Origin of the sequence: Bacillus sp. FSL K6-3431 (assembly GCF_038002605.1) — a bacterium.
Lineage (GTDB): Bacteria > Bacillota > Bacilli > Bacillales > Bacillaceae_C > Lederbergia.
In genome coordinates, this window is record NZ_JBBOCT010000001.1 from 1670002 (window position 1) to 1727672 (window position 57671).

62 protein-coding genes and 1 riboswitch (1 of these 63 running past the window's edge) are annotated in these 57671 nt (G+C 36.2%); of the genes, 26 read left to right on the plus strand and 36 right to left on the minus strand.

The genetic code is table 11. The features are described from left to right. The 4 genes from MHB53_RS26310 to MHB53_RS08510 all read left to right on the plus strand — a co-directional run. Positions 1–101, plus strand: partial view of a DUF3231 family protein gene (locus MHB53_RS26310; RefSeq protein WP_445661411.1) — the final stretch only. Its footprint begins 277 nt before the window's first position; 101 of the gene's 378 nt are visible here — the last part of the coding sequence; its start codon lies off the left edge, out of view; its stop codon occupies positions 99–101. Positions 102–149: 48 nt separating this feature from the next. Next, the gene (locus MHB53_RS26315; RefSeq protein ID WP_445661507.1) at positions 150–347 is read left to right on the plus strand and encodes a DUF3231 family protein; all 198 of its coding nucleotides are present in this window, start codon (positions 150–152) and stop codon (positions 345–347) included. Between the two features lie 151 nt (positions 348–498). Continuing rightward, complete coding sequence (locus tag MHB53_RS08505) at positions 499–633, plus strand: DUF3231 family protein (RefSeq protein WP_340924558.1); 135 nt, start codon at positions 499–501, stop codon at positions 631–633. A gap of 29 nt (positions 634–662) precedes the next feature. Continuing rightward, the gene (locus MHB53_RS08510; protein WP_340917197.1) at positions 663–953 is read left to right on the plus strand and encodes a hypothetical protein; all 291 of its coding nucleotides are present in this window, start codon (positions 663–665) and stop codon (positions 951–953) included. Positions 954–1383: 430 nt separating this feature from the next. On the opposite strand, the gene MHB53_RS08515 is transcribed toward MHB53_RS08510, so the two are convergent. The 3 genes from MHB53_RS08515 to MHB53_RS08525 form a co-directional block, all read right to left on the minus strand. Further along, positions 1384–1932, minus strand: a complete 549-nt coding sequence (locus MHB53_RS08515) for a GNAT family N-acetyltransferase (RefSeq protein WP_340924561.1) — start codon at positions 1930–1932, stop codon at positions 1384–1386. 37 nt (positions 1933–1969) lie between these two features. Further along, entirely contained in the window at positions 1970–2560 is a 591-nt protein-coding gene (locus MHB53_RS08520; protein ID WP_340917199.1) for a GNAT family N-acetyltransferase, read from the minus strand. Between the two features lie 90 nt (positions 2561–2650). Then, positions 2651–3193, minus strand: a complete 543-nt coding sequence (locus MHB53_RS08525; RefSeq protein ID WP_340917202.1) for a histidine phosphatase family protein — start codon at positions 3191–3193, stop codon at positions 2651–2653. A 745-nt stretch (positions 3194–3938) separates the two neighbouring features. On the opposite strand from MHB53_RS08525, the gene MHB53_RS08530 reads away from it, so the two are divergent. After that, positions 3939–4337 (plus strand): DUF4870 domain-containing protein, encoded by a 399-nt coding sequence (locus MHB53_RS08530; protein WP_340917204.1) that lies wholly within the window; start codon positions 3939–3941, stop codon positions 4335–4337. A gap of 149 nt (positions 4338–4486) precedes the next feature. On the opposite strand, the gene MHB53_RS08535 is transcribed toward MHB53_RS08530, so the two are convergent. From MHB53_RS08535 to MHB53_RS08550, 4 genes are all read right to left on the minus strand, one after another. Further along, the gene (locus MHB53_RS08535) at positions 4487–4984 is read right to left on the minus strand and encodes a DUF1854 domain-containing protein (protein ID WP_340917206.1); all 498 of its coding nucleotides are present in this window, start codon (positions 4982–4984) and stop codon (positions 4487–4489) included. Continuing rightward, entirely contained in the window at positions 4984–7173 is a 2190-nt protein-coding gene (locus MHB53_RS08540; RefSeq protein ID WP_340917208.1) for an ABC transporter ATP-binding protein, read from the minus strand. Before MHB53_RS08540 ends, MHB53_RS08535 begins: the two co-directional genes overlap by 1 nt. Before the next feature lie 499 nt (positions 7174–7672). Beyond that, a complete protein-coding gene (locus MHB53_RS08545; RefSeq protein ID WP_340917210.1) occupies positions 7673–8281 on the minus strand; it encodes a YdcF family protein in 609 nt (202 codons plus the stop codon). A gap of 276 nt (positions 8282–8557) precedes the next feature. Continuing rightward, a complete protein-coding gene (locus tag MHB53_RS08550; RefSeq protein ID WP_340917212.1) occupies positions 8558–9262 on the minus strand; it encodes a class I SAM-dependent methyltransferase in 705 nt (234 codons plus the stop codon). Between the two features lie 159 nt (positions 9263–9421). Here MHB53_RS08550 and MHB53_RS08555 point away from each other — a divergent pair, with 159 nt between their 5' ends. Next, a complete protein-coding gene (locus MHB53_RS08555) occupies positions 9422–9613 on the plus strand; it encodes a hypothetical protein (protein WP_340917214.1) in 192 nt (63 codons plus the stop codon). A gap of 39 nt (positions 9614–9652) precedes the next feature. On the opposite strand, the gene MHB53_RS08560 is transcribed toward MHB53_RS08555, so the two are convergent. Then, on the minus strand, positions 9653–10219 hold the full coding sequence (locus MHB53_RS08560) for a GNAT family N-acetyltransferase (RefSeq protein WP_340917216.1): 567 nt from the start codon (positions 10217–10219) through the stop codon (positions 9653–9655). A 365-nt stretch (positions 10220–10584) separates the two neighbouring features. Here MHB53_RS08560 and MHB53_RS08565 point away from each other — a divergent pair, with 365 nt between their 5' ends. Then, the gene (locus MHB53_RS08565) at positions 10585–11181 is read left to right on the plus strand and encodes a class I SAM-dependent methyltransferase (protein WP_340917219.1); all 597 of its coding nucleotides are present in this window, start codon (positions 10585–10587) and stop codon (positions 11179–11181) included. A gap of 414 nt (positions 11182–11595) precedes the next feature. On the opposite strand, the gene MHB53_RS08570 is transcribed toward MHB53_RS08565, so the two are convergent. Continuing rightward, the gene (locus MHB53_RS08570; protein ID WP_340917221.1) at positions 11596–11943 is read right to left on the minus strand and encodes a helix-turn-helix domain-containing protein; all 348 of its coding nucleotides are present in this window, start codon (positions 11941–11943) and stop codon (positions 11596–11598) included. A 358-nt stretch (positions 11944–12301) separates the two neighbouring features. Here MHB53_RS08570 and MHB53_RS08575 point away from each other — a divergent pair, with 358 nt between their 5' ends. Continuing rightward, the gene (locus MHB53_RS08575) at positions 12302–12871 is read left to right on the plus strand and encodes an SCO family protein (protein ID WP_340917223.1); all 570 of its coding nucleotides are present in this window, start codon (positions 12302–12304) and stop codon (positions 12869–12871) included. Positions 12872–12912: 41 nt separating this feature from the next. On the opposite strand, the gene MHB53_RS08580 is transcribed toward MHB53_RS08575, so the two are convergent. From MHB53_RS08580 to hemE, 5 genes are all read right to left on the minus strand, one after another. Next, positions 12913–15165, minus strand: coding sequence for a YhgE/Pip domain-containing protein (locus MHB53_RS08580; protein ID WP_340917226.1), 2253 nt, complete (start codon positions 15163–15165; stop codon positions 12913–12915). Between the two features lie 84 nt (positions 15166–15249). After that, positions 15250–15822: a TetR/AcrR family transcriptional regulator gene (locus MHB53_RS08585; protein WP_340917228.1), complete on the minus strand. Its 573-nt coding sequence runs from the start codon at positions 15820–15822 to the stop codon at positions 15250–15252. A gap of 442 nt (positions 15823–16264) precedes the next feature. Then, positions 16265–17677 carry a protoporphyrinogen oxidase gene (hemY, locus tag MHB53_RS08590; RefSeq protein WP_340917230.1) on the minus strand — a complete coding sequence of 471 codons (1413 nt, stop codon included), beginning with the start codon at positions 17675–17677 and terminating at the stop codon, positions 16265–16267. A 25-nt stretch (positions 17678–17702) separates the two neighbouring features. Further along, on the minus strand, positions 17703–18635 hold the full coding sequence (gene hemH, locus MHB53_RS08595; protein WP_340917232.1) for a ferrochelatase: 933 nt from the start codon (positions 18633–18635) through the stop codon (positions 17703–17705). Positions 18636–18661: 26 nt separating this feature from the next. Continuing rightward, complete coding sequence (gene hemE / locus MHB53_RS08600; protein WP_340917234.1) at positions 18662–19714, minus strand: uroporphyrinogen decarboxylase; 1053 nt, start codon at positions 19712–19714, stop codon at positions 18662–18664. A gap of 337 nt (positions 19715–20051) precedes the next feature. Between hemE and MHB53_RS08605 the strand changes: the two genes are divergently transcribed. Next, on the plus strand, positions 20052–20573 hold the full coding sequence (locus MHB53_RS08605; RefSeq protein WP_340917236.1) for an antibiotic biosynthesis monooxygenase family protein: 522 nt from the start codon (positions 20052–20054) through the stop codon (positions 20571–20573). Positions 20574–20690: 117 nt separating this feature from the next. Continuing rightward, entirely contained in the window at positions 20691–21860 is a 1170-nt protein-coding gene (locus MHB53_RS08610) for an amidohydrolase (RefSeq protein ID WP_340917239.1), read from the plus strand. 327 nt (positions 21861–22187) lie between these two features. Here the strand turns inward: MHB53_RS08610 and MHB53_RS08615 are convergent, their stop codons facing one another. Beyond that, positions 22188–23411: an ABC transporter permease gene (locus MHB53_RS08615; RefSeq protein ID WP_340917241.1), complete on the minus strand. Its 1224-nt coding sequence runs from the start codon at positions 23409–23411 to the stop codon at positions 22188–22190. Beyond that, complete coding sequence (locus MHB53_RS08620) at positions 23395–24144, minus strand: ABC transporter ATP-binding protein (RefSeq protein WP_340917242.1); 750 nt, start codon at positions 24142–24144, stop codon at positions 23395–23397. Before MHB53_RS08620 ends, MHB53_RS08615 begins: the two co-directional genes overlap by 17 nt. Before the next feature lie 670 nt (positions 24145–24814). Between MHB53_RS08620 and MHB53_RS08625 the strand changes: the two genes are divergently transcribed. Further along, complete coding sequence (locus tag MHB53_RS08625) at positions 24815–25237, plus strand: HIT family protein (RefSeq protein WP_340917245.1); 423 nt, start codon at positions 24815–24817, stop codon at positions 25235–25237. 164 nt (positions 25238–25401) lie between these two features. Further along, entirely contained in the window at positions 25402–25926 is a 525-nt protein-coding gene (locus MHB53_RS08630) for a tryptophan transporter (protein WP_340917247.1), read from the plus strand. Positions 25927–25960: 34 nt separating this feature from the next. Here MHB53_RS08630 and MHB53_RS08635 read toward each other — a convergent pair whose 3' ends face one another. Continuing rightward, positions 25961–26155, minus strand: coding sequence for a hypothetical protein (locus MHB53_RS08635; protein ID WP_340917250.1), 195 nt, complete (start codon positions 26153–26155; stop codon positions 25961–25963). 153 nt (positions 26156–26308) lie between these two features. Between MHB53_RS08635 and MHB53_RS08640 the strand changes: the two genes are divergently transcribed. Beyond that, a complete protein-coding gene (locus MHB53_RS08640; protein ID WP_340917252.1) occupies positions 26309–26674 on the plus strand; it encodes a YtxH domain-containing protein in 366 nt (121 codons plus the stop codon). Positions 26675–26800: 126 nt separating this feature from the next. Then, complete coding sequence (locus tag MHB53_RS08645; RefSeq protein WP_340917256.1) at positions 26801–27370, plus strand: HTH-type transcriptional regulator Hpr; 570 nt, start codon at positions 26801–26803, stop codon at positions 27368–27370. 8 nt (positions 27371–27378) lie between these two features. On the opposite strand, the gene MHB53_RS08650 is transcribed toward MHB53_RS08645, so the two are convergent. After that, positions 27379–27708 (minus strand): DUF1878 family protein, encoded by a 330-nt coding sequence (locus tag MHB53_RS08650; protein WP_340917259.1) that lies wholly within the window; start codon positions 27706–27708, stop codon positions 27379–27381. A gap of 143 nt (positions 27709–27851) precedes the next feature. Between MHB53_RS08650 and MHB53_RS08655 the strand changes: the two genes are divergently transcribed. Both MHB53_RS08655 and MHB53_RS08660 read left to right on the plus strand, forming a co-directional pair. Beyond that, on the plus strand, positions 27852–28385 hold the full coding sequence (locus tag MHB53_RS08655) for a DUF3267 domain-containing protein (RefSeq protein WP_340917261.1): 534 nt from the start codon (positions 27852–27854) through the stop codon (positions 28383–28385). Between the two features lie 155 nt (positions 28386–28540). Next, complete coding sequence (locus tag MHB53_RS08660; RefSeq protein ID WP_340917263.1) at positions 28541–28720, plus strand: hypothetical protein; 180 nt, start codon at positions 28541–28543, stop codon at positions 28718–28720. A gap of 201 nt (positions 28721–28921) precedes the next feature. Here MHB53_RS08660 and MHB53_RS08665 read toward each other — a convergent pair whose 3' ends face one another. Together MHB53_RS08665 and MHB53_RS08670 are read right to left on the minus strand one after the other, a co-directional pair. Further along, positions 28922–29011 carry a YjcZ family sporulation protein gene (locus tag MHB53_RS08665; RefSeq protein WP_340917266.1) on the minus strand — a complete coding sequence of 30 codons (90 nt, stop codon included), beginning with the start codon at positions 29009–29011 and terminating at the stop codon, positions 28922–28924. Positions 29012–29099: 88 nt separating this feature from the next. Beyond that, positions 29100–29186, minus strand: coding sequence for a YjcZ family sporulation protein (locus tag MHB53_RS08670; protein ID WP_340924564.1), 87 nt, complete (start codon positions 29184–29186; stop codon positions 29100–29102). Between the two features lie 235 nt (positions 29187–29421). On the opposite strand from MHB53_RS08670, the gene MHB53_RS08675 reads away from it, so the two are divergent. Then, on the plus strand, positions 29422–30333 hold the full coding sequence (locus MHB53_RS08675; RefSeq protein ID WP_340917268.1) for a peptidylprolyl isomerase: 912 nt from the start codon (positions 29422–29424) through the stop codon (positions 30331–30333). A 287-nt stretch (positions 30334–30620) separates the two neighbouring features. Here MHB53_RS08675 and MHB53_RS08680 read toward each other — a convergent pair whose 3' ends face one another. From MHB53_RS08680 to MHB53_RS08695, 4 genes are all read right to left on the minus strand, one after another. Beyond that, positions 30621–30806, minus strand: coding sequence for a sporulation YhaL family protein (locus MHB53_RS08680; RefSeq protein WP_340917270.1), 186 nt, complete (start codon positions 30804–30806; stop codon positions 30621–30623). Between the two features lie 87 nt (positions 30807–30893). Next, positions 30894–31838 (minus strand): 3'-5' exoribonuclease YhaM, encoded by a 945-nt coding sequence (yhaM, locus tag MHB53_RS08685; RefSeq protein ID WP_340917272.1) that lies wholly within the window; start codon positions 31836–31838, stop codon positions 30894–30896. A 55-nt stretch (positions 31839–31893) separates the two neighbouring features. Then, complete coding sequence (locus tag MHB53_RS08690; RefSeq protein ID WP_340917273.1) at positions 31894–34920, minus strand: ATP-binding protein; 3027 nt, start codon at positions 34918–34920, stop codon at positions 31894–31896. A gap of 3 nt (positions 34921–34923) precedes the next feature. Continuing rightward, entirely contained in the window at positions 34924–36165 is a 1242-nt protein-coding gene (locus MHB53_RS08695) for a metallophosphoesterase family protein (protein ID WP_340917275.1), read from the minus strand. A 133-nt stretch (positions 36166–36298) separates the two neighbouring features. On the opposite strand from MHB53_RS08695, the gene MHB53_RS08700 reads away from it, so the two are divergent. Further along, positions 36299–36484 carry a YhzD family protein gene (locus tag MHB53_RS08700; RefSeq protein ID WP_340917277.1) on the plus strand — a complete coding sequence of 62 codons (186 nt, stop codon included), beginning with the start codon at positions 36299–36301 and terminating at the stop codon, positions 36482–36484. A 467-nt stretch (positions 36485–36951) separates the two neighbouring features. Here MHB53_RS08700 and MHB53_RS08705 read toward each other — a convergent pair whose 3' ends face one another. The 4 genes from MHB53_RS08705 to MHB53_RS08720 form a co-directional block, all read right to left on the minus strand. Next, positions 36952–37728, minus strand: a complete 777-nt coding sequence (locus MHB53_RS08705; protein ID WP_340924566.1) for an enoyl-CoA hydratase — start codon at positions 37726–37728, stop codon at positions 36952–36954. 124 nt (positions 37729–37852) lie between these two features. Then, on the minus strand, positions 37853–38719 hold the full coding sequence (locus tag MHB53_RS08710; RefSeq protein WP_340917279.1) for a Cof-type HAD-IIB family hydrolase: 867 nt from the start codon (positions 38717–38719) through the stop codon (positions 37853–37855). A gap of 136 nt (positions 38720–38855) precedes the next feature. Then, entirely contained in the window at positions 38856–39212 is a 357-nt protein-coding gene (locus tag MHB53_RS08715; RefSeq protein WP_340917281.1) for a YlbF family regulator, read from the minus strand. Between the two features lie 36 nt (positions 39213–39248). Further along, the gene (locus MHB53_RS08720; RefSeq protein ID WP_340917283.1) at positions 39249–40385 is read right to left on the minus strand and encodes a DUF445 domain-containing protein; all 1137 of its coding nucleotides are present in this window, start codon (positions 40383–40385) and stop codon (positions 39249–39251) included. 156 nt (positions 40386–40541) lie between these two features. Here MHB53_RS08720 and MHB53_RS08725 point away from each other — a divergent pair, with 156 nt between their 5' ends. The 5 genes from MHB53_RS08725 (at position 40542) to MHB53_RS08745 (ending at position 43770) form a co-directional block, all read left to right on the plus strand. Then, positions 40542–40760: a DUF5342 family protein gene (locus tag MHB53_RS08725; protein WP_340917285.1), complete on the plus strand. Its 219-nt coding sequence runs from the start codon at positions 40542–40544 to the stop codon at positions 40758–40760. 122 nt (positions 40761–40882) lie between these two features. Then, positions 40883–41077, plus strand: coding sequence for a hypothetical protein (locus MHB53_RS08730; RefSeq protein WP_340917287.1), 195 nt, complete (start codon positions 40883–40885; stop codon positions 41075–41077). A gap of 154 nt (positions 41078–41231) precedes the next feature. Next, positions 41232–42131 (plus strand): PucR family transcriptional regulator, encoded by a 900-nt coding sequence (locus MHB53_RS08735; protein ID WP_340917289.1) that lies wholly within the window; start codon positions 41232–41234, stop codon positions 42129–42131. Positions 42132–42244: 113 nt separating this feature from the next. Continuing rightward, entirely contained in the window at positions 42245–43345 is a 1101-nt protein-coding gene (locus tag MHB53_RS08740; RefSeq protein WP_340917291.1) for an ABC transporter ATP-binding protein, read from the plus strand. A 224-nt stretch (positions 43346–43569) separates the two neighbouring features. Continuing rightward, on the plus strand, positions 43570–43770 hold the full coding sequence (locus tag MHB53_RS08745; protein WP_340917293.1) for an alpha/beta-type small acid-soluble spore protein: 201 nt from the start codon (positions 43570–43572) through the stop codon (positions 43768–43770). A 390-nt stretch (positions 43771–44160) separates the two neighbouring features. On the opposite strand, the gene fumC is transcribed toward MHB53_RS08745, so the two are convergent. The 4 genes from fumC to MHB53_RS08760 all read right to left on the minus strand — a co-directional run bounded on the left by fumC (position 44161) and on the right by MHB53_RS08760 (position 48931). Next, positions 44161–45543, minus strand: a complete 1383-nt coding sequence (fumC, locus tag MHB53_RS08750) for a class II fumarate hydratase (protein ID WP_340917295.1) — start codon at positions 45541–45543, stop codon at positions 44161–44163. Between the two features lie 190 nt (positions 45544–45733). Beyond that, complete coding sequence (locus MHB53_RS08755) at positions 45734–47815, minus strand: transglycosylase domain-containing protein (protein WP_340917297.1); 2082 nt, start codon at positions 47813–47815, stop codon at positions 45734–45736. Between the two features lie 376 nt (positions 47816–48191). Continuing rightward, positions 48192–48449: a transposase gene (locus MHB53_RS26320; RefSeq protein WP_445661508.1), complete on the minus strand. Its 258-nt coding sequence runs from the start codon at positions 48447–48449 to the stop codon at positions 48192–48194. Positions 48450–48721: 272 nt separating this feature from the next. Continuing rightward, entirely contained in the window at positions 48722–48931 is a 210-nt protein-coding gene (locus MHB53_RS08760; protein WP_340917299.1) for a hypothetical protein, read from the minus strand. A gap of 746 nt (positions 48932–49677) precedes the next feature. Between MHB53_RS08760 and MHB53_RS08765 the strand changes: the two genes are divergently transcribed. From MHB53_RS08765 to MHB53_RS08775, 3 genes are all read left to right on the plus strand, one after another. Next, positions 49678–50817, plus strand: a complete 1140-nt coding sequence (locus MHB53_RS08765) for an ATP-binding protein (RefSeq protein ID WP_340917301.1) — start codon at positions 49678–49680, stop codon at positions 50815–50817. A gap of 111 nt (positions 50818–50928) precedes the next feature. Continuing rightward, positions 50929–51360, plus strand: a complete 432-nt coding sequence (locus MHB53_RS08770; protein WP_340917303.1) for a hypothetical protein — start codon at positions 50929–50931, stop codon at positions 51358–51360. 206 nt (positions 51361–51566) lie between these two features. Further along, positions 51567–53660: a DNA topoisomerase III gene (locus MHB53_RS08775; RefSeq protein WP_340917305.1), complete on the plus strand. Its 2094-nt coding sequence runs from the start codon at positions 51567–51569 to the stop codon at positions 53658–53660. Between the two features lie 92 nt (positions 53661–53752). On the opposite strand, the gene ribH is transcribed toward MHB53_RS08775, so the two are convergent. Genes ribH through ribD form a run of 4 tightly spaced genes read right to left on the minus strand, consistent with a single transcriptional unit; the run spans position 53753 to position 57196 of the window. Next, positions 53753–54223 (minus strand): 6,7-dimethyl-8-ribityllumazine synthase, encoded by a 471-nt coding sequence (gene ribH, locus MHB53_RS08780; RefSeq protein ID WP_340917307.1) that lies wholly within the window; start codon positions 54221–54223, stop codon positions 53753–53755. A 17-nt stretch (positions 54224–54240) separates the two neighbouring features. Beyond that, positions 54241–55434 carry a bifunctional 3,4-dihydroxy-2-butanone-4-phosphate synthase/GTP cyclohydrolase II gene (locus MHB53_RS08785; protein ID WP_340917309.1) on the minus strand — a complete coding sequence of 398 codons (1194 nt, stop codon included), beginning with the start codon at positions 55432–55434 and terminating at the stop codon, positions 54241–54243. Positions 55435–55449: 15 nt separating this feature from the next. Continuing rightward, positions 55450–56094, minus strand: coding sequence for a riboflavin synthase (gene ribE, locus MHB53_RS08790; RefSeq protein ID WP_340917311.1), 645 nt, complete (start codon positions 56092–56094; stop codon positions 55450–55452). After that, the gene (gene ribD, locus MHB53_RS08795) at positions 56075–57196 is read right to left on the minus strand and encodes a bifunctional diaminohydroxyphosphoribosylaminopyrimidine deaminase/5-amino-6-(5-phosphoribosylamino)uracil reductase RibD (RefSeq protein ID WP_340917315.1); all 1122 of its coding nucleotides are present in this window, start codon (positions 57194–57196) and stop codon (positions 56075–56077) included. The genes ribE and ribD overlap by 20 nt, the downstream gene beginning before the upstream one ends. Positions 57197–57412: 216 nt before the next feature. Continuing rightward, positions 57413–57559: riboswitch (FMN riboswitch) on the minus strand. Between the last annotated feature and the right edge of the window lie 112 nt (positions 57560–57671).

The following is a 57671-nucleotide window of genomic DNA, read 5'->3' on the forward strand; positions in this document are numbered from 1 at the left end:
ATTTAAGTGCACAAAGCGTCATGCATTCTCTTTCAACACGGGATGATACGGATGCTTTTTATTCTGAATGTATCGCACAAACAAGAGAACTGTCGGATTGATCAAGAAAACTCGCATTAAAAAATGGTCTATTTGTTCGCGCGCCTTATATTCCAACACCTGAGCAGGTCGATTTTGTTAAGAAACAACCATTTTTAAATGGATGGTTGGGTGATCGTCGTCCGCTTTTGGGGATTGAAATTGCAAATCTTGTTTATAAAGCAGAAAGAAATACACTCGGTGAAGCCTTAATAACTGGATTTAGTCAGGTTGTCAAATCAAAGGAAGTTCGACAGTTCATGCTATGAGGTAGGGATATTTCTTCGAAGCACTTTGAGGTTTCTGATTTACATGAGGAACATCTGTCATCAACTAAGATTATGACTTCAGAGGTAACAAATTCCACCGTTCCGCCATTTTCCGATAAATTAATGATGCTTCAGGGATTGGTCAATATCGATTAGCCATGATCAAGATTTAGGATTGGTGTACACCCGTTTAATGGCTAAGATTGCGAAATATGCCGAAGAGGGGGCAAACATTATGATTGACAACGGTTGGATGGAAGAACCACCCAAAGCAGCAAATCGATGAATTAGCAAAAAAAAGAAAAGAGTAATTTAATGGAGAAACTCTTTTGGAGTATTGCTTTGCCTGACCTTGGGCAATTGCTAAATGGTAAATATTTAAAGGGTGTTTTGTTCATCCTCCTTGAGTTTTCAATCAATATACAGGCAAACTTTATTGAAGCCATCTTATTGAGTTTTCATGGAATATTGAAGAAGCAATCAGTAAACAAATTATGGATGGTTGATGTTTTATCCCTGTCTATAATTCTTTGCGATGCGGGATGCCTACAAAGACGCAAGAGCTGGAAAACACCAATATTCTTTTTCTTCCCTTTGTCTTTGTAGCCTATTCAGTGACGGTCGGATTAATGTATTCTTTGATATTAGCCTTATTAGGGGTGTTATGTACCTATCCTTTTTGTGATACCGGGGACAATCTCAGGATTTTTCATTCGATTTCTTTTGTTGAAATATACATAATGAAGATAAATCATCATATTCGTTCCAATAAATATAAATATTTCCCCGTTATCGATATTTTTCGCTCCTCCATTAAAGGACGTGTTTTTGGAGTTACGAAAAAAAAAACAATTTTTCAATTTTAATGCTGTGGAATAGGGATTTTTAATATTGAATTTCCTTAACGTCCTACACTACCCATTGTTTAGGATTTTTACTTTTTGATTCGATTGATTTTCAAGGACTTTGTATATTATTAATCTTTGATAAACATTAGTCGATGACGATAAATTATATAATCTTTCGTGAAACCCCATCATACACCGTTTTTTGTATATTCCATTAACCAACAATCACGGTATTCACCTTCGTGAAGCTCGTGTTTTGGTAGGAGTTTCACTTTTTGAAAACCACATTTTTCGTAGCAATGAATCGCTCTGTCATTCCATGTTTGCGGATCCATCACAATCTTAATGGACTGTTTTTGGCCAATTAAATAATTAACCATAGAATGAATGAGTGCCTGGCCTATACCTCGATTCCAATAGTTTACTTCTCCGATAAATTGATCCATACCAAAAATAACTACTTTTTCGTCAATCGGATAATCGTACACTTCCATAGTTTTTTCATCTAGCAGATAAAATTGAATATAGCCGATTGCAACACCTTCAAATTCAATGATAGATCGATTTATATCCTCTTCGTTAAAAAAAGTTTTCATAACCTTGTAAATATCAAAAGCATTGTCTCGTCCTTCATAGTATTCCAAGATTTCAGGATCAGAAAGCCATTTTGCTAATAATACATCGTCGCTTCGTTCTAACTCCCTAACAATAATACTATCTTTTTCAAACAACAATATTTTCTCCTCCATTGTAAACTGGATTGGATTGTCTATATCACGAATGATTTATTTTTTCTGAATGTGGAATTAAAAACTCTTCTTTTAATATAGAAAATATTTTTAAGTCTTGATGTTCTCCTTTTATACATATTCCTTTTCTACTTATGCCTTCAAAAGACATTCCTACCTTTTCCATTACTCGTTGTGATCCAACATTTTCTACAAGGCATCTCGCCTGGATACGAGTTAATTCCATTTTTTCAAAACCAAATCTAATGATTTCCTTAGCTGCTTCCGTAGTTAACCCTTTTCCCCAATATGCTTGTGATAGGACATATCCAATCTCAGCACGATGATGATTTGGTTGCCACGAAACAAAGTCTATCGTCCCTAAAAGTTTTCCATTTTCCTTATATTCCATTCCCCATGGAGCTACTTTCTTATTTTCATATTGACTTAAAACAAATGCGACAAATTCTTTTGTCTCCATAATTGACCTATGCGTATCCCAAGTTACATATTTTGAAACAACTTCATTCGATCCATACTTATATATATCATCCACATCAGCCATGGTTATTTTTCTGAGAATAAGCCGTTCCGTTTCTAAAACAGGCAAATCACTATAAACCGCTTCTATCTTCACAAAGAACGCCTCCCAAATGTGTATGTACTTCAATTTTTTTAATGCGTACATCTATATCTCTTCAATTCATCATATTCAAATGAATCTGTGTTATTTCCAAATCCGTTGAATGGTAGATTGATTGTTTTTTAACCTCAATAAATATATATCGGGATTACTAAGCTTTAGCCAACAATCAAAGCCAAAATCACTACGATACTTCTTTATTAGTAAACTCATCAAATTTCCGTGAGTAACAATCAACGTGTTTTCAGCATTACCTTTCAAAATATCCTCAACTATATTTACCGCTCGCCCCATAGCCTCATTACTTGACTCTCCACCGACAAAACTAAGATCCATATCACTAAATGTTGCTTTAAGCTTTTCAAGCCAATCTGGAAGTTCAGTTTTACTTAATATCCGCTCTGATAGTCTGTCATCTGTTTCAAGTTCAATCTTCGCTTGCTTTGTTAGTGGTTCAATTGACTGAATAGCTCGTAAAAACGGACTTGCAATAATTCGATCCAATTTAATATTTGAAAAAAAGTTAGCTACATAGATGGCCTGATCAAATCCTTTTTCAGTGAGATTTGCTTCCTTAGATTGCCCTTGTGCTTCACAATGTCGAACAATATAAATCTTCTTTTCCATACTTCACCTCTCGCAAAACGATTTCAAATCAAATCTTCCAATTACAGATCCATATACAAATACTCATTTAAGAGGAACATTGTGAAAAAAGAATACCTATAAGTATAATTATCGCTATTGTAATAATCTTACTTAAGCAGCCTCCTTTCATTGAAGCACCAAAATCCCCACCCATGGAACCATTAACAGAGTCGGCGAAATTACTCATAGGATTTTTCTTTTACTCTTTATTTTGTGTTTTATCTTGATTATTGCTCAAGTTGTTTCCTCCTTAAAATACTCCATTCGTTTATTTTTTCGCTTTCCATTCAGTTATAAGCAATCATCATAATATTCTATTTCTCGTGATTCATTCTACATAAATAAAGGCACTATTAATAATTCCCTTCTTCAAAAACCCCTATAATGTTCTTCGTCAAGCACAATTAAATGTCCTTTTTATTCACAATGCTACACATATAAGAGTTCACATCCATTGCTATAAGCCCATTTACTCCCACATCTGCTAATGTTATTAAGATTTGGAAGGTTAATTGATTGAAGTACCATTTGGTAAAATACGGTAGTCGCAATCGGTTACATCAGAAATCAGGAAATTTGAACCACGGGTAATAATACCCTATTTCAAAGAAAATTATAGGTATTTAGTGTTATCTTTCCATATTCAGATGGTAAATACCGGTTTTTATTGATACACTTTTAAACATCTAAAATCATATATATTACAGAAAGGCAGGTAAAAAAAATGGAGGATCAACAAAATATTCAACCAAAAGATAATCCCACATATATAAAGTCATCGACGGGATTAGAGAATAATATCGCAGGACTTTTATGTTACTTAGGAGTATTTGTTACTGGTATTATTTTTTTCATACTAGAAAAGAAAAGCCCATTCGTTAAATTTCATGCAATGCAATCAACCGTCACATTCGTCGGCCTTCAAATTGCAGCTTACGTAGTAGGTTTCGTCCCGTTTTTTGGTGGAATACTAGGCACACTCATTCAATTATTAAACTTAATATTATGGATTGTGCTGATGGTCAAAGCTTATAACAAAGAACTGTTTAAATTACCCATCGCTAGTAGTATTGCTGAAAGTTTAGTAGTTAAATTTGAAAATAAAACAAATACGAATGCCTAAAACAACTAAAAAACTTGCGAATGAATGGTCATCAATTAAATTCATTCTCGCAAGTTTTTTTTAGATATTATCAATAATGCTTTTTATTCCGCTCCGTATTCCTTGGTATTAATTTTTCTTTATGTAATATTCCACTTATAACATCACCATCACATAATTTTCTGCAATTCCTTCATACTATTAAAATCAAGTTGGTTTCTGTCCGCTATTTCACATCTTAACCCATCAATATCCGTAAATAAAATTCTTTCCGAATTTAAAATTTTAATGTGTTCATGAAGATTGCGCATCAGCATACGTAAATTTCCCCGGTCTGTAATGAGATCGAACACCCATAGCCCCGGTTCCTGTTTTATTTTCTTGATTTTCGTCACCTTCGGAATTAAATAACGGAGATGCAACTCTGTTTCCAACTCATCTCTGCTCAGTGAATCAAGCTCAGACAAATCTTTTACAATACCTAACTCCTCCCCTTCAGCATTCCTAAACGAAATATATTGTGCTGGTTTGGTAAAAGGAAAAGCCTGATAAATAATTACTTCCTCATGCATATCTCCCTTTATTACTGCCTGCAATAATCCTCCTGTCTGTCTCTGTAATTGAATCTCACCCGGTTGTAAAAAAAGTGAATCAAATAACTCTTCCATTAGCTTACAACCCCTTTTATTTTTGAAAGTTCCTTTTGGGCTTCTACAAGTTCATGATACTTTCCACGTAGTGCTATTAATTCCTCATGTGTACCGCTTTCAATCATTTTACCTTTATCAATCACAACTAATCGATCCGCGTTTCTTAATGTGGAAAGTCTGTGAGCAATCGCAAATGTTGTTCTTCCCTTAACTAGTCGCGAAATAGCTTCTTGAATTTTTCGTTCGGTTTCAGTATCCACTGAAGCAGTCGCTTCGTCTAATATCAAGATGCGCGGATCATGAAGGATAGCTCGTGCAATAGCGATTCGTTGCTTTTGACCACCTGATAAGCGATGACCTCTTTCACCAACCATCGTATCATAACCATCTGTCATCTCTACAATAAAATCATGAGCATTTGCAATTGTTGTCGCTCGAATAATTTCTTCAGGACTAGCATCAGGTTTTGAATAAGCAATATTTTCTGCTATGGTACCATCGAAAAGAAATGTTTCTTGTAGCACGACACCAATTTGTTTATGAAGATCTTCTTGTTCGATGTTTCTTAAATCAATTCCGTCAATTGTTATACTTCCTTGGTTAGGATCATAGAATCGACATATTAAATTAATCAAGGTCGATTTCCCCGCACCGGAATGACCAACTAGTCCAATCATTTCTCCAGGCTTCACACTTAAATCTACATTTTTTAACGCGGGTTCGTGTGACTCGTATCCAAAAGTTACATGGTTCAGCCTGACATGTCCTTCTATCCTCGGTAAGGATGTAGCATTTGGTGAATTCGGTACATCATTAGGTGCATCTATTACTTCAAAAATTCGATCAGCAGCCGAAAAAGCACTATTCATCCAGTTAATTGCCTGACTAAACCATTGTAACGGGGCCATCAACATACCTAAATAGGAGATAAAAGCCATTAATGTTCCTAGCGTAATCGTTTCGTTAATGACGCCCCATCCACCAAAGTACCATATCAATAATGTACTAGAACCAGTGATAAAAGATAATAAAGGGAAGATACCTTGCCAAAGTCCCTCTGTCTTGATTGTTTCCTTTACTAACTTTGTGCTTCCATCCATGTATCTATCTGTTTCTTTTCTTTCCTGACCAAATGCCTTTACAACTCTAAAACCCTGCAATGAATCTCCTACAATTTGATTGAGTTTGTTAATCGCACGCCATTGCCGGTACCATCGAGTGCGCACATATGGTCTAATAATAAATGATGTGAGTATAATCAAAGGTGTCGGCAATAATGCCCACAATGCAAGCTGCCAATTTAAGCTAAGCAACATCGCTAGAATAGCGATAAACATAAGCACTTGACCAAAGATATACATGACACCATCTGTTAGGAACTGCCGAATGGCTTCCGCGTCACTATTCACCCTACCGATGAATTGTGATGTTTGTCGACGATCAAAATAACTTAAAGAAAGCCCAATAAGAGATTGATATGTATCTTTCCGAATATCTCCCATGATATTACTACCAATCCGAACCCCCACATATCCTCTTAATGCGGTTGTTAATGCGCTGATAAATTGTGTTGCACCAATAGCCACCACTAGTAATAATAAAATGGAACCCATATTTCTTGCTTGTAGCACATCATCAACAATAACTTTCGTAATAAATGGTGGGGCTAACCCTATTAAAGTAACGATAATCATTAATAACGCTGCTAGCACCATTTGCCCCTTATATGGTGTGGCATATTGAAGTATTCGCGTAATGACTTTCTTCTTATCTATGCACAAGGGACAAACGTTAGTTCCCTCCTGAAGTCGGCGATTACATATTGGGCAATTCCTCGGCAAATCTTTTTCCGAAATGGATGGGAGATCCTCCCCTTTACACCATTTTTCAATTACATTTGCCACAATGGAGAACTTTCCTGATAAACCAGCCGTGTATCTTAAAAAGACAATTGGACCTGTTGTGCTTTCAATAATGAGGTTGCCACAACCTATTGAGGATATAGTACGGGCTCCTTGCACCTCACTGAAAAGTAGATTCTTTATGACCTCTCCCTCTTGACCCAACACTGAAATTCCTGTTTCAGTTATAATGAGCCATTGTTCAATAAAAGTCCCCATTTCATCAACGTCTGTTTTAGCAACTAATTGTAAAGAGCCACTTATGGTATTCTTTATGTGACTTGGCAAAATATCAAGCATATACATGCTAAACCTCCATACATTCCTCTTTTTTCATTAATATAAGTAAAACGTCCTCATGGAAGTGATTTCATAAAATTATGTTTAGTAGTATAATATTTTCAGATTTTTGTTTTAGCTCCTATTTTACTTTTACATGTTAAATTTCCTACCTTTTCATCTCACTCCCTTGTCAACTTTGTATGTTGTTATTCATTTACCTTCATTAATATTTTACATTCAATTACACTTCTTTATTGAAAGCGCTGTCTATCGTTTAAATAAAAAAGTGTCTTTTTAAAATTCAAGACCGTTCAAGTCCACAACATTACCTCCACTTTTAATATAATACTCTATTTCCAGCTCTTATTTTACAATTTTGTAAATTTTTATACAAATTTGAAGATTATTCATTGGATTTACAATCCTTTTGACCTATTTCCGATGTAAATGTGCTCCTAAGGAGAGATCAATATTCTTCCAACCCACATCAATGTTCTTGGGCTGGTATAAGGAACGATAGAAATTATCTGAAGTGTATATGATCATCTACAATTGAGCCTAACCGCACATAATTTATTATTTTATTAGACTCTGCAACGACCCTCTGTCTACCATATACATTTAAAAACCAGTTTTCTTGTTTTGTATTTTGATCTTCAGCTGGACAAAGGGAATACTTTATCCAACTTGGCATATATGTTTTTAAGGTTAGATACGTTCTGCGCATATGGTAACTAGCTGTTACAATCAATAATCTTTCAATCTTATGCAGCTGAAAAAGTCGATCTAAAACGATTAATGAAGCTAGTATATTTTCCTTTGTATTAGTAGAAACAGTTTCGACTAGTATATCTTTTTCTGGTATTCCTAACTCCATGGCCTTGGCTTTTAAAAGCATTGCTTCAGGTAAAGAATTGCCGTTCCATGCTACGCCCCCAGAAAATAATATTTTATTAGCTCTCCCCTCTTTGTACAATTGAATAGCTTTTGGTAATCGGTATTGGACTGCTTTACTGCTACCAAAAACAAATATACAATCCCCTTTTTTAAAGTCATCATTTATGTCGGCATATAGTAGGTTCGTCATTAATTTATCTGTTAGTTTCTCGGGATTTAATTCAGAAATTTTCAATTATTCATCCTCCCTTTTAACTTACTTTTTTTCAATGATCGCAAACTATTTTACCTTCCAATAGCTATTCAGAAAACGGCATTTTATATTAATATGTTTTGCAAAGAAACGATATGACTAGAATGCTTTACTCTCCTTTAAAAACAACTCTTTCACAATACTAGAAGTACCCCCAAAATAGTTTTTACTGGGCCTTTTAATTTCGTATTCAGTAAGGGGCGCATCGAAGGAGATACTGAATTTAAATAACAGCAATATTTCTTTTCATTTAAATTTTTATTTGCACGCTTTTATAATTATAAAATGGGGATTTTTCATTAAATTTTCGTACTTTTCCGGCTCGAGTGCTTTAAATTTTATAGTCGGTTGAGGTTCTACAACTCTTTCAATTGTAAAATACTCCAATGTTTCCTTTAGAATCAAATGAAGTGGTCGGCGATAAAATGGAACTTCAAGCATCTTGCCTCCTCTTTTCCATTCATCAATAATAAGTTCAGTAGAAAAGTAATCTTTACTTTCGGACATTTTGATATCCATAAATGGATGATGGACTGAAAATAGCAGTTTACCTTCTGGCTTTAATATCCTTCTGAATTCACTAAATGTTTTATTCCAGTCCTTAATATAATGAAGTACCAACGAACTAACAATGAAATCAAATGATTCATCTTCGAAGGGGAGCTTATCTTCTAAATTCATGCAAAAAACATCTGATTTTTCTCCAACCCTTCTTTTAGTTGCTGCAACCATATTTGGACTAATATCCGTCGCAGTTACTTTAGCACCAAGTTTGGCTAATTGTAATGTGTACCATCCAGCCGCACAACCTGCATCAAGTATGTGTTTGTTTGCTATACTTTCTGGAAGTTGAGAAATCATTGCTGGTCTTTCATAAGCTATGTTATACAAATTTTTATAATCTACATTATGTTCATAATCATGCGCCAATTGATTATAAGTTTCCTTCACACTTTTATTCATTTTTTATCTCCTTTGTTTTATTTGATATCATCACATTATGAATTCTATATCTATTTGTTATCCCCTTCATAAGGTTTAATACTTCACACTTATTTAGGTAATGGTTAGTATACTTTTGAATATACATGAATGGATGATTCATGTAGGAAGGAGATATTCATGTTGAATTGGATTCTCATCATCACTATTCCGATTATTGCCTTTGCTCTTTTTGAGGAGTTAATCTATTTCTTTGTTAATCGAATTATCTTTAGGGTTGCAGCAGAAGAAGAAATGACGAAAAAAGTGAAATGGAGTGAGAAAATAAAGTTACTCACAAACAAATTACGATTGAAAGATAAATCTCTCTAGACTTTATTATTGACTAGAGAGTCCTTCTTTTCACTCATTTTACGTATTAAATACGCTGGATCCCTTTTCTTTCCAATCTTCAGCTAGCATTCCGTAAACGATATGGTCAACATGATGATCATATAGCCACTCTGCCTGTCTAATTCGACCTTCATTTACAAAACCTAATCTTTCTGGGATCGATCTACTTTTCTTATTTTCCACAGCAGCTCGAATATCCACCCGATTTAATTTTAATTCATTAAAAGCATAGTCAGTTAAGCCTTTTGCGACCTTCGTCATAATTCCATTTCCTTGATATTCCTGTCCAAGCCAATAACCAATATATGCGATTCTGTTTGACCAATCAATTTCATTAAAACCAGCAACACCAACGATTTCTCCATTGAATAAAATAACGGTGTTCATACTTTTATTCTTGGCATAGCTTGTTAAACATAATTCTATAAATACTTTTGTATCCTCTACCCTTTTATTTGTATCAAGCCATGGAAGCCATTTCCGCAAGTAACCTCTAGATTGATTCGTTAACGCAAAGATCCTTTCACTATCTTCTAATTGAATCAATTTCAAATATAATTCCTCATCAATTTTATGCACAAACATATTATGCCCCCCTCAACAGAAATCAAAGTTCTATATATTGAATATTAACACATTCAGATAAGCCCTGATTTTTAGTATCTTTCTTTACTGATAATGAATTCGACGAAACACAAATAGAGTTTAGTTCAATTCACTACCAGTTAAGAATCTGCAATTTTTTCCGCAAGGTAATGTGGCATAAATGTTGGAATTCGAGGAAATTCACATGAAGAGGAAAAAGAAAGTCCAGCCTGCTAGAGCAGAAAGTATTCCGATGTCATTCATATTAGTCCACTCCTTTTCTTTTCATTATGGGGATTTTTTGTTTAAGATTGATTAAGAATAACAAATGACATTCTACAGTTAAAATAAAAGGAGAATAGACTATGAACCCCTGGAATATTCGTTTTCGAGATGAGAACTATGTTTACGGTACTGAACCAAACGTATTTTTAACAGAAATACAGAAAAGACTTCAATTAACAGGTGATGCTTTGGCAATTGCGGAAGGTGAAGGCCGTAACGCAGTTTTTTTAGCTGAACAAGGAATGAATGTAACTGTTTGGGATTACGCGGAATCTGGGCTAGAAAAAACTAAAAGGCTTGCTGAAACTCGAGATGTTGTCGTTAAAACAGAACTTGCTGACTTAAATGAGGCGCTATGGAAAAAAGATCAGTGGGATGAGCTTGTTTGTATATTCGGACATTTCCCAACAGAATTACGAAAGAAAACACTTCAGGAAGTGAAAGAAGCAGTTAAGCCAGGTGGATATTTTATAACAGAAGTATATTCAATTCACCAAATTCCATATCAAAGTGGAGGCCCGAAAGATTTAGACTTTTTATATACTCCAGAAGAGTTTTTACAAATCTTTTCAAATTGGCGGATTGTTCACTTTTTTATGGGTGAGGTTGATCGTCATGAAGGAGAACTGCATAAGGGCTTGTCACATGTTATTCAGTTTGTTGGGCAAAAACACTGAACCTATTAGAACATTCGTACAACCTATTCGCAACTCGTAGAAAATTCAATCTTAAAATAAGTCCTCTTAAGCCAGTAGGTTAGTAATCATTTGTTGTTTGTCTTAGAGATTAATTGTGGCCTTCGTATTTTTTCAATTCGATGACAAACAAAACCACCAAAGGATGAGCGCAAACTCACATTTTGGTGGTTTATTTACGTTTGGCCGAATGTCTTCAGTTATGAAAAATCAAAGATTTTCACTAAGTGATTTTCAAAGCGCATTCAATCGAGTTTACAAATTTCCCCCAGATAACCTGTACCGTTCCCCGCAATTCGGAGGAAACCGTGCAAGGCTCCTTTCTTCAAGAGAACTAAAATTATGTACTTCCTCTATCTTTCAGGGTACTCCTTGCACATACTATGTAACAAAATCTTATGGACCTTGCCTTAATCGCTGCCTTTTCCACATCGTATATTCTATGAAATCCTTCATTTCTTCTAACTGCTTATCATTCATTTGCACAATACATTTCCTTAGAGAAATAAAATGTGCAATAGATTGGTTTTTCTCTTCAAAAGTAATATTTGTACCATTGAGCAAATACTCTAAACCTACATCTAATGCAGTCGCAATTTTCACAATGTATTCTTCAGTTGGATTGCTCTGTAGATTTCTTTCAATTATCCTTAAATATGTCTGAACAATGCCAGTTCTCTTTGAAAGTTCGGCTAATGTAAGTCCTTTTTCCGTTCGTATTTGTCGAATTCTACTACCAATCATCGCTTATACTCCTTTCCAATCATCCACTTATACTGCGTTTACACTAAAAAACGAGTAAATTAAGTATATATATCTACTTTAAATAACTTTATAACGAACGAATGCGCAAAAAAAAACATTGTCAGCGTAAATACTCATTAACATCTTTAATTAAGCGTTCTTTAAATAGAACGTTTCATAAAGCCAATATAACAAATAATACCCATTATGTCTACATCTTATTTTTTTCCAATATTTCGCTGATTAATGTACTACCTTTTCATATTTGGATATTTTCCGAACAATCGTTGATAAGGTCCTAAAATCCCTATACGTCGGCTATAATAGAGGCAATTGTATTTACTAGGAGGTTTGTTTTTTGAAGAAGCTTTTGTTATTAATTCTTCTGTCTATCGTACTTATCTTAAGTGCCTGTTCTTCCGAAAAAAGAGGTACTCCAATTAAGGATTTTAATTATACGGATCAAGATGGTGAACCTTTCGGGCTCAAAGATTTGGAAGGAAAGGTATGGGTAGCAGATTTTGTATTCACGAATTGTACAACTGTTTGTCCGCCAATGTCTGCTAATATGAGTATGCTTCAACAGGATGTCATTGATGCAGGTCTTGAAGATGTACATTTTGTGTCTTTTAGCATTGATCCCGAAATTGACTCTCCCGAAGTGTTAAAGAAATATGGAGAAGCATTCGAAGCTGATTTTTCCACTTGGCACTTTCTAACTGGGTATTCTCAAAAAGAAATTGAAGACTACGTGCCGAAAAATTTTAAAACAATTGTCAAGAAACCAAGAGATGATGATCAAGTCATTCATGGAGTTAGTTTTTATCTACTAAATAAAAATGGTGAAATTATTGGTGATTACCCTGGTGATACAGATGTACCATTCAAACAAATTTTGAAAGATATTAAATCAGCATTAAAATATTAAAAACATGCAGGATGGGTAAAATCCCAATCCTGCATGTTTTTTTATGCCTCTACTTGCTTATCTCCATCTCCATAAGCAAATTGTCTTTTAAATTTATAACGAAAGAATCCAAATGTTAATCCCATAAACGCAAGCGAGTATGCGCCAAGAATACCTAGGTTCTTCCACATATAACCGAAATCACCGCTTGAAATTACAGCTTTATATGCTTGAACTGAATAAGTCATAGGCAATGCAGCATTAAATGGCTGTAGTGGTCCCGGTATTAGTTCAAGCGGGAATGTTCCTGCGCTTGTTGTCAGTTGTAATATTAATACAATAATCGCAATGAAACGTCCCGGATCACCGAGTATCGTGACTAAAAATTGAATAAGCACGATAAATGTTAGGCTTGTAATGATCGTTGTAGTAATGAATAGCGGAATGCTTTGCACTTCAATCCCAAGACCGAATAGCATAATCGCAACTGCTAACAACGACTGTACAATACCGACAATGGCAATGACTCCGAATTTCCCGAAAAACCAAGTTAGACCATTTTTCGGTTTAACAGCAGGATCACGAAGCGGGAAAACTATTGAAAGTAGCAATGCCCCTACAAACAATCCCAGTGATAAGAAATATGGTGCAAAGCCTGTACCGTAGTTTGGAACATGGTTAATTCCATTATTTTTCACTTCGACAGGTTCACCCATCATATCGTACGTGCGGTCATCAGCATGAACAGAGCTTGATTTTTCCGCAGCATCACCGAGTTTTTCATTTAATTCGGTTGTTCCATCCGTTAACTTTTTCGTACCATCTGCGAGTTCACTCGATCCATCAGCAAGTTGACGGCTACCATCACTTAATTTATTTGAACCATTCGCAAGCTCATGCACTCCGCCAGTTAATAATGATGCACCACTCATAAGTTTTCCTGCACCAGCGTTAGCGTCTTGCAATTTTTGATCAAATAATACGATTCCGTCTGCTAATTTCAATTGACCTTCTTCTAGTTTTCCAACCCCGGCTAGCAGATCATTTGAACCTGTAGCAAGTTCACCAAGACCAGACTGCAATTGCTTTTGACCAGCATTGACTTCAGCTAGTTTATTTGCAATTGTACTTGCTCCTGTTTGTAACTCACCTGCAGCAGATTGAAGTTGGTCCGTTCCCGCAGCTAGATTTCCACTACCAGCCTCTAACTGTTCAATACCAGCTTCAAGTTCTGCTTTCAATTGATTGCCTAATTCTACCTTCACTTCTTCGGGAATTGGTAATGGGGCAAGTTTAGCGTCCAATCCCGCAAGCTGTGATTTCATTTGTTTGATTCCAGCATGTAATTCTGTTGCACCTTGCGCAACTTGTGTAGCACCATTTTGGAATTCTCCCAATTTATTCGCTAATTGATCAGCACCATTTTTAATTTGTTCTGTTCCAGCGTTGATTTCTCCCATCGAGCTACCTGCTTGTTTAATCCCGGCGTTCACCGCTTTCGCACCATCAGCTAGCTGAGCAGCTCCATCACTTGCTGATTTGGCTCCATCAACTAGCTGCCCATGTCCGTCAACAAGTTGATTCAATCCATTTGCAAGATCCTTTGTTCCTTTAGCAAGTTCTTCTGTACCAGATTGTAGAGTAGAGACACCTTGATTAAATTCTAGTGATTTAGCAGCTAGATTATTTAAATTTTCATGTAGCTTATTTGAACCAGAAAGTAATTCCCCAGCACCTTCATTTAATTCTTTTGTTCCATCACTCGCATGAGCAAACCCATCAGCCATTTCTTTGACTTTATCAAACATTGTCTCTGCATACGTAGCTGTTACTTCCTTCGCTACAGCAGATTTAATCTGATCAACCGCAGTCTCACCGATCTGAGCGGAGAGGAAGTTAAAGCTCTCATTTGGAATATATTTCAACTCAAGCTTCTGAGGTTCTTCATTTAGTAATGTCGTAGCGTTTTCTGAAAAATTATTTGGTATTTCGATTAGTAAATAATACTTTTGTTGTTCCAAATCCTTATAACCTTGTTTTTCACTAACCACATCAAAAGTAAATTGATCATTTTCCTTCAACTTATTGACTAAGTCATTTCCTAAATCTAATTGTTCTCCTTCAAACTCAGCACCTTTATCATTATTTATTACAGCCACTGGCATATCTGCAAGTCGATCATATGGATCCCAAAAAGCCCAAAGGAACATGCCACTATATAAAATTGGTACAAGCATCACAGCGATAAGTGGAATTAGCAACTTTTTATTTTTGAATATTTTTTTCCATTCTGCTGAAAATAACGTTTGTTTCATAATTAAAATACTTCCTCCTATGCAACGATACATTTTGACTACTTTGTTCAAACGGTCATACTAAGCGAAAAAAATAGGGATTATCTATTGTGACAATCCCTCGAATAAATAAAATTCAAATAGAGATGCAACATCTTGCCGATTTAATGGTCTATGGTTTTTTTCCCAATCAAAAATCAATGAAATATAAAGTTTAAGCATAATAAATGCAGTTATTTCTGGATTACAGTTTTTTATTTCTCCTTTTTCCATCGCCTCTATAACTTTTCCTTTAATATAATTAATAATTGCCTGCTCAACTTTTTGCATTACTTCCATGACCGCTGGTGTTCCAATTTCTTTCTCTTCTTGGAATAGTTTAATTGTTAATTGATGTTCTTTTCGAAATTCCAATAATCGATAAAGAGCACGGTTTGCATTTTCATGAAAAGAGAGATCAGGTTGAATTGTGTCTTCCGCAGCAGTTTTCATTTCTTTGATAAGCGATGTTACAATCTCATCCAATAACTCTTCTTTATTATTGAAAAAAGTATAAATCGTCCCTTTACCAACATTTGCGAGCTTAGCTACCTGATCCATCGTTGTAGCTTTATAACCGAATAAAGAAAAGGACTTTGTTGCAGCATTAATAATAAGCTGTTTACGATCAACGGACAAATTATATCACCTCACTTTTTTACCCTTTGTGACCAAAATACCAATTCAGTCATTTAGTACAATATGTAATATAGCATACATATTATTTGTAAGCAAGGATGGAATTTCAATTTCTTTTGCTGTAATCTACTGTTTTTATTAAAAATGAAAACGCACGATTATTATAACATTAGTTTTTTATTACGCCTCCTATACGGAAATAAACATTCCTTCACATATATTTAGAAGAAAATTAACCACTTTACTATACAAAAAACTAATACCGGTTTAATCAACCTTTCTTTTCTTTTAATATTTATTTAGAGCTAGATATGGATAAACCTATTTGTATAAGAAATGCACAAAGCGCCTTTCCTGTACAAAGGAACCTTAAAAACCTTATTCTCTCTTACACAGCAAAATAAAGCGACCACTATCATGGCCGCTTCTTCTAATCATTTAATTATATATAATCGAGTACGTCTTTCACAGCGGCTTTCCCCTGATCGATACAGTCTGGAATAGCTAGTCCATCAAATGAACTTCCAGCGATAAAGACCCCAGGCAAATTTGCCCGTACATTTGCTTTCACTTCTTGTAGTCTAGCTTTATGACCCACATTGTATTGTGGCATCGCATTTTTCCAACGAGAAATAATCGTAAATTCCGGTTTCGCTAATATATTCATCGTGTCTCGTAAATCATCTAACACAATTTTTTCAATTTCCTCATCTGATAAATCGACGACTGTTTCTTCTCCAGCACGACCAACATAGCATCTTAATAGGACTTTACCATCTGGTGTAGTATGTGGCCACTTTTTATGTGTCCACGTACATGCAGTAATTGTATAATCACTATTACGGGAAACAACAAAACCAGTGCCATCAAGCCGATCTTCCACTTCTTCCGCATCAAAAGCCATCGCAACAGTTGCGACAGTAGTCGATGGCATTTGTTTATAGCTACAGAAATCTTTTTGTTTAGGAAATAAATCCGCTAAAGCTAAATGCGGCAATGTAAGCACAATGCTATCTGCTTGAATGATTTCTCCATTATTTAACTTCAGATTGTAACCCGCTTCATCCGGCTTTTTTTCTACAGAAATAACCCGGGTTCCTTTCATGACTGAGCTAGGAGATATTTTCTCTTCTAACGCGTCAACTAAAGATTGCAGACCGCCAGTAAGGGTAAGAAACTTCCCTTGTGTTTTACTATTTAATCGATTCTTCGGCGCAACAGGTGTTGTTTTTTTCATCCCGAGAATTAAGCTGCGATGATCACGTTCCACTTGATGAAATTGGGGGAATGTAGACATCAGACTAAGTTGGTCAATGTCACCCGCATAAATTCCCGATAATAGTGGTTCAATTAAATTCTCAACTACTTCATCCCCAAGACGTCTTCGAAAAAACGTTCCAAGTGATTGATCGCCTTCCATTTTCGAGCGGGGCATAATAATATCAAAAGCAGCCCTCATTTTCCCCTGAACAGAGAACAAGTCTGTTGTGACGAATGCACCCATTTTTGTTGGAATCCCCATTACAGCACCGTCTGGCATTGGATGAAGCTTATTTTTCACCAGTACAAATGCTTTTCCAGCCGTATTATGGACAAGCGTGTCTGCTAACCCTACTTCAGTTGCCAACTCCGCCGCACTTTTCTTTCTTTCTAGAAATGAATCGGGACCTCTTTCGATCACGAAGCCATCTTTGTATACTGTTTGAATTTTCCCGCCTAATTTATGACTAGCTTCAATAAGCTGAAGCTCTATTGGTAATCCTTGTTCTGATATTGATTTCTGCAAATAATACGCTGTTGATAAACCGGTTATTCCACCACCGATCACAACAACTTTTTTCTTACTTTCCTTCAAGGTAAAATCGCCTACTTCTATTCAGTTATTTTTCCAATTGTTTTAAAACGACAGATGCCAATGCATCAATAAATAGTGGCTGTGCATCCGGCATCACGGGACGATAATACGATGCACAAACCTCATCCGTAACTACTTTACATTCAAAATCATTATCATAAAGAACCTCAAGATGGGTAGAGACGAACCCTACAGGTATATACACAAAGGCTTTATATCCTTTTTCATTATATAATTCGCGTGTTAAATCCTGTACATCTGGTCCGATCCAAGGTTCTGGTGTATTTCCTGCACTTTGCCAGCCTACTTTATACTCAGTAATACCAGCTTGTTTTGCAATCAGATCCGCCGTTTCCTTTAACTGCTGAGGGTATGGATCACCGAACTGAAGTATTTTTTCAGGAAGGCTGTGAGCTGAAACGATTAAGCATGCAGCATCACGTTCTTCATCAGGCATTTCCTTGTAAATTTCTTTCACTTTATCAACCCAAAGGTCGATAAATTTCGGTTCCTTATACCAACTTTCAATAGAAGTTATTGTTAAACCTCCAAATTTTTCAGCTGTTTCTTTTGCTCGCTCATTATAGGACTTTACGCTAAAAGTAGAAAAGTGTGGGGCAAGCACAATGGACACGGCTTCTTCAATACCATCTGCATGCATTTTTTCTACAGCATCTTCGATAAATGGCTCAATATGTTTTAAACCAATATAAGCTTTGAACTCAATGCTATTTTGTATTTCATTCAATCGATCTTGGAGACCGTACGCCTGCTGCTCCGTGATCTTAGCTAAAGGTGATATACCTCCAATTGCTTCATATCGATTTTCTAAGTCTTCGAGCGCTTCCTTTGTTGGTGGTCTGCCATGTCGAATATGTGTGTAATATCTTTCAATATCATCTTCATGGTACGGTGTACCATAGGCCATAACTAAAAGCCCGATTTTCTTTTTTGCCAAGTTACTGCACTCCTTTTAAGGTGGAATTATCGCAATTGCTTGATTTTATCAGCGCTATATTCATGTACAAATGCTGTTAATTTTTTCAGCATTTCTGGATTCACTTCTGGGAAAACACCATGCCCTAGGTTAAATATAAAACCAGGTTTTTCGATCCCTTGATCAATTATTTCTTTCGCTCGCGCTTCTACAGTTGCCCAATCCGAAATCAATACAGCTGGGTCTAAGTTACCTTGAATCGCTTTTGTAACACCTAATTTTCTCGCTTCTGCAATCGGAAGCCTCCAATCAAGACCAACAACATCAAGTGGTAAATCATTCCATTCTAGAACGAGATGGCTAGCGCCTACTCCATGCATGATAAGTGGAACTTGCTCTTCTCTCATTTCCGCAAAAATTCTAGCCATGAAAGGCTTAATGAATATTTGATAATCTGTACGGCTCAACGCGCCAACCCATGAATCAAAAAGTTGAACTGCACTAGCTCCAGCTTTAATTTGTGCTTTTAAATATGTAACAGTCATATCAGCTAACTTATCCATTAGTTTCGACCAAGCCTTAGGCTCTGAATACATAAATGCTTTCGTTTTATGATAATTTTTTGAAGGTCCGCCCTCGATCATATAACTAGCAAGTGTAAATGGTGCCCCACCAAATCCGATTAATGGCACTGTCAATTGTTCTTCAGTCAAAAGTTTTATTGTTTCAAGTACATAAGATATATCTTGCTCTGGATTAAGCTCTCCAAGTTTTTCTACATCTGCAACAGAACGGATTGGGTTATCAATTACTGGACCGATTCCACTTACAATTTCCACGTCAACGCCTAATGCCGGTAGTGGTGTCATGATATCCTTATATAATATTGCAGCGTCCACACCATACATATCGACAGGTAAACGTGTGACATATGCGCAAATATCAGGACGATGAGTTATTTCAAATAGCGAGTATTTCTCCTTTATTTTGCGATATTCCTCTTGAGAGCGTCCAGCTTGTCTCATATACCAAACAGGAACATGATCAGTTTGCTCGCCTCTAGCCGCTTTTAAAAATGTATCATTCGTTATTTTTTTCATAGTAAATAGTCTCCACCTTTCAAGATCAAAAGATTTCTATCATATAATAATATTATTAACGATGATTATCTAAAATTATATTATTTAGTCTTTATTGTCAGTTTTAACTATAGTATTTTTATTATCTATTGTATAGGTACACATATTGCTTGTCATAAATTTGTAGTTTTTTCATGGCAATTTGGTCACGGCTTATATATAATTTTACGAAAGATTGAACTAACCCGATGAAATAGGTTTGAATTTTCCTTTTCATGGGAAAATTTATTAAATGATCAAAATTAATGCTACAGTATAATGACATAAGTGATTTTTATCTGAATCAAGGGGGATATCAATGTATACATTCATTACAACTGGCACCTATGAATACTTAAAACATTTTGAAGATCGACATTCAGAGGAAAATATTACATTAATGCAAAATATAGAGACGACTTTACTTTGGCATGAAACAACTGGATCTTCTATATTTCAATCGCCAAGAAAATATGAAGTAATTAACTCTGTTGGAGATATTGCCGAGCATGGTTTTGTCACCTGTAATAATATTCCTGTTAGCGACGAAGGTCGTCCAGTTTTTGAATATGAGGTCACCGACCGACCTAGTCTTGTCGAAAAAGCTTCTGGATTTTTGGCATCGCGGGTATTACGCCCTCTTTCAAGCGATACATACATCGTGATGACAATGTGGAGGGATCATGCGGCGTTTGAGGCCTGGAAAAATACAGACGCATATAAAGTAGTAGTTAGTAAGTTAATGGGAGTAAAATCAACCGCAAGCACCAGTATATTTTCCGGCTCAGCCTATTTATCGACTTATATTGTGGATGAGGATGAACTAGAGCAGGAAGATTAATACGGAGACCCTGAAGAACTATTCTTCAGGGTCTTTTATCATTTCACAACAATTAAGATGAATTATTGTTATAATTATTTTGAATCTTATTATAATCATTAGGTGGTGTTTTTACATATGAAACAGTTATTATTCGAACTTTTGGATAAGCATTACGAAGAAATGACTGAGATCCGACGTTATTTGCATCAAAATCCAGAGCTTTCTTTCAAAGAAGAGAATACAGCGGCTTACATCGTTGACTTTTACAACCAGCTTGGCATCGACGTAAGAGGAGGAGTAGGTGGAAACGGAGTTGTTGCAAGAATCAAAGGTGTAAAGCCAGGGAAAACAGTTGCTTTACGAGCGGACTTTGATGCATTACCAATCCAAGAAGAAACAAATTTACCATTTAAATCACTCGTTTCAGGTGTAATGCACGCTTGCGGTCATGATGGGCACACTGCTACGTTATTAATATTAGGTAAGGTACTTCACAAAATGAGAGCGGATCTCGAAGGTGAATATGTGTTAATCCATCAACATGCGGAAGAACTTGCACCAGGTGGGGCTAGTTCTATGATTGAAGATGGTTGCCTTGACGGCGTTGATGTCATTTACGGAACTCATTTATGGTCAGGCCTTCCATACGGTTCGATCCATTATCGTACAGGTTCAATTATGGCAGCGGCTGACAGATTTGAAATTATCATCAAAGGGTATGGCGGACACGGTGCACAGCCACATAAAACGAAAGATGCTATTGTCATCGGCTCTCAACTAGTTATGAATATTCAACAATTAGTTAGTCGCAAGGTTGATCCACTTGAACCAGCTGTTGTGACAGTTGGAGGATTCGTTGCAGACAATGCATTTAACGTGATTGCTGATAGTGCGAGAATTTCTGGGACGGTAAGAACTTTCAGTGAAGATGTTCGCGATTTAATCGAAAAGGAAATGGAACGAATGGTGAAAGGTACTTGCATAGCTGCCGATTGTGCATTTGATTATAAATATGTTCGAGGATACCCAGCTGTCGTGAATCATGAGGCAGAAACAAATTTCCTTGCTGAATGCGCCAAAGATATACCTGAAAATATTGAAATAAAACAAAAAGTTCCTGAAATGGCTGCCGAAGATTTCGCTTATTATTTACAGCATGTAAAAGGAACCTTCTTTTTCACAGGAGCAAAACCCGATGATACAGAAAACCCATACCCACATCATCACCCAAAATTTGATATTAATGAAAAGTCAATGCTAGCCGCAGCAAAAACACTGGGATGGGCTGCAATAAAATCACAGTAACGAAAGCACAAAAACATTGCAGATCATATCTATTGCTGAGCGGACAGTAAATTCCGTGAGTGGCTCATAATTATGGCTGAGTGGACAGTAATTCCCGTGAGTGGCTCATAATCCCAGCTGAGTGGACAGTAATTCCCGTGAGTGGCTCATAATCCCAGCTGAGTGGACAGTAAACTCTGTGAGTGGCTGATAACACGTAAATTTACAAACAGAATCACTTATAAAATACATATTCCCCGCTTGGTTGGCTAATCAAGTAAATAAGGTATCTTAAATAGTCAATATTTGTGCCGAAATGAATAAAAAGGCTGACAATTGTCAGCCTTTTTATCTTTTTTCTAATTTTGTTACTCTTGTTGGTGCATAAAGCTTTGCAAATAACAGGGCAAACAAGCATGCTATCGCTCCTACAATAACCCCTTGCAGAAAATCCCCTCTAATTATTGTGCTAATGCCAAAAACAATTGCTTGCATTACCAATATTTTTAAAAGCAAGTTTAAAAAGGCTGGTTTCTTTTGATTGAAATCAATTGGATATAAGTTTGTCCAGATCTTCAAATCATGCTTGCGTAATAGCGGTAAGAGCTGAAAACCTGTTAAGTAAATAAATAACAAGGAAATACCTATTGAAAAATATAAGTTGCTATTGAATAGGATTAAAATAGCAGGAATTACTGTCAACCTCAAGATTAATCCAGAAAACTCACTTGTTCTAACTATCGTTCTAGAGTATAAAAATCGATAAGTTTGATCGCTTTTAAATGGGATCGATGAAAATAATGGATCTAACCATCTTCTTCGTTTCACTTGCCCCTTTAAATGGGGAACATCCGTAAACATATTAGCAGCTCGATAAAATGTCTGCATCCTACTCTGTTCTATTTCAATTAATAATTCCCATTTTAAAGACTTATTTTTCATTTCTTCTCTAAAATATAAAGTAACGGCTATTATAATCAGTAATATCGCGCCAATAAACCATAACGAAGCTTTTTCTATAATAAAATAAAGAAGAGAGGCACTTAATAAAAAGCGAAAGAGCCAATCAAATAGTAAGGATTGTTTATCCGTAAGTCTAAGCATTATCCAATGTAGCTTCAAATTCCAAATCTTTAGGACAAGAACTATTGCTAGTAAATAAAAGAATGATTTAAAACCATCACCTGTCACCTGTACATACATCGGCATAAATGCAGCAAGTACTAGTAACAATATATATGATTGGCTTAAAAAACTTAATCCCATTCCTTTTTTAAAATAGGCGTTCATCTTCTTTTCCAACGGAAGAAGAAAAACAATATCCGCTTCCTTTAGTAATGTATAAATGGGACTGGTTGCTAAAAGGATAGCTAGAACAATCCCCATAATTATACCAATTGGAAATCCAGAACCAAGTGTCTTCACCCATTCTGAATAATAATAAATTGCTGCTCCACCTCCAAAGATGAGGACAAACAATAAATGATCATTAAACATATATTTAAAATAACGACGTAGTTCTTTTATATAGGCTTGAAGCCGCTCTGGCCACAGTTCATTTATCTGCTTCATGAATATCTTCCTTTGTTAGCTGGATATATATATCATCTAAAGAGGCGCCCTGCATACCAAATTCTTCTTGAAGTTCTGTAAGTGTTCCCTTCGCCCTCACTTCACCATTATGTAAAATAATAAATCCGTCACAATAACGCTCAGCTGTTGCCAAGATATGCGTCGACATTAATATTCCTGCTCCATTACCCTTCATACGATTCATTAATTCTAGGAGCGATTGAATAGCAATTGGATCAAGGCCAACAAATGGTTCATCAATAATATACAATGACGGTTCAATAAGAAATGCACACATAATCATTACTTTCTGTTTCATTCCTTTTGAAAAGTGTGCAGGGAACCATTTCATTTTTTTATCGAGTCGGAATTCCTTTAAAAGTGGACCAACTCTCGATTCATACGTTTGCTCGGGAATTCCATATGCCATCGCAGTCAGTTTCAAGTGTTCTTCCAATGTTAGTTCTTCGTATAATATTGGTGACTCAGGCACAAATGTTAATTGTTTCCGATATGTTTCCGGATTTTCCTTGAGTTGATTCCCATTGATCTTAATTAACCCTGAGCGCTGTTCCATTAATCCAATGATATGTTTAATCGTTGTGCTTTTACCAGCTCCATTTAAGCCTATTAAACCAATCATTTGGCCCGATTCCATTGTAAATGATATATCTTTTAAAACAGGAGTTTTTGTATAACCTCCTGTTAAGTTTTGTACTTCAAGTAAAGACATAACTCAACGTCCCTTCTCCTTTGTTTGCTATGTTAACCATTGTACCAAAAATGGGCTCGTGTCGCATAGTTGTAGTTGGATACATTTCCCAATCATATAAATTCATTCATCGGACATCATAATCTTTGAAGGAGCGGTACTAAGCGAAACTGAGGTGGTTGTCAAAGACAGTTATCAGCAGTAGAAGCGGAAAGCTACGATGAACAATGAAACATGTACAAATATTATCAATCTTGATCAAATGAACAAGGGAGATGATTGCGTTGGGCATGCTAATGGTGAATCGACTATTTCTTCATTAACCCTTTCATTCCATTGAATTGGTTAAAAAGAAACTTTCCAAGAGTCACTGAGACTCAGCGAAACTGAGGTGGTTGTCGAAGACAGTTATCAGTAGTAGAAGCGGAAAGCCACGATGAACATTGAACATGTACATTAATTATCGATCTTGATCAAATGAACAAGGGAGATGATTGCGTTGGGCATGCTAATGAAGAATCGGATTTTTCTTTAACAAAATCAATTCCATTAAGAATTGACTGTAAAGAAACTTTCCAAGTATCCGCTACTCCCTTCAGCGAGCAGGGTTTTCTTGAAACCCTGCTCGTTTTCACTTTTACTGACATATGATAAGATTACCTTTATCATACACATGAAAGGTGGATATTTTATGACAAACTGCGTTTTTTGTAAAATTATTAATGGTGAGTTGCCATCAGCGAAGGTATTTGAGAATGATGATGTGTTAGCATTTCTAGATTTAAGCCAAATTACCAAAGGTCATACCCTTGTTATTCCCAAAATACATAATGAAAATATTTATGATTTGTCTCCGGATGTAGCCGGAAAATTATTTGCAACAATCCCTGCTATTTCCCGTGCTATTAATACAGAGTTCAAGCCCCAAGGTCTCAACCTTTTAAATAATAATGGGGAATTTGCCGGTCAAGCTGTTTTTCATTATCACTTGCATCTTATTCCGCGTTATGATGAAAATGATGGATTTGATACAAAATATATTAGCCATCAAAAAGGGTACACAAATGAGGACCTAAAAAATATTGCCCAATCCATATCTAAAAATATTCAATAACAATAGACCATACTCCTGTATTGCAGGAGTTTTTTATATAAATTATTGACTTCAAAAATTTACGGGCATATGATACAATATCTTTAATCTTTCGCTGGCGGCAACGAGTGCATGTCCAGGAAAGGCAAAAAATGAGATTAGCTGAGAAGAGGAGAGATTTAAAAATGAATACGAGAACACTTGTTGTTTTATCACTGCTGATGGGAATGGGTACAGCACTTCATTTTATCATCCCCCCCGTTATTTTAGGTATAAAACCTGATATGTTCCTTGCCATGATGTTTTTAGGGATTGTCTTATTTCCTGAAAAGAAAAATGTATTACTTTTAGGAATTGTTACGGGGCTATTAACAGCACTTACTACAGGATTTCCAATGGGGCAAATACCAAATATCATTGATAAACCAATTACTGCTTTTATATTTTTCGGATTATATATACTCATTGTGAAAAAATTACCTGGTATTGCTGGTGTTACAATCTTAACAGGAGTTTGTACAATCGTTTCAGGTGTCATTTTCCTAGGTAGTGCTTGGATCTTATTTGGATTGCCAGGGGCATTTATTGGTTTGTTTGCAGGAGCCGTTCTTCCTGCAGTACTGTTAAATGCTATTGCGTTATTCATTCTTTATCCTCTCGTCAAAACCATTTTAAAAAGAACAAATATGCTTAAACAAGCACATGTATAAACGTAAAGAAGAACCTGATTAACCGGGTTCTTCTTTATTTTATAGATAAAGCTATCAGCACTCCTATGATGATAAAAATAAAACCTGCTCCGCCTAGTGTTAATGCCCTTTGTTTTAATAACTTTTTAGGTGGATAGATACCTGGCCTACGATGGGACGCGGCAAAATACAACATCCCTGATAATAATATTGTACCGAGAAAAAACATAAAAGTCATAAAACCTCTCATCATTGCTCACCTCAGTATCACTGCTACTTTTTATTATTCTATGCGAAAATATGTGTTTCCATGATTGTTACAGGGTAAAGATTGATGCAGGAGTTTTTAAACTTTTGTAGAAAAGGTTAGAATAAGATCATAATGACAGTTGAGGTGATGAGAATGAACGCAAAAGCATTAGCGTATGGATTATTAATTGGAGGTGCAGTAGGTGCTGCAACTGCTCTACTTTCCGCACCACTATCGGGCAAAGAACTTCGCACACAAATCAAAGATTCCAAAGATAACTGGATCAGAATAGCAGCTGATTTAAAAGATGATGTTATTGACATTAAAGATTCAGTTTCGAAACTATCTAATGAAAGCAAAATCATTATTAAAGAATTAGCAAGCGATGTAAAATTGGCCGTTAATGAATGGCAAAACGATATTGAGCCAAATAAAACAGCCTTACAGCAAGAAATGCAAGAAATTCAAAAAACAATGGCACAATTAGAACAGAGGTTGCAGGAAAAGAAAGTGAATTAACAAAGGCATCCGTGCCTTTGTTTTTTTATTGTTCAACCCTTTTCAAAGATTTTGTTAATTTAGACCTTTATTATTTATTGTTTTATTGGCATAATGATATTAAAGATAAATAAGGCGGGGAATGTTATGGCAGAAAAGCAATATTCAATCATTGAATCAATGCTTTTTACGCAACGTATGGCGCAGTTGAGTAAAGCATTATGGAAATCAATTGAAAAGGATTGGCAAAATTGGATAAAACCATATGATTTAAATATTAATGAACATCATATTTTATCCATTGCCTATCATTTAAATGGTGCTTCTATTTCGGATATCGCTCAATTTGGAGTGATGCATGTATCTACAGCATTTAACTTTTCAAAAAGATTAGAAGAACGAAATCTTTTACAGTTTTCTAAGAAAGAATGCGATAAGCGTAATACATATGTTCAATTGACAGAAGATGGAGAAAATTTGTTTCTTGAATTAATGGAAGTGTATGAGCCAGAAAGTAACTCCATTTATCAAGGAGCACTTCCGCTTAGAAATTTATACGGTAAGTTTCCAGAAATGATGGAGTTAATGGCCATTGTTCGAAATATTTATGGGGATGACTTTATGGAGATTTTTGAGAAATCCTTTCATAATATCGAAAACAACTTCTCAGAAGTTGACGGTAAGATAAGTAAAATAAAAATCGAAACAGTAGGTTAATTTTTTATTTACATATTTTTTTGTAGAACTTTCATCAGATCTAAAAAGAGTTTTTGTCTTTCACAAGCATCTATCACCTCTTCAATATTCAACTTCGGATTTAATTGGGAAAGAAAATCTTTAAACAGCGGAGCATGGAAGACAAATTGTGCCGCTTTTTCTTCCTCCACCTTCATGCTCATCTCTTCACATAAAGCATAGAATGCCTTCACTTCTTTTTCATCGAGATTTTTTCTTATAATTAATTGATCAAATTCATGACCATTTTCTGGAACCATGTTTATTAATAATTGTTGATAATATTCAAGGCGCTCTAGTCTTGCTACTAAATTATCCATATAACATTCCTCATCTTTAGTTTATCAATTTATTATATACCTTATCTGCTAAAAAAGAGAAAAAACCTATTGCTTTTATTACGATTTCAGCTTAAAGTATGGTGATTAGTGTTACAAAATAAACTTCTTGGAGGCTGTTAGCCATGCATTGCTGGAAATCGTTTAACGTGGACAAAAGGTATCATTTTAATCGACGTTTTTTTATCTCCACGATGATCGCATTACTTGGTTTTATCACTTTATACGTACCTTTGCAATCCATTGCCTCCGCACCTTTGCAAGAAAAGTATTTTCTTATTTTTCTAGGCGCTTTTATTTTACTATATCCTATTCATAAATTATGTCATCTCTTGCCGATTATTAATTATTATAAATTTATGAAGTTAAAGATCGAAATATATTTTTATGTATTGCCGATTATTCATTTTAATGTAAAAAAACCAATTCAAAAAAAGCAATTTGCAGCTGCATTGCTTTTTCCGTTTATATTCATTAATATCATACTGCTAACCTTCGCTTTGCTTATGCCGCAGTATGTTCATTATGCAACTATTCTGCTCGCATATCATATTGGAATTTGTGCAACGGATTTATCCTATGCAAAAAGCTTATTTTCCAGTCCTAAAGATGCCCTAATTGAAGAAAATGAAGATGGGTATGAAATATTAGTGAGATAGAGAGTCTTTTAGTAGGCTCTCTACTTTCTTTCAATATAAATCTAAAAATTTCAGTTAGTATTTTTATTCTTTTACATTTTGAATAGTTTTTTCTATCTTTTTATCAAAAAATTTGCTATCGTTATATTAACAGGGGATAAGGGGAGGATATTGTATTGATCTCCACTTTTATTATTTTTGCGATTTTCATATTATACATATTCAATAATTTAACAAATACACTATGCATTGTTAGGGAGATTCCTGAAGAGCGGCAGCCTAAAGTGTTTCGTACAATTAATGTATTAATTACTATTTTGCTCTTTTCTTCTTATATCGAGATTCTCTATACTTAAAAATCATATTGTGAATTGTTAAAAAAGCATTAGAGCTTTTTCCATCAACATATGGTAGCACTAGTGCACTATGTACCTCAGAGACCAACTATAAAAAAGACTGGCCTAAAGGATCATATTCGATCCTTAGACCAGTCTTTTTTTCAAAAGAGGTGACTCATTGCTCCCTCTTTATCATAGATCTTTTTGAGGCTCATTTTATTATAACCATGAAGCTCCTACGATGATCAATAAAATGAACAATACAACTATTAAGGCAAAACCTCCGCCGTATCCAACGCCTCCGCTCATTTTCTACACCTCCTCCAATTCGTTCTGTTTATCTTATTCATTATTTTTTTCATGTGTTAGGTTATTTGCCTAGTTTATCCAATATTTTTTAACAAAGGTATGCAGAACCCACAATGATCAACAAAATAAATAGAACTACAATTAACGCAAATCCCGAATTATTAGAAAACCCCATATTGATGACCTCCTTTTTCTCTTTCGCTACAGCATATGCCCGGTCCTTGGAATTGGATTGAAGTAAACGCCTATCTTTTACAATAAATGTGATAAATTATTTTGTTCCTAACAAATATGTGTTATAGTATATTTTGTGGATTTAAATCACATATTCAATAAAGAAGTCGAAAAAAATGGAGGTTTTGTTTGACCTCTTCAACTACACAGAGAATATAAACGGGGAGTTGTTTTAAATGAAAAAGTGGATATTATCCCTTTCTTTAGCTGCTGGTGTAATCGGTCTAGCTGGTTGCAGTGGCGGAAATGGTGAGGCGATTGTTAAAACAGGTGCTGGAGATATCACAAAGGAAGAGTTATATGGCGCTTTAAAAGACAAATATGGCGAGCAAGTTCTCCAACAGCTCGTAATTGATAAAGTCCTTTCAAAAGAATACAAAGTGTCAGAAAAGGAATTAGACGCGAAATTGGCTGAAGTGAAAGAACAAGTTGGAGCTCAATTCGAAATGCTGCTTGCACAAAATGGCTTTACGGATGAAAAAGATTTCCGTGAATCATTAAAACTTAGCCTTCTCCAAGAAAAAGCTTCAACGAAAGATATTAAAGTAACAGATAAAGAGCTAAAAGAATATTACGACAATAAACAACCTGACATTGAAGTAAGCCATATTGTTGTAGAAGAAAAAGATGAAAAGAAAATAAAAGAAGCGAAAGCAAAGCTTGATAAAGGTGAAGATTTCGCTAAAGTAGCAAAAGAATATTCAATTGATGGTTCAGCTGAACAAGGAGGCAGTCTCGGCCTCATTTCACGAGATGCTCCTAATTTGGACGAGGACTTTAAAGCAGCTGCCTTTAAATTGAAAAAAGATGAAATTAGTGCTCCAATCAAAACACAATTTGGTTGGCATATTATTCTAGTAACAGATATAGAAGAAAAAGAACCTTTCGATAAAGTAAAAGATGAACTTGAGAATGAAATAAAGGTATCTAAACTTGATCCCGAAGCAGTTCAAGCTGCAATCCAAGCAGAACTGAAAAAAGCAAAAATAGATGTTAAAGATGAAGATCTTAAAACAACATTTGATGCCATCCTTCAAGAAGATGAACCTGCTAAGGATGATAGTGCAGATAAGAAAGACAAAGAATAACATTAGTATAAGCAAAAAAGCTGCCACTGTGCAGCTTTTTTGCGCGTTTCATGATAGTATAAACTTTCTAATGTAAGCATGTACAGGCCTAAATAGAATGCGGATACATAGGCAGGAATTGTCCCTAATAAGAGAGCTTGGCTACAGTGCCCTCCCTGCTATTCTCCTTACGATCATCATTTGATAGCTCTTTGTACAGATCTACTGGTTTGGGCTATATCAAGGTTGATTGAAGATGATCGGGATTTTATCTAGACAGGTCTAATCCAGGTTCTTACAATTTTTCATTATCCAGTCTCATCCACTTGTTTTCTTCGTTCTCGTTCCTTCTCCATTCTTTCTACGTAGACCTGACCTTCTTTCTCTATCCATTCTGTATCCAAAGCCTTTTCTTCCTTGGCAGTTTTTAAAGCCATAAATGCACTGACAAAAACGCCAGAGATCACAAGGTAAATCCATATAGGTAAAGACATAAAATCGCTCCTTTCATTCGCTTGTCCATATAATTCACTATATGTTTAAGAAACAAAAAAATGTCACCCATTTGGATGACATTTTGCTTAAGAATGAAATGTTGGTTTATAAAAGGAGCGGTTATCAAGTGGAAATATTCTCTCCGAAAATTCACCTGGTTTCACCCGTTTCATTGCCCGATCAAGCATATTCATTTTTGCATCAATATTATCAATCATATGCAAGATTTCCGCTTCTTTAATCATTGGCTGCTTTGGGCTACCCCATTCTAACTTACCATGATGACTTAATACTAGATGCTGTAAAATAACCATTTCTTCCCCTTGTATCCCTAGCTCATCGGCAGCCTTGCCCATTTCGGTGATAATAATTGTAATATGGCCAAGTAAATTTCCTTCGACAGTATATGAAGCAGCTACTGGACCGGATAATTCAATTACTTTTCCTAGATCATGTAAAATAATTCCTGCATACAGAAGATCACGGTCTAAAGTCGGATATAGCTCTGCAATCGATTTAGCCAAGTCCAGCATGCATACAACATGGTAGCCAAGTCCGGAAACGAACTCATGATGATTTTTTGTCGCAGCTGGATATTCCAAAAATCCGTCCATATGCTTCTTCAATAAATGTCTAGTTAGGCGTTGAATATTTGGATTTTTCATTTCAAAAATGTATTGTGTAACTTTGTTCGAAATCTCTTCTTTGCTTAATGGTGCAGTTTCTAATAAATCAGCAACGCTAACATTGTCTTGTTTAGAGGCGGGTCTAATTTGCTTGATTTTCAGCTGTAATCTTCCCCGATATAGATGCACCTCTCCTGCCGTACGGACGATTGTTTCAGGCTGATACATCGATACTTCATTATCGGATGTGTCCCATAACTTCGCTTCAATATCACCAGATCGATCTTGCAATATTACTGTTAAAAATGGTTTACCATTGCTAGCTATACCTTTTGTTGCACTTTTAATAAGTAGAAAAAGATCTACTTGCTCCCCAACTTCATGCTGTAAAAGTTCCTTTGCCATTAAAACGCCTCCGATTAACTTGAGTTATCTAAAAAAAGTATAACATATCCTATTGCTATCGGCTTCCAAATACTATTGTCCCCTCACTAGTCATTAGCTGAGACTTTACATTGCTAGCTAATTGGGTGACGTTTTCAGATTGAAAGTAGTCTTTAATATGCGCATGACACGTAAAAAGTAAAACCTGGGTATTCCCATGACACTCGGAAATCAACTGAATAATTTTATCTGTTCTTTGTTTATCAAAGTTAACAAATCCATCATCAATTATCATAGGAAAAGGAAAATCAAGTTTCAAAACTTCCATAAGCGCAAACCTTAAAGATATATATAGCTGTTCTCCAGTCCCTTGACTAAGTTCTGCAGGATCAAATAGGAGGTGATCTTTTCTTTCTACAACAAGGCTCCCTTCTTGCTTTATGTATATTCGTTGATACTCCCCATCCGTTAAGAATGAAAAATATTCTTGCGCTTTCAGCATAACCTTTGGGAAACGATCCTCTTTATATTTATCCATCGTTGCTGTTAACACACGCATCGCTAAAGCATACTTGGTCCATTTTCTTGCTTCTTCATTAAATAGTGACTTCAACTGATGAAATCGGTGTAGCTGTTCGGTATATGTTCCTCCCTCTTCAAGAACTTGCACTTGATGGCGATAGGATGCCAATTCATTTCTGAGCTTTTCAAGTTCTGTTGATTGCTCGTTTATTGAATCCTTTAACTCACTTTGATGATCCTTCATTTCTTGTTCGGATAGATAAAATTTCGTTGAATATTCTGCATCCTCTCCTAGCTGGGAATGTATCAATTCCAACCTATCCTTGATACTATTCATTTCGATAAATCGCTTCGCTTTACTACGAAATTCTTCTTCATTATCTGTCTGTGCCAGTGTTAGTAATTTATTAATTGATGATTTCAGAGCAATAACTTCATTTTCTAAAGGCATTATATCATTGGTTAACTCAGATATTTTCTGAACTAATTCTTTTTGGACATACCTTTTTTCCTGTTCTATTTTTATACATTCCTTTAATTTAAATAGAGCTGTATTTACATCTAGTTCATCTATTCCAGCTACTTCTGTTGTTTTTTGTAGCTGGATAAACCATCGTTCTGATTTTCCTTGTTTTACTTCTAGCTGGTTCATCACACTTTCTTTCATTTTTAATATATGGGAAAGTTGGCGCAATAACTCAAAGGCATCCTCCAGTCGATTAACAGAAAAATTACTGTCTATTCCTAATCTGGTTTTGATTTCCTCCAACTTAGTGTAAATATGGTTAATTTCGCTATTTAGTGACGATTCTTGCTTATCTAAATCTGCAAGTCTTTGTTCTAGTTGTTCTAGATAAATAATCCATTTAGACCATTCTTCCCGTATGTGAAGTTGTTTTTCGTAATTAGAATAGACTTGGTCACCGTTTTTATCTCTTTGAGCTAAGGATTCAGTAATTTTTTGTATCTGTTTCTGGATGTTTTCCATATCCCTAAAAATACTAGTTGAATCTTTTTTTCGAACGTATGGCAATCCACTCGTAATCGCGTAGATCATTACTATTACCGAAAAACCCGAAACCAGCCATTGGGATTCGCTAATACTCCATACAAATAAACCTAGACAGAGGAGTAGAAAAATACTACTACTAATAAACTTTTTCCTTACCCGTTCTTTCTCCTCCTGTTCGTATTGTGACTTTTGATTTTTTAATAACACAAGCTCATGTTCGAATTGTTGTTTATCACTGATAAGCTGATCGGTTGTTTCAGTCTTTTTTTTCTGCATTTGCAACTGCTGAAACGATTCTTCACTTAACATATCCTGTTCTAGTCGCTCACATTTAATTTCAATGCTCTGTTTCTCACTAATAGCCAAATGTAGTTGTGATCGGAGATCCTCCCTACGCAAATGTAATCGATCATAATTTTGTATGGCTTCTTTTATTTTGCCTTTCATATCGATCCCAAGATCTAATTGCTCAAGCTTGTCCCATTTTTCTCTTGGATAAAAAAGTTCTCCTCCGATTGTCTCTGCTTGCTTATCGTATTCTTGAAGCTGTCGCTCGAGTGCTTCAATTTCCTCATACAATTGCTTGTACCAAGCACCTTCACCAATTAGCTTCTCTGCTTGATGGATAGATTCTGAAAAAGCTTTATTGGGAACCTGTTTATCTAATTGCCATTTCGTTTGTTGTATTCTCTCTTGCAATGCATTAAGTCTACTAGATATAACAATCAACTTGTCTGTGTATTTTTCATATCTTGCTATTCCTTCTATAGGAAATGATAAATCACCTAATTCCTCCAATCGATTGAGAAGCTTTTCTCTTTCTTTAAAAAGGGGCCACTTTCTCCGCAAATCATCATATCTAGATAATTTAGCTTGTAATTTTTTCACTTCAGATTCGATTAAATCAATTTCCTTTTCTGCTCTTTCTTTTTTATCAATGATAGATATGTACTGAGCATTTTTCTGCTTAGCTGTTTTCAAATCACTTTCTTGGGCACGCAAATCCCTCAATTGTTCGTTTAACTTAGGCTTCCGTCCCCCTGGCTTAAATAAAAGATCTAACTCTTTTTGAAATTGTTGCTCCACATTTAATAGTACATCTGTGCCAATTGTTCCAGCTGCCACCAGATAACGGCTAATATCATCACCTTTTAATCTTTGTATTGTCTGAAGACCTTGAAGATTAAAAGAGAATATGCTTTCATACATCAATCGATCCATCCCAATGAGAAGCTTGGAGAGTAATTCCTCTCCCCCGGCAGTTCCATCCTCCAATAAAACAGATACATCTCCTGTAGCCTTTCCTTTTACACGCTCAATTTTCACTTCACCGTATTGTTCAAAATACGTAATCAGTTGTCCTCCATATGCTGCATGTGTTTTCGGTTCGTACCTTTTCTCCGCTTGCTGTCTTCCAGGAAATCCAAAAAGTATGCTATGAATGAAAGACATGATAGTCGACTTTCCAGCTTCATTTTCACCATAGAACACTTGCAAAGTAGAAATGTTCTCGATATGAAAGTCGATAAACTTACCATACCCATATATATGGAGGCTTTTTAACTTCAATCGCTACACATCCTTTACTTCTAATTCATCTATTACAAGCTGTTTGGCAGCTTCCACCAACTCTTGTTTTTCTAATCGCTCAATCTCAGTTAAATATCTACTACCATATACATGTGCAAACAGACTTGATATGGACTCTTCAAATGCTTCTGTTGCCTGTAGATTTTTCGCCGTTTCATCCAGCATTTTCATGAAACCTTCATTATGGTGCAATGATGGTTCTGTCTTTTGCTGTTCTAGTTTTAGATCATAGGGCCAAACAAAGACCTGTTCAACATCCACTACATCTTGTATCATCTCTAAAAACTCACCATTTGTAATTTTTTGCTTTACTGGCTGAGATAAAAAATGGGCGTTTTCAATTGTTATTTGCAATAATACACTTTGTCCTTCAACATCGAGCTTTGCTTCCATGACTTTTTCACATTTAGAATATAACTCGGTTAACGAAGTGTTTTTTTCAAGCGTTATTTGCACTGATTCCCAACGAATATCAGCAGAGTCTATAAATGATAATTGTGTAGAACCATCTACTGTAAGCTTGACCTCATAACAGCCTTTTTTTCCTGCCTCTTTTCGATGGCGTCCTTGGATATTACCTGGGTAGACGATATATGGATCAGTATGTAAAATTTGTGTTTGATGAATATGACCGAGCGCCCAATAATTCATTTCTTTTTGTAGTAATTCTCGAATAGAAAACGGGGCATAAGGTTGATGAAGTGTACTTGCACCATCACATTGTCCATGTAAGAGTCCGATATGTAAATCTGCTCCATCTTTTTTCTGATATGTTTTCACTTTCCTCTCAAAAACATGGCGTTCTGGATAACTAAATCCATATAGATGGACCTTTACTCCATTTTCAGCTGTAAATAAGACTGTTTCCACTTCATCATTAAATATATGTACATTATTTGGCATATCGAGTGTGAGCCAGTTGCCAGCAAGATGGTCATGATTACCATACGAAATAAAGGCGGTTATTTCCGCTTCATTAAGCCGTTCTAATTGTCTTCGAAGCCTAGCCTGCGCTTTAATACTGCGATCTTCACCATCAAATAAATCTCCAACAACAACGATAAAATCCACTGCTCTTTCTAACGCTGCATCTATTACTCTCTCAAATGCTATAAACGTACTTTCCTGTATACGTGAAAATACTTTTTTGGGTATGTGGGACAAACCTAAAAAAGGACTGTCTAAATGCAAATCAGCTGTATGAATGAAGCGAATTTCCTCCAATTATGTCACCCTTTCTGACGAATATACGTTCCTATTATTATACATAATATTACTAAGATTGTCTTGATTAATAGCAAAAAAGATCCTATGATCAATGATAAGTTCTTTAAACTTTTTAAAGAGGAGAGGTTCTATGCCAATCTATAAATTAACGGTCTTTGAACAAAACGGGGAAAAGATTCTAGAAGAGGATTTTGAAGCTAATAACGATCAGCTTGCAAAAGAAAAAGGGATGGCAATCTTAACCGATAAAAGCTTAGATAAAAAAACACATCGTTGTACATCAGCCTTAGGAAAACTAATTTTGTTTCATCGATAAAAACAGAGGAGCTTCCGATAAGTAGGAAAATCAGTAAAACGGCTTTCTACTAATTTTTCATCTTGCTCTGATTAAAAAAAATGTCAGTTGATTGGAGTGGGGTGCGTTCGATTGACTTGGGAGGCTTTTTAGCAGTGAGGGGATATCGGTAGGCATTCGATTTACCTTAGGCCTACTTTTTTCGTAGGGAGGGGCATTCGGGAGACGTTCGTTTTACCTTAGGCATGCTTTTTTTGTAGGGAGGGGCATTCGGGAGACGTTCGTTTTACCTTAGGCCTACTTTTTTCGTAGGGAGGGGCATTCGGGAGACGTTCGTTTTACCTAGGCATGCTTTTTTTGTAGGGAAGGGCATTCGAAAGGCGTCCAATGACCAGGACGTGCCTTTTTTCGCGATGAGGATAAAATGGAGAGAGGCTCTAAAAAGCCAATTATATGACTTTTTGGACACCCCCTCCCCTTGTTCCCTCTCACGATCCGTTAAATTCCGCTTTTCTTTTTTCAACAAAAGCTTGAATCCCTTCATTATGGTCTTGTGATTGCCTCATTTCCCATTGGGCTTGTTTTTCTAATGCTAGCGTTCTTTGTAGTGTATCTCGATTCAATTCAGTATATATTTTCTTTGTTCTAATCATTGCTAATAATGGTTTGCTACACCATACATCTACTTGATGGTCAATGGCCTGAGCTAAATCCTCAGCCTCCTCATCCACTATTCCGATTTGTAATGCCTGGGATGCTCCCATTACCTTCCCTTCCCATATGAGTTGTTTCGCTTTATGTGTACCGATTTTTTCTTTTAGTAAAAAATGTCCTCCACCATCTGGTACAAGCCCAATGCCAATAAAATTCATAGCAACCTTTACTTCTTGGCTACAAATAACATAATCCGCGGTAAGTGCAAGACTAAGTCCAAGTCCAGCTACAGCACCATCCATGCCTACTAATGTGATTTGTGGCATACTATAAAAGGACATAATGAACGAATGTATCCTATCCATTACAGTGTAAAACTCTTGCTCCCCACTTAATTGCAACATCTCTTTAATATCTCCACCTGCTGAAAAGTTTCCACCCTTCCCCTGAAGAATAACAACTTTTATTCGATCATTATTTTTTATATTTTTGAAGCATTGATCCAGCTCATTCATCATCAATAAATTTATTGCATTTAGTGCTTTGGGCCTATTCAATGTAACATAAGCTACTTTTTTATTTATTACAATTTCGATTGTTTGGAAATTCATTTCCAAATCATCCGCCTCCTCAGTGTTTATATTATATATCTAGATTAACTGAATGATTGGTCATTCACAATAGTAATAAACAAAATAATGAGCGAACAGGCGTATAGGTCTGTTCGCTCATTATTTATTTAAGCACGTTTATTTTTTTTAAAAATTCAAGTGTTTGTTGCTTTCGGAAATGTTCCTTCACCATATATGCTACCCCATTATCATTATTGGAACGGGTAATCCAATCCGCTGCTCCCTGTACCTTTGCGGGCGCATTCCCCATGGAAACACCAAGACCTGCCCATTCTACAAGCGGGAGATCATCGATTCCACCTCCAATTACAACTACCTCATGTCGTTTAATACCAAGACGTTCACATACATACTTCACCCCTTGAAGCTTATTTACATTAGCCCCAACTATCTCCATTTTATAATCTTCTGTAAAGATACATTCTACCTGATCATACATTTCGGCTATCGCTTTTGCCGCGTCTTCAACATCTTGTTGATTATCAAACTGGGTTTCTATTTTTGGAGGGGAAACTGGTTCATCTAATAATTGTTCACTAACGACATCAACATATTGTTCCGAGTATGAAAAGCGATTTTTCGATTGTAAAAAAACTTTTGCCACCATATTTTCAGGTAGTTTTATTTTATTACCTAGAGTAAATTGTTCATGAACCAGTTTGATTTGGCATGAAAAGGATTCCAACAAGGCAACTAGTTCACCTGCAATTTGTTCATGAATCCTGTTCACATAAATTGGTTTATTCACCTCACTAGCAATATATGCTCCTTGATGTGCAATAATATGTGAATCAATTTTTAGTGTTTTAGCAATTCTTTTTGCAGCTGGAAAATTCCTTGAAGTGGCTAAAGTAACCGTTATACCTTTACTTTGAGCATATGCAATTGCTTCCCGAGTTAATTTATGAATGCGGCCATTATCCTGTACTAATGTACCGTCAATATTTAGTACCAACATTTTATAAACCATGGTGACCCCCCTCTGCGCTCATAATCCTTTTTATATAAATATGATTATCAGCAAGTAAGTAGAACACCATTAAATCTTCTAACATTAAAAAAAAGAGACATGCCACAAAATTGGCTCATGTCTCTTTCTTTATTCCTTATTTGCCTTCCATGGAACCGTAAAGATCATCTAATGGCTTCATAATGATTTTATTCAACTCATTAATCGCCATGCTCATGCGCTGTTCCGCCTCCATCAACTGTGTAACCTCTTCGTTTTCTTGAACGCGGTTTGCGATAGCTTGTGCTTCCATTACTTCATCTTCTGTAATATCCTGACCAGCCATTTGTTTTTGCTGAAGTTGCATTTGAACATTGCGGAATTCATCGAACATTCTTTTTGCTTCCTCATTCTTTTCCACTGCTTCATACATTTCTTTTAAGTTAACATATTCTTCACTGTTACGCATAGCCTTTTCAAGTTCATACGCATAATCATATAAATTAGTCGTCATAATAATAAACCCTCCTTCCTTTGGTATTTTAACATATTACGAAGTCAAAATGACAATGATACCCTGTATTAGTCCAATTATCCCACCTAAAACCGCCCCTAAATATGTAATCATTACAAGTTCTTTTTTTGCTATTGATATAACTAATTCTTCAAGCCTTTGCAAAGAAAAAGATTCAATTTGCTCGCGAACAATTGCTTCTACTTCGAATCTTTCTAAAATTTCTCCCGATCTAATAGTAAGATATTCACCAGCAGCTGCTAATAAACGTGGTGCAATATCTTCTTGTAATTTTGTTCTGTATGGTGAAATAAGTTCTGCAATGGATTTTTCGAAAAGCGTTTCTACACGAAATATTTCTGAAGTCCATTGTTTTATATAGTTTAAAATCTTATCATCTTCTACTTTGGTCCATACGTTTTCAAGTGGTCTATTTTGTACTTTTAACCACTCTTCATGAATAACATTGACTAACATTTCCTTTGTTCTAGGGTTATTAAAGAATTTAATAAGTTCAGGTTGGAATTTATCTGCGAGTGAATCATTGCCTATAAACATTTGAACCATATTCCAAAGTTTTCCACGTTCTTTTAGAAAATCCTCAATCATCACTTTGATTTTATCTTTACCTTCTGGTGTAGCGAAATAGTCAATTGCCTTTTGAATGATTCGATCCGCAGCTTGAGGTATCTTTTCCTCTACTACACTTGACCAATCCAGAGGAATTATCTGTTGTATCGTTTTGCTTTCATATTGATTCTTAAGTTGTTTATATTTTTCGACGATTTTATCATTTATATATGCGGTTGTTTTTTCTGCTGGGTTTTCCACTTGTAGCTGTTCAAGTAGTTGTTCTAGTGTTATCCCTTTTTCAAGCCAACTATTTATTTTCTGACTAATCCAGGCCTCAGTTTCTTTCTTAAACTTTTCTTCTGATAATTTCTTTTTAATACTTTCCGGTGTAACTAAATGGCCCACAACAAGCTTGCCAATTTGGGCAGCAAGTTCGTTTTTCCTTTTAGGTATAAGACCTGGGGTAAATGGTAACTGCCATTTTCCAATATAAAGCGTCCGGTAAGGTCGAAATAACATTTTTATTGCTAAGAAATTAGTAAAACCACCAATGACAGCACCAATTATCATCATAAATATTATCATCCAGATCCAGTCCATATGATTCTTCCTCTCTATTGTAGCTAAACATACAGTATAGACTCCGTATTATTCTTTATCCTAATTATAAAGATATACACCACTCTAAAGCAAACATCATATATTTTCTTTATGCTTATCGTTATTTTTGCTACAATTAGGTTAGAGGTGAAAATAATGTTACAGCATTTTCAATTCCAATCATTATTTGCGGATAAACGCCTTCCAGGATGGACATTTTCTTTTTACCTAAAACAACAAAAATACGCTGGCGTTTATCATCCTGATGGTAATATTGAATGGTCAAATAATAAACCAGAACATGGGCATCTCGATAAATTACAAAAACAAATCCACGACTTAATGATTTATCATATTTATGATGAACAAAGATAAGAGGACTTTATTCATCCGAGTATGATTACTAATTAATCTTCTGCTACTTAAAATTTACCATTTAGCTTTTTGCATGCTATTAGCCCATCTTGGTCCAAACTATGGTTCAGGAGGCTGATGTAATGAAAAAGAAAAAGATCGACGAACTTTTTTTACCTGATGCACAAAATGAAGGTAGAGACAATTACTTTGTCGATGTTGACAGAATGGTTAACGAAGGAATGGCCGGTGGATCCGTCCATATGCGGGCCGATACGACTAATATAGAAGAAGCTATCGACTTCTTCCCAGAAGACCCACCCGAAACAACGGAATAAAACAGTGAACTCATTTCAGCAAGCTGAAACATCGGGGGAAAACCTGAATAAATGTTTAATCAAAGAGATTTGGTTAATAAAGGACTTACATTTCAAAAGAAAAGGGCGATGATCCTACTCGCCCTTTTCTAATTTATATAAAGAGGCGACCTTCATGATCAAACAATTATTATATTTATATCCAAACTCTATCTTATCCAAAGAACCAACTACAGATCCGCGCTTCTTATGGTATAAAGATGTGCAAGCGGACCAATGTATCGGTATACCTAAAACTGATTTAACTCATAAGGAAGTAAAACTCTTGGAAACATTATATCCCTTGGATAATCTTGAAAATCCAAGTTTTATATCCCATTCTGTTCAGGAATGGCGTAACTTCCTACATTTTGATGGACCCATGCCAGCATTACTAGAAGAAAACTGTCGATTTATTCACTTTTACATTTCTAATATGAAAGAAGCTTTTCAATTTGAAGAATGGGAAGAAGCATTGAAAGGTCTGTTTCCACAGGAGATTACCATCATACCTTTTAATAATAGCGAAGGAGTTATTATTGAAAAGCAAACAGAATTGCATATGGATGAAGATGAACTAATATCCGCTGTTGAAGCATTTGAAAGTGACTTTTTCTTCAAAGTTCATTTTCATATTGGTCGATTTCATTCACCTAACATTAAATTAAAACAGCAATTTAATCTTGAACAGACCTTGTTTAAGCTCTCACTCACGAAACAACCTGAAGATCGAATTTCAACTTTAGAAAAACTCATGCCACATTTTGTATACGAATCTCTTGCACAAGATACAAGACAAACGCTATTTTCAGACATTCATCATATTTTTTCTAATGACCACGACTTTTTAGAAACCATTAAACAGTATATAGAAAATCAGTCCAATGCAACGTTAACAGCAAAGCAGTTATTTATGCATCGAAACAGTCTTCAGTATCGTATTGATAAATTCATTGAAAAAACGGGAATTGATATAAAGAGTTTTCATGGCGCATTCTTAGCATATTTAGCCTGTTTACATATTGGGAACGAATAATATGCACGTTGCCGAAAAACACTCGACAATTTTTGTGCACCTTGTCCATAGCGTTATGAAAGCGCATTCTGTAAACTAGTAATCAAATACATAACCAATAGGGGGAATTACAAATGGCTGAATTACGCTTAGATAATATTTATAAAGTATATGATAATAAGGTTACTGCTGTAGAGGATTTTAATCTTCATGTTCAAGATAAAGAGTTTATTGTATTTGTTGGTCCATCCGGTTGTGGTAAATCTACAACACTTCGTATGATCGCTGGATTGGAAGAAATTACTCAAGGTGACTTCTATATTGACGATAAGCGAGTAAATGATGTAGCTCCAAAAGACCGCGATATCGCGATGGTATTCCAAAACTATGCCCTATACCCACATATGAGTGTATATGACAATATGGCATTTGGACTGAAACTACGCAAAATGCCAAAACAAGAAATTGAAAAACGTGTACAAGATGCTGCTAAAATTCTTGGTCTAGAAAATTTCTTAGATCGTAAACCGAAAGCCCTTTCTGGAGGTCAGCGTCAACGTGTTGCTTTAGGACGTGCAATCGTTCGTGACGCTAAAGTTTTCTTAATGGATGAGCCGCTTTCTAACCTTGACGCTAAACTGCGTGTACAAATGCGTGCGGAAATTGCTAAATTGCACCAAAGACTACAAACAACTACTGTTTATGTAACACATGACCAAACAGAAGCGATGACAATGGCGAGTCGCATTGTTGTAATGAAAGATGGTATTATTCAACAAGTTGGTACTCCGAAAGAAGTATATGACAACCCTGAAAATATTTTCGTTGGTGGGTTTATTGGATCTCCAGCAATGAACTTCTTCCATGGACAACTAGAAGAAGACGGTTTCCTTCTTGAAAACACATTTAAAATTGAAGTTCCTGAAGGTAAAATGAAAATGCTTCGCGAACAAGGATATGTAAATAAAGATGTCGTGCTTGGTGTACGTCCAGAAGATATTCATGACGAGCCTGCATTCATTGATGCTTCACCTGGTACTAGATTAAACGTGCTTATCGAGGTAGCGGAACTTACAGGTGCGGAAACTATGCTTTATTCTCGTGTTGGTGAACAAGATTTCGTCTCTAGAATTGATGCAAGAACAATCGTTGAGCCAGGCCAAAAAATGGATCTAGCATTTGATATGAACAAAGCCCACTTCTTTGATGCTACTAATGAACAACGGGTTCGCTAAACATTATAAAAGAAAAAAGCCTTCCAATTCTTTGGTAGGCTTTTTTCTTTTATTTTTATTAGAAAAAACTTCCTGCAAATAATACGCATATTTTGCTCAAATAAAAACATAATACAGAATACAAGCAGGAAATAAACCGATGGGTTAAAAGATAGCTGGTAACAGCGTCGGTGCAATTCCGACTAACCCAACCATTACAATACACAACAAGGAGATGACACACAATGCCAAGCAACAATTCTAACCAACTAGTAGCTCCAGGAGCTCAACAAGCAATTGATCAAATGAAAGTCGAAATCGCTTCAGAATTCGGTGTAAACCTTGGTGCGGAAACTACTTCACGCGCTAACGGATCTGTCGGTGGAGAAATCACAAAACGTCTAGTTCAAATGGCTGAACAACAACTAGGCGGAAGCTTCCAGTAATTCAACTGAATAAAATGGCTAAGCCCTCGGAATACATCCGGGGGCTTTTTAGGCCCACACGACGTGGGTCACAACGGCGTTGCCACACGACGTGGCGCTCTTAGCCGTTGTTCCTTAATGTCTATAATGCTAGCTACAGCACCCATTGTCCCTTCGTGTTTGCTTGATCTCGATTAGGAATAAAGGATCTTAGACTAAAGGCGCCACAGGAGGTGGCAACTCCGATGCACTAAGCATCATGTGGGAGCAGTTTGTACGTCGCTTAATGGGCATTGTCTAGCTACAGGCGCAAGGGCCTCGAGGTCATAAGCCAATCCGTCCTAGAAGGTAAAGACCAACCTTCCAACCGCTTTGTCTTATGGTTGTCGTGACCAGCACCTTCCGCTTTTCTTATAAATTAACCATTTTGCTTGGGTTTATCCATTCGTCATATTGTTCTTCTGTTAGGTAGCCTGTTTTAATTGCTGCTTCTTTTAATGTAGAACCATCATTAAATGCAAGCTTAGCAATCTCCGCCGCTTTTTCATAGCCAATATGCGGATTCAGTGCAGTTACGAGCATGAGTGAACGATTTACATTTTCAGCAATCACCTCTTTATTAGGTTCCAGTCCTTGTACACATTTTTCGTCGAAAGAAAGCATACTATCTGCTAATAAGTGGACAGATTGAAGGAAATTATAAATGATAACTGGCTTATATACATTTAATTCAAAATTTCCTTGACTTGCTGCAAAACCTATCGCCGCATCATTGCCGAAAACCTGTACAGCGACCATTGTAAGCGCTTCGCTCTGAGTCGGATTCACTTTACCTGGCATAATCGAGCTTCCTGGTTCATTAGCAGGAATAGAAATTTCACCGATTCCGCTTCTAGGTCCGCTCGCAAGCCAACGCACATCATTTGCAATTTTAGTTAAATCTGCTGCAAGTCCTTTAATCGCCCCATGAACATATACGATTTCATCATGACTTGTAAGCGCGTGAAATTTATTGTCTGATGAGACAAACGTATAACCAGTTTGCTTGTCAATTTGGCTTGCAACCTTGTCGCCAAATGTGGGATCGGCATTGATTCCTGTACCGACAGCAGTCCCGCCAATTGCTAGGTTTAAAAGATGTTCTGTGCTTTCTTTAATCATTTTCTCACTTTTTTCGAGCATTGCTCTCCAACCGCTAATTTCTTGACCTAGTGTAATCGGTGTAGCATCTTGCAAATGCGTACGTCCAATCTTAATGATATTCATATAAGCCTTTTCTTTTTCTAATAGCGTTTGTTTTAATTGACCCAAGGCTGGAAGTAAGCGCTTGTATATCTCCTCATACGCCGCTACATGCATGGCTGTTGGGAATGTATCATTAGAGCTTTGGGACATATTAATATCATCATTAGGATGTACTTTCTCTTCAGATCCTTGCTCTTGCAAAAGTTCATTCGCACGGTGAGCCACTACTTCGTTCACGTTCATATTTGACTGTGTACCACTTCCTGTTTGCCAAACAACGAGTGGAAAATGACCATTAAATTTGCCTTCCATAACTTCGTCACAAGCTTGAGATATTACAGATTTCTTCGCTTCAGATAGTTTTCCTAATTGATTATTCGCAAATGCAGCCGCTTTCTTTAAATGTGCAAATGCTTTAATAACCTCCATCGGCATCTTTTCATTGCCAATTTTAAAATTTTCTTTACTACGTTGCGTCTGCGCGCCCCAATATTTGTCCTGCAAAACTTTTATTTCACCGATGGTATCTTTCTCCGTACGGTATTCCATATGTAAAGACCTCCTATGTAACTTCGACTGCTATTCTATTTTCTCATATAATGCAATATATTTCATCTAATCTTTATTATAGATGCGATAAAAATAAAAGACATCTAAACATCTGTTATCAGAAAAGTCGCAACCTTAGGATATGGCAAAAAAGGAACTTGACCAACTTTTAGTCAAGTTCCATCCACATTCACTCGCCCCGAAATTTTTTATATGTTTCTTTCAGTTTTTCTTCAAATTTTTTCAAATTCCCTTTTCCTTTTTCCAGCTTCTCTTTCCACTTAGCTGTTTCATCTAACATTTTCTCATCAAATTTATTAAGTTTTTCTGAAATGGATTTTTCCTTTTTCTGCTCTTCCTCTTCCAGTCTCTTGTTTATAGATTGTGTAGCAAAATCAGCTGGCTCGACATATTTGACAGCTTGTTCCATAATCGATCGAAAAATAGGAACAACAGTGTCTCCACTTTTACCTTTCAAATAATGTTCCCTATCTGTCATGTCATATCCGATCCATACTGCCCCAACAAGATTTGGCGTGTAACCAACAAACCACTGGTCTTTTGTTCCTTCCGTTAAATCTTCATACTGTAGTTGTGTAGATCCAGTTTTCCCAGCAATTTGTTGACCGCTAATTTTTGCATTTCTCCCTGTCCCAGAGTCGACAACATTTAGAAGCATTGCTGTCATTTCCTCCGCTGTTTTCTTATCTGTAACTCGTACCTTTTTAGGAGAAGCTTCTCCGACAATATTTCCGGTTGGACCGACAATTTTAGTAATTATATGGCTTTCGACTCTTTGGCCTTTATTTGCAAATACTGCATATGCCTCTGCCATTTGTTTAGGTGAATAACCGGTATCTGTACCACCTAGCGCTAAGCTTAAATTTTTATCTTTTTCTGATACAGGAAGGCCAAATTTCTTCAATTTATTAACCGACTTTTCTAAGCCTATTTCATTTAACAGCCATACAGCGGGCACATTTAAAGAATCCTCTATCGCTTTATACATCGGAACTTCTCCTAAATATTGTCCGTTATAATTTTTAGGCGTATACCCGCTAAAGGAAAGCTCTGAATCATCTTTCAGTATAGATTGAGCATCATATCCCTCTTCAAGTGCATTTGTATAAACTGCTAATGGTTTTATCACTGAACCGGGTTGTGTAGTTAATTGTGTTGCTCTATTATAACTTCGAAAAGTATGTTCTCCCCTACCACCAATAAGCGCCCTGATTCCACCTGTCGCAGGGTCTAGTAAAATGGAACCACTCTGTACTAACGTGCCATCCCCACTATCTGGAAACAAAGTATTATTTTCATATACTTTTTGCATAGATGATTGTAGATTTTGATCCATTTGAGTATAGATTTTATACCCCCTGGTTAGTATCTCATCTTGTGTTAATCCATATAGATTGATTGCTTCGTTCATAACCGCATCCACATAGTACGGGTATTTACCTTTTAACGGATCTCCGCCACTATTTTTTAATACCGTGGTTGCTTGTATAGCTTCTTCATACTGTTGCTCCGAAATCATCTCGAACTTTTTCATTTGACCAAGTACGATATTCCGACGTTCGACAGCACCTTCAAGATTTTTATAAGGATCCAGCGCTGAAGGACGATTTATAATACCCGCCATCATAGCCGCTTCACTTAATGTAAGGTTGTCTACATCTTTTCCAAAGTACTTCCTCGAAGCATTTTGCACTCCCCAAGCACCACTACCAAAGTAAACTTGATTCAAATACATTTCCAAAATTTCATCTTTTGTAAATTTCTTTTCCATTTCGACAGCTAAGAATACTTCTTCTAACTTCCTTTTATATGTTCGCTCTGGAGATAATAGAGCTGTTTTTGTTAGTTGTTGTGTAATTGTACTTCCGCCAGCTTTAATTTTCCCAGCTTTTAGATTCAAGAAAAAAGCCCTCGATATTCCCTTAACATCAAATCCTCTATGCTTTTCGAAACGATGATCTTCTATCGCAATAACAGCGTTTTTTAAATGATCAGGCATCTTTTCAATAGCTACACCTTCCATACGATTAGCCGAAACTTTACTTGCTTCATCTCCATCTTTATCATAAATAGTCGTAGATGTTGCTAAGCCTTGCTTCAATGTTTCAACATTAGCGGAGCTTGCTAAATAAGCAAAATAAGCCAAAAAGGCTAAAAATCCGATTGCAAATGTTAAAATCAAGATTTGATTAATATGTGCTTTTTTCCAAAACTTCATTATCATTATTTTGAATTTATGGATAAACTTCATTTATTTTCCTCACTTTCATTCCCCAAATCAAATGGCTCCTTGTCCATTATCTATATCATTTACTATAATTTGCTTTAAAAATCCACTTCCTACATTATCACAAACATTTCTTTTCTATTATACTGCTAGTTCAAAAAGGCGCCAAATTAGAAACAAGAAGTTCCTGAAGACAAGTTTGCCATTTATCATATAGTGACTTTTTCAACATCTTCTTATACAAAATGCTTTTAATCCAATAATTCTCTACCATTAACATATAATACAATAAAAAAAACAGCAGTAGCAATATAGGACACTGAAAAAGTCCTTTTAATATAAGGAGTTATTACAGACTACTGTTGATTTCCGCTCCAGGTGGATGCTTTCTTACCTCTAGTCAAGCGGTTTCCTTTAATATTTTATTGAATGAATTAAAGGCAATCACCGCAACCTTATGGGGCTTACTCTGAGGTTGCTTTTTTAATTGATCATAATAATCTACAATCCGGTTTTTAGTTTTTGCCCGCCATGAGATCATTGACATCACCATGAAATATAGGATTTTCCTCAACCTCCTATTTCCTCTTTTATTGATTCGCTCCTGATACTGGAGCTTGCCGGATTGATGTCGTTGAATATAGAATATCCTGCATATGTATTGATCTGTTTATGGTTTTGAAAGCGGCGAATGTCGCTTAATTCACCAATAATTCTTACTGCCGTCGTGTAGCGTCCTAACGCCCGCATCAGTTCAAAATAGTCATCTTGTACATAATTCTCATGCCGCACAAATTTAAAATGTGATTTGGCCAATTCATGGGCATCAACGATACCCGTTTTCTGTCAACGCATTGATGCAGTCTGCTCTCTTATCATCTAACAGATTGAGACGGCTGTCGGAATATTGTTGTTCCTGCAGCAATTTCTTTAGTCCTTGTGAGTACACTCCGGTGGCTTCAAAAAAATGATATCAGGTGTTTGACCATCCTGTTCTCTTAATGAATCGATACATTCCTTTAAAGTTCGAAATCCTGATCGTGTCTGTTCCAATTCACCTTCATCAACGGAATCTGCTAAATCAACAATCAATGATATATGTTTCCCGTCAAAAAAAGAAATAAGCGAATATAAAGCCATCGCAATCATCAATGAGTATTTAGGTTCCATTTATAAAAAGCAATAATAAAAGGAATTGGACCGAGTTTGGAAGGATTTCTGCACAGGTAGAAAAGAACGAAAGGAAATCACATCGGTATAGGAAGAAAAAAAATTGGGGTGTTGTGTACGAACGAACAATGAGCAGAGCTACTTAGTAAAACGAAGGAGGGAATAATTTTTTAAACCTACTTCATAGGCTTATTTAGTATGTCTATTAAAAGTGCTGTCTAATAAGCCTCTAAAATGCTCTGTAAAAGAGCTTTACCCCATTTCGGTACTATTGCGGAAGCGCCTTGATCAGCCCCGACAAGCATAAGACAGATTGCGTAGTGGCTTGCCCTTCAGTCACGAATTAATATGACTTATGACCTCGAGGGGCTAGGGGCTATAGCTAGACAGACGATCCGCCCGCGGAAAGCGAGTACCTAGGACGGAAATCAACACTCATATTAAAGGATCGGGCATGTTTTTCGCCCATTTTTTCTTAATCCTGTTATTAATTCTTTGACAAGCCGAATGTTTTTCAGTGCCCTCTAGCAATATCAGCTGTTTTTAATCGCTTATTTGGAGCCCTCACTTATATTAAACCAGACACCTTTTTCGAATAACTTTACTAATTTATTTGATTTCGAAGACAAAGTAATATTTATATAGTAACATTAAAATTACAATACTTAGCGATAGTGGAATAGTTTGGTTTAATTAAGATGACTAGAGGTGATTTGATGGAACAATCGATTGATGATGATATTTTATCCTTTTTAACATCTCGAAAGAAGGATATTTTAACGAGGTGGAAAGAAATGATGATCCTTCCCCCAGACCATTCTTCTCCTACATCTATCGAGCAAAATGGAGAATTTATATTTACCTTTATGCTGCAGGTATATTCCCTCTCGGATCATGAGCGGAACAAGTTTATTAAAGCCTTTGCATGTACAACTGTTGAATCAAAAATCAGACAACATTTTGATATAGGATCATTTACTTATAATGTAAATTTAGCTAAATCGGAAATATTATATGAACTTTTGAAACATCCAGCTATGAAGGAGCAATTTCAATCAACTATTTACTCCTTATTTTCTAGCATTGATCTCTTTTTATTTCATGTAGTAACCTATTTTAATAGTAAAGATAATTATCTTAAAAATAAAAAACAAAATACATATAAAGAACATGAATCACGACTGAATCTGTTAGGAAAAATGACTTCCAGTTTTGTTCATGAATTTAGAAATCCTCTGACAGTTGTAAGCGGTTTCGTTCAATTACTAGCTGCCGAGAACTCACGTCTTCCTTATCTAGATATTATTTTGAATGAGCTGGAGCAGCTTAAATTTCGAATTACTCAATTTTTATTGCTCTCAAAAAATGAAATGCATGATGAAGAACATTCATTATTTACATTAAATGAGCTTCATGAGCAAATTCTATCTTTTATTTATCCACGTCTGTTGGAAGAGAATGTAGATTTAAAAACGGATCTTGAAGAAAACTTATATGTGCTTGGACAAAAAGAAGAAATTAGGCAAGTTGTTATTAATATTATTTTTAATGCGATTGAGGAAATTTCAGTTCAAACATCTGATTCTACCATTCAGGTAAAAGGCTATCGCAAATTGGATAACATTATTTTGGAAATTTCCAATACAGGCCCTCAAATTCCTGACTCTATACTTAAAAATATTTTCGAGCCATTTATGACCACGAAAAAAACGGGCACAGGACTTGGGTTGTATATATCTAAACAAATTATTGAGAAACACAATGGTCAGATTATTTGTCATTCCGAAGTTAATCAAACTACTTTCCAAATTATTCTTCATGCAGTTAAAAGTCGTAATAAATTACTTTTGTCATAAATACTAAAGTAAATATTGATATTTTATTTCAGTATTTAGTATTGTGATGCATAGTTTTCCGTAATGAGGGTATATAATGAAAGACATATTATTGGAAAGGACCTCAAAGATATGACAAACAATATAGTATATTTCCTTTCCCCTCATCATAATCGAAGTGTCATTGCTGAGGCTTGGGCTGAAAAATCAAATATATCCAATTGGATTTTCACTAGTAGTGGTTGGGACGGTGTTATGAGAGATCCATTAAGCGTAATGGCTATGCATGAAGTAAATATAGACCTTACCAATAGGCCTACTCAACTGCTTAATAATGCATTATTAGAAGAAGCGTCTTGTATCATAGCTATCTATGATTTTAATAATGACTCCGAACCCCCACTACCCAATCGTCTCAAAAATAAGTTAGTAAAATGGAATATACCCGCCCCATCCAAAACAAGTATCACCAAAATAGAACAATGGGTGCGATACCAAGAGGTATGTGACGCAATTGCTGAGAATGTGAAGAATTTAGAAGTATCTTTAAACTCAAAACGTTAGCATGGATCTCTATTTAATGTAAAAATTAGAGATTCTTTTTTTTGTTTGTTATATTATTTGATGCTGTTAATTGATTGATTTTTTTAGCTCTGGATCCATTGAAAAAAGTGAGATTATTTTTCTGAAAAATTGTTTCTTTTACTCAGGATTCTCTTTTCGATATACTTAGGATTAGATATTGTTGTTTCGAAAGGAGTTTTTATAAAATGAAATCACTTGTTCTCGCGGAAAAACCAAGTGTTGCCCGCGACCTTGCTCGTGTACTTGGTTGTACAAATAAACAAAAACATTATATTGAAGGTCCGAAATACATCGTTACATGGGCTCTAGGCCATTTAGTCGAGCTAAAAATGCCTGAAGATTACGATCCACAGTATAAAACATGGAAAATGGAAGATTTACCGATTATTCCCGAACGAATGGGGCTTAAGCTCATTAGTCAAACAACGGCACAATTTAAGGGAATTCAAGGCCTTGCAAAGCGTAAAGATATAAATGAACTTATTATTGCTACTGACGCTGGTCGTGAAGGAGAACTTGTCGCTCGTTGGATTATTGAGAAAATCCGCTGGAACAAGCCGATAAAACGACTTTGGATATCATCACAAACAGATCGTGCTATAAAGGATGGGTTTAAACAATTAAAACCGAGTAAACAATATGACTCTCTCTATGAATCTGCAGTATGTAGAGCTGAAGCTGATTGGTTAATAGGGTTAAATGTGTCTAGGGCGCTTACAACTAAATATGATGATCCATTGTCTGCTGGCCGCGTTCAAACACCCAGTTTGGCAATGATTTTGGGTAGGGAAAAAGAAATTCAAGCTTTCATTCCAAAGGACTATTGGTTAATCCAAGCGAAAATTGGCTTACTTTCAGCTTCTTGGGATAATAATGGAGAAAAAAGAATCTTTGATGAAAGAAAAGCTACAGCAATTTTGGATAAAATTAAAAACAAGCAAGCGAAAGTGAAAACCGCAACTACTAAACAAAAAAGTGAGCAACAACCTTTACCTTATGATTTAACAGAACTTCAGCGGGATGCAAATCGTCGTTTTGGCTTTTCAGCCAAAAAAACATCCAATGTACTACAAGGCCTATATGAACAACATAAAATTGTGACTTATCCACGTACTGATTCCCGATATTTGACAGCCGATATGGAAAATACAATGCTAGATAGAATTGACGCCTTACAATCCGCTTATAAAGAAGAAGTTCAGCCTGCTCTTAGGCAAAGAGGAAAAGTATTGGCGAAAAAAGTGTTCAATAATGAGAAGGTTTCAGACCATCACGCGATTATTCCTACGGATGAGCGCCCAAGATTAAGTGATCTATCTCAAGATGAACGCAAGCTGTATGATATCATCGTTCGTCGCTTTCTTGCATTGTTTTATCCGATCTATACATATGAAACAGTACAAGTAGCATTTGATGTTGGAGGCGAAAACTTTTCTTCTCAAGAATCAATTGTAATCGATTTGGGCTTCAAAGCTGTTACTGGAAAAAACGAAGGTGATGATCATCAAGTAAAACGCTTATCACATATGAAACAGGGACAAACTTTTACAGTAGGAAAGGCTAATTTAGAGAAAAAAATGACAGAAGCACCACAAAGATTTAACGAATCAGATTTATTAGCCCGTATGGAAAAGTATGGACTAGGGACTCCGGCCACAAGAGCCGATATTATCGAAAAACTACTCAGTTCGGAATCGATTGACAGAAAAAGTAATCGACTTCACCCTACTCCAAAAGGAAAGCAGTTAATCGAGCTTGTAAATGAGAAGCTAAAGTCCCCCGAATTAACAGCGCAATGGGAAGCTGAGCTAGAAAAAATTGCCCGCGGTAAAGGAAAAGCAAAAGAATTTTCACAAAGTATCCGCAAGCAAACCAAAGAACTTGTCTCTGAAATTAAAATGAGCGAAAAGGATTATAAAGCCCATAATATTACAGGTTCAAAATGTCCAGAATGTTCTTCATTGATGAAGGAAGTGAAGGGGCGGGATGGACGAATATTAGTTTGCTCAAATAGAGAATGTAATTTCCGTAGACGGAAAGATCCAAAACTATCTAATAAACGCTGTCCGCAATGTAGAAAAAAGATGGAAATACACAATGGCAAAGCAGGTACTTATTTTCAATGTCGTACATGTAATGTTGTAGAAAAGGCGGATAAACAGAAAAAAGCCGTTTCAAAAAAAGAAGAAAAGCAACTGTTAAAAAAATACTCTGGCGAAGAATCATTTGGCAATAGTCTCGCTGATGCTTTAAAAGCAGCGATGAAAGATAAAGATTAAAACAAAAACGCCTTAGTCATTAACCTATTTTATTATTCCTAAGCAATAAAAAAGTGCCAAGCTCGCTATAGAGCTTGGCACTTTTTTTATTATTAAACTTCCATTGAACGATATAGATTTGCCATTTCAATTGCACCAACTGCCGCATCCCAACCTTTATTGCCTGCTTTTGTACCTGCACGCTCAATCGCTTGTTCAATCGTATCAGTTGTCAGAACTCCGAAAATCACTGGGATTCCTGATTGTAATCCAACGTTTGCTACACCTTTTGCTGCTTCGTTGCAGACATAATCAAAATGTGGGGTTGCACCACGAATAACCGTACCTAAAGTAATCACTGCATCATATTTATTTAACTCCGTCATTTTTTTTGCCGTGAGCGGAATTTCAAATGCACCTGGCACCCAAGCTACAGAAATATCTTGTTCAAGTACACCGTGGCGTTTTAGTGCATCCAAAGCCCCTGACAGTAATTTACCTGTAATAAATTCATTAAAACGAGCAACAACAATCCCTACTTTCAAACCAGTACCTACTAGATTTCCCTCATAAATATGATTCATTTTCACGTTTTCCCCTCTCATAATGTCAACATATGTCCAAGTTTTTCGGCTTTCGCTTTTAAATACTTTTCATTCGCTTTTTGGGGCGAAAATTCAATCGGTAGCCGTTCAACAACCTCAAGACCACTCTCATCCAAACTAGCAATTTTGCGCGGATTATTCGTTAATAAGCGGATTTTCTCCACGCCAAGCTCTTTAAGCATTTCTGCACCAATCCTGAAATCTCGCAAATCCGCTGCAAAGCCAAGCTTCTCATTGGCTTGAACAGTATCATAGCCTTCCTCTTGAAGCTTGTAAGCCTTTAGCTTATTCATTAATCCGATGCCACGACCTTCCTGACGCAAATACAGTAAAACCCCCGTTCCTTCTTGCTCTATTTGCTGCAGTGCTGCTTCTAGCTGTGGACCACAATCACAGCGACACGATCCGAAAATGTCTCCTGTAAGACACTCTGAATGCATACGGACCATAACTGGAACATTGGGTGAAATCTCGCCTTTTACTAGCGCAAGATGCTCTTTATCATCCAAACTATTTGTATAAGCAACTAGCTTGAAATCACCATATTTTGTTGGAAGTGATATTTCAGTTTCGCGCTTAACAAGTACTTCTGTACTGCTTCGGTAACGTATCAAATCTTGGATTGTGATCATCGCCAAGTCAAATTTATCAGCAACTGCTCTCAAATCTGGAACCCGTGCCATCGTTCCGTCTGGTTTTAAAATTTCGCAAATAACAGCTGACGGATCAGAACCGCACATCTTAGCCAAATCAACAGCTGCTTCCGTATGGCCTGCCCTTTTTAAGACACCACCCTCTTTTGCTATCAGTGGAAAAATATGTCCAGGTCTTTTAAAATCCTCGGGTTTTGCCTCTTTTGAACTGAGCTTCATGACGGTTGCTGAGCGTTCTAAAGCACTGATGCCAGTGTGTGTTGTCACATGGTCCACACTCAAGGTAAATGCTGTACCATGAGAATCCGTATTAAGATCCGTCATCAGCGGCAAATTCAACCGAGTGGCTATCTTTTTCGTTATCGGCACACAGACTAGACCTCTTCCTTCCGTCACCATGAAATTGATTATATCTGGAGTTGCTTTGTCAGCAAGTGCGACAAAATCTCCCTCATTTTCCCGATCTTCATCATCAGTAACGATGATAACTTTTCCTGCTTTTAAATCTTCTAGTGCTTTTTCGATCGTATCGAACATATAATCACCTCCATTTTAGATAAACCCATTTTCGGTTAACAAATTCATCGTCGTACTTTTTTGTGTATTGCTTGGATGCTTTAAAATATTCTGTACATATTTCGCCAACATATCGCATTCAAGGTTTACTTGTTCTCCAATATTTTTTTGCGCTAGCACTGTTTCTTTTTGTGTATGTGGAATGAGGGAAATCGTTATGTCTACTCCCTCCGAACCAAATAGGGTGAGTGACATACCATCAATAGCTACAGAACCTTTCTCCATTAAAAAAGGGGAAAAAGATTCTGGTACACGAATAGTCATATACAAAGCGTTCTCCTTGTTCCACTTTTGCATAATTGTTCCAGTTCCATCCACATGCCCACTTACAAAATGGCCTCCAAATCTGCTATTTGCAGCCATTGCCCTTTCAAGATTCACTTTAGATCCTGACGAAAGCTTATGGAGTGCCGTAGCCATAAACGTTTCCGGCATTACATCTGTTTCAAAATATTGATTTGTAAATTCAGCTGCGGTTAAGCAAACGCCATTTACTGCGATACTATCACCCAGATGTATATCTTCGAGAACCTTTTTACAATTAATCGCAAGTTTTAGTGATGATGTTTTTCGTTCAATCCGGACAATGGTCCCAATTTCTTCAATTATTCCTGTGAACATCTGATTCACCCCCATTCTTTTCAGGGATGGCAACAACTTTAATGTCTGGCCCAATCATTTCAAGCGATTGGAATTGAAGTAAATGGCTCTCAGACATTAGTTTTTTCGCACTGCCTCCAAAAGAAGGTGAGCCGGTATTATCACCAAGTAATTTAGGTGCAATATACATGATGACTTCTTGGAAGTGTCCGCTCTCTAAAAATGAGCCGTGTACCGTGCCACCACCTTCTACGAACAATGATGTAATTTGCTCTTCTCCAAGCCAGTCAAGAAGATGCTCGATATGAATATGAGTGTACGCCATCCTTTTAACCGTTACATTTTTACTTTCAATTTGTTCTTGTTTGTTCTTGTCCGCCTCATTTCCACAAACAATGATTGTGGAAGACTTATTATCAATTAACAAATTGGACTCCATTGGAATGTCCAGATGGGTGTCCAAAACAATACGAATGGGATGTTTTCCACCTTGGGGCAATCTGGTGGTGAGATGTGGATTATCTCGAATAACCGTATTGATTCCTACTAGTATCGCGTCATTCCTATGTCGATATTGATGGACGTCTAATCGTGCTGCTTCAGATGTGATCCATTTACTGTCTCCGCTTGTAGATGCTGTTTTTCCGTCTAAAGTCACTGCTGATTTCATAGTGACATATGGTTTCTTCGTTTGTATATAATGGAAAAAGTATTTGTTCAATTGTGTAGCTTCTTCTTCACAAATCCCCGTTTCCACATGAATACCCGCTTGGCGAAGCTTTTCAACACCCTTACCTGAGACAAGTGGATTCGGGTCTAGTGAAGCAATGAAAACATTACGAAGCTTTTTGGCAATAATTAAGTCTGCGCACGGCGGTGTTTTCCCGTAATGGGAACATGGTTCAAGCGTTACATACAAATCCGCTCCATCCGTTTCATCAGTTGCCTGGTGGAGGGCATTCACTTCCGCATGTGCATCGCCTGCTTTCATGTGTACGCCAGTCCCTAAAATCCTACCATCCTTAACAATGACACATCCAACCACAGGATTTGGGCTTGTTTGTCCAATGACAGCGCCAGCCATCTGTAATGCCAGTTTCATGTAAAATTTCTTTGTAGACATTTAATATCACCTTTCTTTCTACAACAAAGGAAAACAGCAACGCAAAGCATCAAATACCAACAAAAAGCCCCGAGGACAAATGTCTCGGGGCTGAAAACGCAAACTTTAATAAGCCATCAGAGGTTGGTATTAGTTGATAAGTATTTTCACCATACTAAACAAACATGTTTTAGAACTGGCCTTTGCCAATATAAAAACACAACCAAACCACGACGCTGTTTCCTTCTCCCATCCAGACTTTCACTGTCGGCTTTGGAGTTTCACCAAATCCACCGACTCTAAAGTATCAGAGTCGGGTCACGGGCTGAGAGACATTGTCTCATCACCGCCGGTAGGGAATTACACCCTGCCCCGAAGGAAAACATATTCGATTTAAATCTTATTATTAGCTTACAACGACGGTAATGTCAAGGATTGACTTTTTCTATTAGATACATCCGAACGAAAATAACAAAAATAATTATAGAAACTAGTA

Bases quoted from the DNA above. Each gene is read 5' to 3' on its own strand.
- MHB53_RS08510 (WP_340917197.1), top strand. From the start codon at position 663: ATGGAGAAACTCTTTTGGAGTATTGCTTTGCCTGACCTTGGGCAATTG.
- MHB53_RS08525 (WP_340917202.1), bottom strand. From the start codon at position 3,193: ATGGAAAAGAAGATTTATATTGTTCGACATTGTGAAGCACAAGGGCAA.
- MHB53_RS08530 (WP_340917204.1), top strand. From the start codon at position 3,939: ATGGAGGATCAACAAAATATTCAACCAAAAGATAATCCCACATATATA.
- MHB53_RS08535 (WP_340917206.1), bottom strand. From the start codon at position 4,984: ATGGAAGAGTTATTTGATTCACTTTTTTTACAACCGGGTGAGATTCAA.
- MHB53_RS08540 (WP_340917208.1), bottom strand. From the start codon at position 7,173: ATGTATATGCTTGATATTTTGCCAAGTCACATAAAGAATACCATAAGT.
- MHB53_RS08550 (WP_340917212.1), bottom strand. From the start codon at position 9,262: ATGAATAAAAGTGTGAAGGAAACTTATAATCAATTGGCGCATGATTAT.
- MHB53_RS08555 (WP_340917214.1), top strand. From the start codon at position 9,422: ATGTTGAATTGGATTCTCATCATCACTATTCCGATTATTGCCTTTGCT.
- MHB53_RS08560 (WP_340917216.1), bottom strand. From the start codon at position 10,219: ATGTTTGTGCATAAAATTGATGAGGAATTATATTTGAAATTGATTCAA.
- MHB53_RS08565 (WP_340917219.1), top strand. From the start codon at position 10,585: ATGAACCCCTGGAATATTCGTTTTCGAGATGAGAACTATGTTTACGGT.
- MHB53_RS08570 (WP_340917221.1), bottom strand. From the start codon at position 11,943: ATGATTGGTAGTAGAATTCGACAAATACGAACGGAAAAAGGACTTACA.
- MHB53_RS08580 (WP_340917226.1), bottom strand. From the start codon at position 15,165: ATGAAACAAACGTTATTTTCAGCAGAATGGAAAAAAATATTCAAAAAT.
- hemE (WP_340917234.1), bottom strand. From the start codon at position 19,714: ATGAAAAAAATAACGAATGATACATTTTTAAAAGCGGCTAGAGGCGAG.
- MHB53_RS08605 (WP_340917236.1), top strand. From the start codon at position 20,052: ATGTATACATTCATTACAACTGGCACCTATGAATACTTAAAACATTTT.
- MHB53_RS08610 (WP_340917239.1), top strand. From the start codon at position 20,691: ATGAAACAGTTATTATTCGAACTTTTGGATAAGCATTACGAAGAAATG.
- MHB53_RS08615 (WP_340917241.1), bottom strand. From the start codon at position 23,411: ATGAAGCAGATAAATGAACTGTGGCCAGAGCGGCTTCAAGCCTATATA.
- MHB53_RS08620 (WP_340917242.1), bottom strand. From the start codon at position 24,144: ATGTCTTTACTTGAAGTACAAAACTTAACAGGAGGTTATACAAAAACT.
- MHB53_RS08625 (WP_340917245.1), top strand. From the start codon at position 24,815: ATGACAAACTGCGTTTTTTGTAAAATTATTAATGGTGAGTTGCCATCA.
- MHB53_RS08630 (WP_340917247.1), top strand. From the start codon at position 25,402: ATGAATACGAGAACACTTGTTGTTTTATCACTGCTGATGGGAATGGGT.
- MHB53_RS08635 (WP_340917250.1), bottom strand. From the start codon at position 26,155: ATGAGAGGTTTTATGACTTTTATGTTTTTTCTCGGTACAATATTATTA.
- MHB53_RS08640 (WP_340917252.1), top strand. From the start codon at position 26,309: ATGAACGCAAAAGCATTAGCGTATGGATTATTAATTGGAGGTGCAGTA.
- MHB53_RS08645 (WP_340917256.1), top strand. From the start codon at position 26,801: ATGGCAGAAAAGCAATATTCAATCATTGAATCAATGCTTTTTACGCAA.
- MHB53_RS08650 (WP_340917259.1), bottom strand. From the start codon at position 27,708: ATGGATAATTTAGTAGCAAGACTAGAGCGCCTTGAATATTATCAACAA.
- MHB53_RS08655 (WP_340917261.1), top strand. From the start codon at position 27,852: ATGCATTGCTGGAAATCGTTTAACGTGGACAAAAGGTATCATTTTAAT.
- MHB53_RS08665 (WP_340917266.1), bottom strand. From the start codon at position 29,011: ATGAGCGGAGGCGTTGGATACGGCGGAGGTTTTGCCTTAATAGTTGTA.
- MHB53_RS08670 (WP_340924564.1), bottom strand. From the start codon at position 29,186: ATGGGGTTTTCTAATAATTCGGGATTTGCGTTAATTGTAGTTCTATTT.
- MHB53_RS08675 (WP_340917268.1), top strand. From the start codon at position 29,422: ATGAAAAAGTGGATATTATCCCTTTCTTTAGCTGCTGGTGTAATCGGT.
- MHB53_RS08680 (WP_340917270.1), bottom strand. From the start codon at position 30,806: ATGTCTTTACCTATATGGATTTACCTTGTGATCTCTGGCGTTTTTGTC.
- yhaM (WP_340917272.1), bottom strand. From the start codon at position 31,838: ATGGCAAAGGAACTTTTACAGCATGAAGTTGGGGAGCAAGTAGATCTT.
- MHB53_RS08700 (WP_340917277.1), top strand. From the start codon at position 36,299: ATGCCAATCTATAAATTAACGGTCTTTGAACAAAACGGGGAAAAGATT.
- MHB53_RS08705 (WP_340924566.1), bottom strand. From the start codon at position 37,728: ATGAATTTCCAAACAATCGAAATTGTAATAAATAAAAAAGTAGCTTAT.
- MHB53_RS08710 (WP_340917279.1), bottom strand. From the start codon at position 38,719: ATGGTTTATAAAATGTTGGTACTAAATATTGACGGTACATTAGTACAG.
- MHB53_RS08715 (WP_340917281.1), bottom strand. From the start codon at position 39,212: ATGACGACTAATTTATATGATTATGCGTATGAACTTGAAAAGGCTATG.
- MHB53_RS08720 (WP_340917283.1), bottom strand. From the start codon at position 40,385: ATGGACTGGATCTGGATGATAATATTTATGATGATAATTGGTGCTGTC.
- MHB53_RS08725 (WP_340917285.1), top strand. From the start codon at position 40,542: ATGTTACAGCATTTTCAATTCCAATCATTATTTGCGGATAAACGCCTT.
- MHB53_RS08730 (WP_340917287.1), top strand. From the start codon at position 40,883: ATGAAAAAGAAAAAGATCGACGAACTTTTTTTACCTGATGCACAAAAT.
- MHB53_RS08735 (WP_340917289.1), top strand. From the start codon at position 41,232: ATGATCAAACAATTATTATATTTATATCCAAACTCTATCTTATCCAAA.
- MHB53_RS08740 (WP_340917291.1), top strand. From the start codon at position 42,245: ATGGCTGAATTACGCTTAGATAATATTTATAAAGTATATGATAATAAG.
- MHB53_RS08745 (WP_340917293.1), top strand. From the start codon at position 43,570: ATGCCAAGCAACAATTCTAACCAACTAGTAGCTCCAGGAGCTCAACAA.
- fumC (WP_340917295.1), bottom strand. From the start codon at position 45,543: ATGGAATACCGTACGGAGAAAGATACCATCGGTGAAATAAAAGTTTTG.
- MHB53_RS08755 (WP_340917297.1), bottom strand. From the start codon at position 47,815: ATGAAGTTTATCCATAAATTCAAAATAATGATAATGAAGTTTTGGAAA.
- MHB53_RS08760 (WP_340917299.1), bottom strand. From the start codon at position 48,931: ATGGCTTTATATTCGCTTATTTCTTTTTTTGACGGGAAACATATATCA.
- MHB53_RS08765 (WP_340917301.1), top strand. From the start codon at position 49,678: ATGGAACAATCGATTGATGATGATATTTTATCCTTTTTAACATCTCGA.
- MHB53_RS08770 (WP_340917303.1), top strand. From the start codon at position 50,929: ATGACAAACAATATAGTATATTTCCTTTCCCCTCATCATAATCGAAGT.
- MHB53_RS08775 (WP_340917305.1), top strand. From the start codon at position 51,567: ATGAAATCACTTGTTCTCGCGGAAAAACCAAGTGTTGCCCGCGACCTT.
- ribH (WP_340917307.1), bottom strand. From the start codon at position 54,223: ATGAATCATATTTATGAGGGAAATCTAGTAGGTACTGGTTTGAAAGTA.
- MHB53_RS08785 (WP_340917309.1), bottom strand. From the start codon at position 55,434: ATGTTCGATACGATCGAAAAAGCACTAGAAGATTTAAAAGCAGGAAAA.
- ribE (WP_340917311.1), bottom strand. From the start codon at position 56,094: ATGTTCACAGGAATAATTGAAGAAATTGGGACCATTGTCCGGATTGAA.
- ribD (WP_340917315.1), bottom strand. From the start codon at position 57,196: ATGTCTACAAAGAAATTTTACATGAAACTGGCATTACAGATGGCTGGC.